General features: G+C 42.4%; 63 protein-coding genes (2 of these 63 only partly in view). 52 read left to right on the top strand and 11 right to left on the bottom strand.

Annotated elements, in window-relative coordinates; all coding sequences use genetic code 11:
- On the bottom strand, positions 1 to 728 hold the 5' portion of the coding sequence (locus A3M5_RS0111835; protein ID WP_018393992.1) for a pyrroline-5-carboxylate reductase dimerization domain-containing protein. It extends 115 nt beyond the left edge of the window; the window shows 728 of its 843 coding nt (coding positions 1–728); its start codon is at positions 726 to 728; its stop codon lies off the left edge, out of view.
- An 87-nt stretch (positions 729 to 815) separates the two neighbouring features.
- On the opposite strand from A3M5_RS0111835, the gene A3M5_RS0111830 reads away from it, so the two are divergent.
- The 3 genes from A3M5_RS0111830 to A3M5_RS22925 all read left to right on the top strand — a co-directional run bounded on the left by A3M5_RS0111830 (position 816) and on the right by A3M5_RS22925 (position 4,266).
- On the top strand, positions 816 to 1,454 hold the full coding sequence (locus A3M5_RS0111830) for a helix-hairpin-helix domain-containing protein (protein ID WP_018393991.1): 639 nt from the start codon (positions 816 to 818) through the stop codon (positions 1,452 to 1,454).
- Positions 1,455 to 1,544: 90 nt separating this feature from the next.
- Positions 1,545 to 1,964: a deoxycytidylate deaminase gene (locus A3M5_RS0111825; RefSeq protein WP_018393990.1), complete on the top strand. Its 420-nt coding sequence runs from the start codon at positions 1,545 to 1,547 to the stop codon at positions 1,962 to 1,964.
- A gap of 13 nt (positions 1,965 to 1,977) precedes the next feature.
- Positions 1,978 to 4,266 carry a DNA internalization-related competence protein ComEC/Rec2 gene (locus A3M5_RS22925; RefSeq protein WP_018393989.1) on the top strand — a complete coding sequence of 763 codons (2,289 nt, stop codon included), beginning with the start codon at positions 1,978 to 1,980 and terminating at the stop codon, positions 4,264 to 4,266.
- A gap of 42 nt (positions 4,267 to 4,308) precedes the next feature.
- Here A3M5_RS22925 and A3M5_RS24780 read toward each other — a convergent pair whose 3' ends face one another.
- The gene (locus tag A3M5_RS24780) at positions 4,309 to 4,440 is read right to left on the bottom strand and encodes a YqzM family protein (RefSeq protein ID WP_018393988.1); all 132 of its coding nucleotides are present in this window, start codon (positions 4,438 to 4,440) and stop codon (positions 4,309 to 4,311) included.
- Between the two features lie 215 nt (positions 4,441 to 4,655).
- On the opposite strand from A3M5_RS24780, the gene holA reads away from it, so the two are divergent.
- Positions 4,656 to 5,675 (top strand): DNA polymerase III subunit delta, encoded by a 1,020-nt coding sequence (gene holA / locus A3M5_RS0111810; protein ID WP_018393987.1) that lies wholly within the window; start codon positions 4,656 to 4,658, stop codon positions 5,673 to 5,675.
- Between the two features lie 30 nt (positions 5,676 to 5,705).
- Here holA and rpsT read toward each other — a convergent pair whose 3' ends face one another.
- On the bottom strand, positions 5,706 to 5,960 hold the full coding sequence (rpsT, locus tag A3M5_RS0111805) for a 30S ribosomal protein S20 (protein ID WP_018393986.1): 255 nt from the start codon (positions 5,958 to 5,960) through the stop codon (positions 5,706 to 5,708).
- Between the two features lie 181 nt (positions 5,961 to 6,141).
- On the opposite strand from rpsT, the gene gpr reads away from it, so the two are divergent.
- The 35 genes from gpr (at position 6,142) to A3M5_RS0111630 (ending at position 39,560) form a co-directional block, all read left to right on the top strand.
- Positions 6,142 to 7,143 carry a GPR endopeptidase gene (gene gpr, locus A3M5_RS0111800; RefSeq protein WP_018393985.1) on the top strand — a complete coding sequence of 334 codons (1,002 nt, stop codon included), beginning with the start codon at positions 6,142 to 6,144 and terminating at the stop codon, positions 7,141 to 7,143.
- Complete coding sequence (spoIIP, locus tag A3M5_RS22920; protein ID WP_082193908.1) at positions 7,100 to 8,287, top strand: stage II sporulation protein P; 1,188 nt, start codon at positions 7,100 to 7,102, stop codon at positions 8,285 to 8,287. The genes gpr and spoIIP overlap by 44 nt, the downstream gene beginning before the upstream one ends.
- Before the next feature lie 91 nt (positions 8,288 to 8,378).
- Positions 8,379 to 10,208, top strand: a complete 1,830-nt coding sequence (lepA, locus tag A3M5_RS0111790; RefSeq protein WP_018393983.1) for a translation elongation factor 4 — start codon at positions 8,379 to 8,381, stop codon at positions 10,206 to 10,208.
- Between the two features lie 59 nt (positions 10,209 to 10,267).
- Positions 10,268 to 11,404 carry a radical SAM family heme chaperone HemW gene (hemW, locus tag A3M5_RS0111785; RefSeq protein ID WP_018393982.1) on the top strand — a complete coding sequence of 379 codons (1,137 nt, stop codon included), beginning with the start codon at positions 10,268 to 10,270 and terminating at the stop codon, positions 11,402 to 11,404.
- A gap of 90 nt (positions 11,405 to 11,494) precedes the next feature.
- Complete coding sequence (gene hrcA / locus A3M5_RS0111780; protein ID WP_018393981.1) at positions 11,495 to 12,529, top strand: heat-inducible transcriptional repressor HrcA; 1,035 nt, start codon at positions 11,495 to 11,497, stop codon at positions 12,527 to 12,529.
- A 31-nt stretch (positions 12,530 to 12,560) separates the two neighbouring features.
- Complete coding sequence (grpE, locus tag A3M5_RS0111775) at positions 12,561 to 13,145, top strand: nucleotide exchange factor GrpE (RefSeq protein ID WP_018393980.1); 585 nt, start codon at positions 12,561 to 12,563, stop codon at positions 13,143 to 13,145.
- 36 nt (positions 13,146 to 13,181) lie between these two features.
- Positions 13,182 to 15,014, top strand: a complete 1,833-nt coding sequence (dnaK, locus tag A3M5_RS0111770) for a molecular chaperone DnaK (RefSeq protein ID WP_018393979.1) — start codon at positions 13,182 to 13,184, stop codon at positions 15,012 to 15,014.
- Between the two features lie 130 nt (positions 15,015 to 15,144).
- The gene (gene dnaJ / locus A3M5_RS0111765; protein ID WP_018393978.1) at positions 15,145 to 16,269 is read left to right on the top strand and encodes a molecular chaperone DnaJ; all 1,125 of its coding nucleotides are present in this window, start codon (positions 15,145 to 15,147) and stop codon (positions 16,267 to 16,269) included.
- Positions 16,270 to 16,292: 23 nt separating this feature from the next.
- Positions 16,293 to 17,237 carry a 50S ribosomal protein L11 methyltransferase gene (prmA, locus tag A3M5_RS0111760; protein WP_018393977.1) on the top strand — a complete coding sequence of 315 codons (945 nt, stop codon included), beginning with the start codon at positions 16,293 to 16,295 and terminating at the stop codon, positions 17,235 to 17,237.
- An 18-nt stretch (positions 17,238 to 17,255) separates the two neighbouring features.
- On the top strand, positions 17,256 to 18,005 hold the full coding sequence (locus A3M5_RS0111755) for a 16S rRNA (uracil(1498)-N(3))-methyltransferase (protein WP_018393976.1): 750 nt from the start codon (positions 17,256 to 17,258) through the stop codon (positions 18,003 to 18,005).
- A gap of 5 nt (positions 18,006 to 18,010) precedes the next feature.
- Positions 18,011 to 19,342: a tRNA (N(6)-L-threonylcarbamoyladenosine(37)-C(2))-methylthiotransferase MtaB gene (gene mtaB, locus A3M5_RS0111750; protein WP_018393975.1), complete on the top strand. Its 1,332-nt coding sequence runs from the start codon at positions 18,011 to 18,013 to the stop codon at positions 19,340 to 19,342.
- Between the two features lie 104 nt (positions 19,343 to 19,446).
- The gene (deoC, locus tag A3M5_RS0111745; RefSeq protein WP_018393974.1) at positions 19,447 to 20,130 is read left to right on the top strand and encodes a deoxyribose-phosphate aldolase; all 684 of its coding nucleotides are present in this window, start codon (positions 19,447 to 19,449) and stop codon (positions 20,128 to 20,130) included.
- 109 nt (positions 20,131 to 20,239) lie between these two features.
- Positions 20,240 to 20,413 carry a 30S ribosomal protein S21 gene (gene rpsU, locus A3M5_RS0111740; protein WP_018393973.1) on the top strand — a complete coding sequence of 58 codons (174 nt, stop codon included), beginning with the start codon at positions 20,240 to 20,242 and terminating at the stop codon, positions 20,411 to 20,413.
- A 14-nt stretch (positions 20,414 to 20,427) separates the two neighbouring features.
- On the top strand, positions 20,428 to 20,877 hold the full coding sequence (locus A3M5_RS0111735; protein ID WP_018393972.1) for a GatB/YqeY domain-containing protein: 450 nt from the start codon (positions 20,428 to 20,430) through the stop codon (positions 20,875 to 20,877).
- Between the two features lie 113 nt (positions 20,878 to 20,990).
- Entirely contained in the window at positions 20,991 to 21,707 is a 717-nt protein-coding gene (locus tag A3M5_RS0111730; protein ID WP_231373237.1) for an NfeD family protein, read from the top strand.
- Positions 21,708 to 21,723: 16 nt separating this feature from the next.
- Positions 21,724 to 22,719, top strand: a complete 996-nt coding sequence (gene floA, locus A3M5_RS0111725; RefSeq protein WP_018393970.1) for a flotillin-like protein FloA — start codon at positions 21,724 to 21,726, stop codon at positions 22,717 to 22,719.
- A gap of 14 nt (positions 22,720 to 22,733) precedes the next feature.
- A complete protein-coding gene (locus A3M5_RS0111720) occupies positions 22,734 to 23,081 on the top strand; it encodes a YqfB family membrane protein (protein ID WP_018393969.1) in 348 nt (115 codons plus the stop codon).
- A gap of 54 nt (positions 23,082 to 23,135) precedes the next feature.
- Complete coding sequence (locus A3M5_RS0111715; RefSeq protein ID WP_063964643.1) at positions 23,136 to 23,429, top strand: YabP/YqfC family sporulation protein; 294 nt, start codon at positions 23,136 to 23,138, stop codon at positions 23,427 to 23,429.
- Complete coding sequence (locus A3M5_RS0111710) at positions 23,422 to 24,549, top strand: sporulation protein YqfD (protein WP_018393967.1); 1,128 nt, start codon at positions 23,422 to 23,424, stop codon at positions 24,547 to 24,549. The genes A3M5_RS0111715 and A3M5_RS0111710 overlap by 8 nt, the downstream gene beginning before the upstream one ends.
- Positions 24,550 to 24,573: 24 nt before the next feature.
- The gene (locus A3M5_RS0111705; RefSeq protein ID WP_018393966.1) at positions 24,574 to 25,563 is read left to right on the top strand and encodes a PhoH family protein; all 990 of its coding nucleotides are present in this window, start codon (positions 24,574 to 24,576) and stop codon (positions 25,561 to 25,563) included.
- Entirely contained in the window at positions 25,547 to 26,017 is a 471-nt protein-coding gene (gene ybeY / locus A3M5_RS0111700; protein ID WP_018393965.1) for an rRNA maturation RNase YbeY, read from the top strand. The genes A3M5_RS0111705 and ybeY overlap by 17 nt, the downstream gene beginning before the upstream one ends.
- Complete coding sequence (locus tag A3M5_RS0111695) at positions 25,995 to 26,372, top strand: diacylglycerol kinase family protein (protein ID WP_018393964.1); 378 nt, start codon at positions 25,995 to 25,997, stop codon at positions 26,370 to 26,372. Before ybeY ends, A3M5_RS0111695 begins: the two co-directional genes overlap by 23 nt.
- Positions 26,373 to 26,386: 14 nt before the next feature.
- A complete protein-coding gene (locus tag A3M5_RS0111690; RefSeq protein ID WP_018393963.1) occupies positions 26,387 to 26,785 on the top strand; it encodes a cytidine deaminase in 399 nt (132 codons plus the stop codon).
- Positions 26,778 to 27,686: a GTPase Era gene (gene era, locus A3M5_RS0111685; protein ID WP_018393962.1), complete on the top strand. Its 909-nt coding sequence runs from the start codon at positions 26,778 to 26,780 to the stop codon at positions 27,684 to 27,686. Before A3M5_RS0111690 ends, era begins: the two co-directional genes overlap by 8 nt.
- A 27-nt stretch (positions 27,687 to 27,713) precedes the next feature.
- Positions 27,714 to 28,493, top strand: coding sequence for a DNA repair protein RecO (recO, locus tag A3M5_RS0111680; protein ID WP_018393961.1), 780 nt, complete (start codon positions 27,714 to 27,716; stop codon positions 28,491 to 28,493).
- Positions 28,494 to 28,777: 284 nt separating this feature from the next.
- Positions 28,778 to 29,668: a glycine--tRNA ligase subunit alpha gene (gene glyQ, locus A3M5_RS0111675; RefSeq protein ID WP_018393960.1), complete on the top strand. Its 891-nt coding sequence runs from the start codon at positions 28,778 to 28,780 to the stop codon at positions 29,666 to 29,668.
- On the top strand, positions 29,661 to 31,733 hold the full coding sequence (gene glyS, locus A3M5_RS0111670) for a glycine--tRNA ligase subunit beta (protein WP_018393959.1): 2,073 nt from the start codon (positions 29,661 to 29,663) through the stop codon (positions 31,731 to 31,733). Before glyQ ends, glyS begins: the two co-directional genes overlap by 8 nt.
- Before the next feature lie 95 nt (positions 31,734 to 31,828).
- On the top strand, positions 31,829 to 32,464 hold the full coding sequence (ccpN, locus tag A3M5_RS0111665) for a transcriptional regulator CcpN (RefSeq protein ID WP_193568153.1): 636 nt from the start codon (positions 31,829 to 31,831) through the stop codon (positions 32,462 to 32,464).
- A gap of 21 nt (positions 32,465 to 32,485) precedes the next feature.
- Positions 32,486 to 33,295 (top strand): pyruvate, water dikinase regulatory protein, encoded by an 810-nt coding sequence (locus A3M5_RS0111660; RefSeq protein ID WP_018393957.1) that lies wholly within the window; start codon positions 32,486 to 32,488, stop codon positions 33,293 to 33,295.
- Between the two features lie 244 nt (positions 33,296 to 33,539).
- Positions 33,540 to 35,357 (top strand): DNA primase, encoded by a 1,818-nt coding sequence (gene dnaG, locus A3M5_RS0111655; protein WP_018393956.1) that lies wholly within the window; start codon positions 33,540 to 33,542, stop codon positions 35,355 to 35,357.
- Positions 35,358 to 35,392: 35 nt separating this feature from the next.
- Positions 35,393 to 36,514 (top strand): RNA polymerase sigma factor RpoD, encoded by a 1,122-nt coding sequence (gene rpoD, locus A3M5_RS0111650; protein ID WP_018393955.1) that lies wholly within the window; start codon positions 35,393 to 35,395, stop codon positions 36,512 to 36,514.
- Between the two features lie 108 nt (positions 36,515 to 36,622).
- On the top strand, positions 36,623 to 37,147 hold the full coding sequence (locus A3M5_RS0111645) for a hypothetical protein (RefSeq protein ID WP_018393954.1): 525 nt from the start codon (positions 36,623 to 36,625) through the stop codon (positions 37,145 to 37,147).
- A 129-nt stretch (positions 37,148 to 37,276) separates the two neighbouring features.
- On the top strand, positions 37,277 to 37,648 hold the full coding sequence (gene cccA / locus A3M5_RS0111640) for a cytochrome c550 (protein ID WP_018393953.1): 372 nt from the start codon (positions 37,277 to 37,279) through the stop codon (positions 37,646 to 37,648).
- A 99-nt stretch (positions 37,649 to 37,747) separates the two neighbouring features.
- The gene (locus A3M5_RS0111635; protein WP_018393952.1) at positions 37,748 to 38,464 is read left to right on the top strand and encodes a tRNA (adenine(22)-N(1))-methyltransferase; all 717 of its coding nucleotides are present in this window, start codon (positions 37,748 to 37,750) and stop codon (positions 38,462 to 38,464) included.
- A complete protein-coding gene (locus A3M5_RS0111630) occupies positions 38,442 to 39,560 on the top strand; it encodes a Nif3-like dinuclear metal center hexameric protein (RefSeq protein ID WP_018393951.1) in 1,119 nt (372 codons plus the stop codon). Before A3M5_RS0111635 ends, A3M5_RS0111630 begins: the two co-directional genes overlap by 23 nt.
- A 35-nt stretch (positions 39,561 to 39,595) precedes the next feature.
- Here A3M5_RS0111630 and A3M5_RS0111625 read toward each other — a convergent pair whose 3' ends face one another.
- Together A3M5_RS0111625 and vrrA are read right to left on the bottom strand one after the other, a co-directional pair.
- A complete protein-coding gene (locus A3M5_RS0111625) occupies positions 39,596 to 40,552 on the bottom strand; it encodes a 4-hydroxy-3-methylbut-2-enyl diphosphate reductase (protein ID WP_018393950.1) in 957 nt (318 codons plus the stop codon).
- Positions 40,553 to 40,616: 64 nt separating this feature from the next.
- Complete coding sequence (vrrA, locus tag A3M5_RS23785; RefSeq protein WP_026221695.1) at positions 40,617 to 40,979, bottom strand: VrrA/YqfQ family protein; 363 nt, start codon at positions 40,977 to 40,979, stop codon at positions 40,617 to 40,619.
- 140 nt (positions 40,980 to 41,119) lie between these two features.
- Here vrrA and A3M5_RS0111615 point away from each other — a divergent pair, with 140 nt between their 5' ends.
- Positions 41,120 to 42,430: a DEAD/DEAH box helicase gene (locus tag A3M5_RS0111615; RefSeq protein ID WP_018393948.1), complete on the top strand. Its 1,311-nt coding sequence runs from the start codon at positions 41,120 to 41,122 to the stop codon at positions 42,428 to 42,430.
- A gap of 15 nt (positions 42,431 to 42,445) precedes the next feature.
- Positions 42,446 to 43,345: a deoxyribonuclease IV gene (locus A3M5_RS0111610; RefSeq protein WP_018393947.1), complete on the top strand. Its 900-nt coding sequence runs from the start codon at positions 42,446 to 42,448 to the stop codon at positions 43,343 to 43,345.
- Here the strand turns inward: A3M5_RS0111610 and A3M5_RS0111605 are convergent.
- Positions 43,335 to 43,607, bottom strand: a complete 273-nt coding sequence (locus A3M5_RS0111605) for a DUF2624 family protein (RefSeq protein ID WP_081897978.1) — start codon at positions 43,605 to 43,607, stop codon at positions 43,335 to 43,337. The two genes, A3M5_RS0111610 and A3M5_RS0111605, sit on opposite strands and share 11 nt — an antisense overlap.
- Before the next feature lie 104 nt (positions 43,608 to 43,711).
- Here A3M5_RS0111605 and A3M5_RS0111600 point away from each other — a divergent pair, with 104 nt between their 5' ends.
- The 3 genes from A3M5_RS0111600 to A3M5_RS0111590 are packed head-to-tail and all read left to right on the top strand — an operon-like array spanning position 43,712 to position 45,757.
- Positions 43,712 to 44,476 (top strand): metal ABC transporter ATP-binding protein, encoded by a 765-nt coding sequence (locus A3M5_RS0111600; RefSeq protein ID WP_018393945.1) that lies wholly within the window; start codon positions 43,712 to 43,714, stop codon positions 44,474 to 44,476.
- 13 nt (positions 44,477 to 44,489) lie between these two features.
- The gene (locus A3M5_RS0111595; RefSeq protein WP_018393944.1) at positions 44,490 to 45,320 is read left to right on the top strand and encodes a metal ABC transporter permease; all 831 of its coding nucleotides are present in this window, start codon (positions 44,490 to 44,492) and stop codon (positions 45,318 to 45,320) included.
- 20 nt (positions 45,321 to 45,340) lie between these two features.
- Entirely contained in the window at positions 45,341 to 45,757 is a 417-nt protein-coding gene (locus A3M5_RS0111590; RefSeq protein WP_018393943.1) for a Fur family transcriptional regulator, read from the top strand.
- Positions 45,758 to 45,784: 27 nt separating this feature from the next.
- Here the strand turns inward: A3M5_RS0111590 and A3M5_RS0111585 are convergent, their stop codons facing one another.
- From A3M5_RS0111585 to A3M5_RS0111575, 3 genes are all read right to left on the bottom strand, one after another.
- Positions 45,785 to 46,390, bottom strand: a complete 606-nt coding sequence (locus tag A3M5_RS0111585) for a hypothetical protein (protein WP_018393942.1) — start codon at positions 46,388 to 46,390, stop codon at positions 45,785 to 45,787.
- Entirely contained in the window at positions 46,387 to 47,490 is a 1,104-nt protein-coding gene (gene ispG / locus A3M5_RS0111580) for a flavodoxin-dependent (E)-4-hydroxy-3-methylbut-2-enyl-diphosphate synthase (RefSeq protein WP_018393941.1), read from the bottom strand. The genes A3M5_RS0111585 and ispG overlap by 4 nt, the downstream gene beginning before the upstream one ends.
- Before the next feature lie 87 nt (positions 47,491 to 47,577).
- Complete coding sequence (locus A3M5_RS0111575) at positions 47,578 to 48,114, bottom strand: DUF1189 family protein (protein WP_018393940.1); 537 nt, start codon at positions 48,112 to 48,114, stop codon at positions 47,578 to 47,580.
- A 256-nt stretch (positions 48,115 to 48,370) separates the two neighbouring features.
- Here A3M5_RS0111575 and A3M5_RS0111570 point away from each other — a divergent pair, with 256 nt between their 5' ends.
- The 6 genes from A3M5_RS0111570 (at position 48,371) to pstB (ending at position 55,394) form a co-directional block, all read left to right on the top strand.
- The gene (locus A3M5_RS0111570; protein ID WP_018393939.1) at positions 48,371 to 48,979 is read left to right on the top strand and encodes a superoxide dismutase; all 609 of its coding nucleotides are present in this window, start codon (positions 48,371 to 48,373) and stop codon (positions 48,977 to 48,979) included.
- A 171-nt stretch (positions 48,980 to 49,150) separates the two neighbouring features.
- Positions 49,151 to 51,247 (top strand): peptidoglycan D,D-transpeptidase FtsI family protein, encoded by a 2,097-nt coding sequence (locus A3M5_RS0111565; protein ID WP_082193969.1) that lies wholly within the window; start codon positions 49,151 to 49,153, stop codon positions 51,245 to 51,247.
- 382 nt (positions 51,248 to 51,629) lie between these two features.
- Positions 51,630 to 52,610 (top strand): PstS family phosphate ABC transporter substrate-binding protein, encoded by a 981-nt coding sequence (locus tag A3M5_RS0111560; protein ID WP_018393937.1) that lies wholly within the window; start codon positions 51,630 to 51,632, stop codon positions 52,608 to 52,610.
- A 101-nt stretch (positions 52,611 to 52,711) separates the two neighbouring features.
- Complete coding sequence (pstC, locus tag A3M5_RS0111555; RefSeq protein WP_018393936.1) at positions 52,712 to 53,656, top strand: phosphate ABC transporter permease subunit PstC; 945 nt, start codon at positions 52,712 to 52,714, stop codon at positions 53,654 to 53,656.
- Positions 53,656 to 54,540, top strand: coding sequence for a phosphate ABC transporter permease PstA (gene pstA, locus A3M5_RS0111550; protein WP_018393935.1), 885 nt, complete (start codon positions 53,656 to 53,658; stop codon positions 54,538 to 54,540). The genes pstC and pstA overlap by 1 nt, the downstream gene beginning before the upstream one ends.
- Before the next feature lie 44 nt (positions 54,541 to 54,584).
- Positions 54,585 to 55,394, top strand: coding sequence for a phosphate ABC transporter ATP-binding protein PstB (gene pstB / locus A3M5_RS0111545; RefSeq protein WP_018393934.1), 810 nt, complete (start codon positions 54,585 to 54,587; stop codon positions 55,392 to 55,394).
- An 82-nt stretch (positions 55,395 to 55,476) separates the two neighbouring features.
- On the opposite strand, the gene A3M5_RS23780 is transcribed toward pstB, so the two are convergent.
- Together A3M5_RS23780 and A3M5_RS0111535 are read right to left on the bottom strand one after the other, a co-directional pair.
- Entirely contained in the window at positions 55,477 to 55,941 is a 465-nt protein-coding gene (locus A3M5_RS23780) for an endolytic transglycosylase MltG (protein ID WP_018393933.1), read from the bottom strand.
- Positions 55,938 to 56,306 (bottom strand): helix-turn-helix domain-containing protein, encoded by a 369-nt coding sequence (locus A3M5_RS0111535; RefSeq protein WP_018393932.1) that lies wholly within the window; start codon positions 56,304 to 56,306, stop codon positions 55,938 to 55,940. The genes A3M5_RS23780 and A3M5_RS0111535 overlap by 4 nt, the downstream gene beginning before the upstream one ends.
- 152 nt (positions 56,307 to 56,458) lie before the next feature.
- On the opposite strand from A3M5_RS0111535, the gene A3M5_RS23775 reads away from it, so the two are divergent.
- Together A3M5_RS23775 and A3M5_RS24775 are read left to right on the top strand one after the other, a co-directional pair.
- Positions 56,459 to 57,025, top strand: coding sequence for a DUF4912 domain-containing protein (locus A3M5_RS23775; protein WP_018393931.1), 567 nt, complete (start codon positions 56,459 to 56,461; stop codon positions 57,023 to 57,025).
- A 34-nt stretch (positions 57,026 to 57,059) separates the two neighbouring features.
- Positions 57,060 to 57,671 carry the 5' end (the start) of a glycosyltransferase family 4 protein gene (locus tag A3M5_RS24775; RefSeq protein ID WP_018393930.1) on the top strand. 1,662 nt of this gene lie beyond the right edge of the window, so the window shows 612 of its 2,274 coding nt (coding positions 1–612); it begins with the start codon at positions 57,060 to 57,062; its stop codon lies beyond the right edge, outside the window.

Below are 57,671 nucleotides of genomic sequence, written 5' to 3'. Positions count from 1 at the left end.
TCTTCGATGACCACAATTCCGCGCCCTGTCACACCGCCTTTAGCGGCAGTCCGCTCTGTCAGCATCTCCAATGACCAATTTTTCTTTTTTAACAACTCTCCAAGACCAATCATCATATGCACCGACATTTTTTCTGCCTCTTCATCTGTGAGCCCATATTTCATTGCCTCTTTTGCGTACATGTTTGCCATTTTAGAAAAAAAAGCAGGCCCGCAACCCGTTAAATCAGATGCCGCTCGGATCATCTCATCGTTCGTTTCAAATGAAGCACCAGCTAAATTATTTAATAAACGGATGATTTTTTTCTGCCAGTCTATTCCACACGAGTCGCCAAATGAATAAAGGATGCCACCGGCTGAAACGGTGTTCGTGACAGCAGGAATGACACGTGCACACGCGCAAGGAAGAACGGATTCCATCTGTGCTGTTGAGACCGCACTTGCAGTAGAAATGAGGCAGTGATCTGCTGTGACATATGGAGCAATGGATTCAAGAAGAGGCTTTAAATCCGGCTGGCGAACTGAAATGAATAACAGCTGTGTCTGTTCAGCTACTTGTTTTACGTTTTGGCAAACGTGAATACCTGGAAAAGATTTTTGTAGTCGGTATGCTTTTTCAATTGAACGATTGTACACGTAAAGAGATTCAGGTGGAATGGTATGGGACGTAATGAATGATTCAGTCAGTACTGTACCGATACTCCCTGTTCCGATAATGCCGATGTTCATGACGTAATCTCCTTCCTAGTTCATCTTTTAACTATACGTACGAAAAAAATGATTTATTCCAGTTGAAAAGGAGGATCAAACAAGGAAATGAAGCAGCTTATTCACAAGTACAAAATTCCAGCAGCAGGGGGTCTAGCTGTTTTTATGTTTTGGCTGTACGGTTTAATGGAAGAAGAAACGGTACCTCCTGAGCCTGCGCTAGTTGAAGAAGCACCTGTAGAAGTGGTGCCAGAAGAAATATCAACTGAAGAAGCGGTACCGGTTGAAGTAGCGATTGATGTAAAAGGAGCAGTCACAATGCCTGGCATTTATATGATGACGAGTGATCAAAGGGTGAATGACGCGATTAATAAAGCAGGTGGGTTGACGGAAACAGCGGATGCTGCAGCGGTAAATTTAGCACAAAAAGTGCAGGACGAGATGGTCATTTATGTACCGACAAAAGGGGAAGGTGTGCCGCCAGTCATCGCTTCATCTACCCCGGGAGGAAACGGCGCAGCATCCGCAAAAAGTAGTGAGTCAGCAGAAGGTACTCTCATTAATATTAATGAGGCAGATTCATCCGGTTTACAAAAACTTCCGGGTGTAGGGGAAGCGAAAGCACAAGCCATAATCGATTACAGGGAAACGGAAGGTCCGTTTGCGGCCGCGGAAGAATTGAAAAACGTGTCGGGAATTGGAGACAAAACATTTGAAAAGCTAGAGCCGCTTATTACGGTGCAATAAGCAAACATGAATTTGACGGAACTCCGGATTTGTCGCTAAACTAAAAGCAGAAACCGGTCAAGATCGGAAAAGACAGAAAAGAGGGTTTTTATGGAAAGAAAAAGCTGGGATGAATATTTTTTAACGATTGCAGAGGCCGTTGCCACACGTTCTACGTGCAACCGGTTAAATGTCGGATGCGTCATTGTCAAAGATAAACATATCATATCGACCGGATATAACGGCTCGATTCACGGGCATGAACACTGCGATGAAGCAGGATGCTTATTGTCTGAGCAAGGACGGTGTATCCGCTGCCTGCACGCCGAATTAAATGCGGTGCTGCATGCGGAGCGTGACAAGTTAAAAGGGGCTTCAGCTTATGTTACTCATGAACCTTGTGAGAATTGCGCGAAAACACTTGCGCAGGCTGGTATTGAGCGAATTGTGTACCGGAATGCGTATCCAAACAAATGGAACAGTCATTTTTTAAAAGATATTGACGTTTTACACGTACCTTCGATGAATTGAAAGGATGATGTGAATGACGTTTCTTCGGATCGGTGTGGCAGCGCTTTGTTCGGTTTTATACGCGCTTCATGCACCGGGCTTCATTATCTTTTTTTTCTTTATACTATCCGTTACACTTTGGATCGGAGCGGATCGCCGCGATCGTCTTTTTATGACGGCCGGGCTGCTTCTTTTGTATGGAACCTCTCTGCTTCATGAAGCGCGTCACATATCACAATTTACCGGTGAAGAAGCGGAATGGACTGTTGTTTTTACGGATGATGTACGGATTGACGGCGACCGGTTAAATGCTGGCGTGAAAGATGTACAGACCGGTGAGCCATTCCGTCTTTCCTATCGAATTGAATCGGAAGAAGATAAACAGCATATTGCGGCTGTCCTATCTCCCGGTTTGACATGCCGTATGAAGGCAGAAGCTAAAAAGCCAAATGAAGCACGGAATGCCGGTGAGTTTAATTACCGGGCCTATTTATCCACTAACCATACCTATTTTATTTTAACTCCGGATTCGATCTCCACGGATCAATGTATCATGAATGATTCCATACGTTATGCGCCGGCTAGATGGCGCACTGCCGCACTTGAACGAATTCATAATCAGTTTCCAGAACCACTTAACGCGACCGCTGCTGCGCTTTTATTCGGCGACCGCTTGTCGAGTAGCGAAGATGCCAATGAAGATTACGAACGGCTTGGCATCGTTCATATTTTATCGATTTCGGGCTTGCATGTTACGTTACTGTCAGGAATGCTATTTTACGGGCTTATTCGCATGGGTATTACACGTGAGCGGGCGAGGATGATCATTTTGATGGCATTGCCGCTTTATGCGCTTTTAACCGGAGCCTCGCCGCCTGTCGTTCGCGCCTGCTTTATGACGGGAGCGATTTTAGCTGCGACATCTTCACATGTACGTCTGAAGCCGGCATCAGCGCTTGGAGGGGTGTTTATCGCTATGATAGCGCTGGATCCTTATCAAGTGTTTCAAGTGGGGTTTCAACTATCCTATACGGTTACATGGGCGCTCGTTTTATGCACAGGTGCCATTTTAAAACGGTGCCGGAATGCAGTTGAACTGTCAGTGGCCGTCTCGATTTTGTCACAAATGGCTGCCCTTCCTTTTTTAATTTACCACTTTTCTGAGCTTTCGATTATTGCACCAGCGGCCAACTTATTATTTGTACCGTTTTATTCGTTTGTGATGTTGCCGGCACTTTTTGTTGCATTTGCTCTTTCTTTTCTAATGACTATGCGGATGATAACGGATCCTTTAAATGTGTTGCTGAAAATGATGGATAGCTTGGCCGCGGAAATGGCGGATCTTCCGTTTGCGGTTCTCGTCACCGGACAGCCGGATGTACAATGGACCATGTATACTGCTATTGTAGTTATTGCATCATTTTTATTGTGGGAAAAGATGAATATGGTCCGGTACAGCTTGTTGATTTGTGGCCTGCTCCTTAGTATGGTGATCGGAATGAGCCGATTTTCTTCTGAAGGAGAAGTGACCTTTATTGATGTCGGACAGGGGGACAGTATCTTTATTAAGCTGCCGTATGGAAAAGGCACCTATTTAATTGATACGGGCGGGCGTTTGCCTTTTGAAAAAGAACAGTGGACAGAGCGAACACATGGGTTTTCTGTTGGAAAAGATACCGTTGTGCCTTTTTTAAAACGAAAAGGGGTAACCCGACTGGACAAACTTATTTTAACGCATGCAGATTTCGATCATGCGGGTGCAGCAGCTGAAGTGTTATCAGCGATACCTGCAGATGAGATCATTATTTCACCTGGTTCAGGCAGCGTGGATGTCATGGAATCGATATTGGTGACGATTTCGAATGGAAAGATGAATGTGCGTGAAGGGCTGGAAGGAGAAAGGTGGACGAAAGGAGATGCGGTCTTTCAGTTTTTATCACCTGATGACCGAGAATATGAAGGGAATAACGATTCACTTGTATTGTATGCGGAAATCGGCGGAAAAAAGTGGCTGTTCACGGGTGATTATGAAGAAGCAGGTGAAAAAGAATTTCTGAAAAAATATGATGTCGATGTCGATTGGTTGAAAGTCGGCCATCACGGGAGCCGCTCATCGACATCTGCTCGTTTTGTGGAAGCAATCCGGCCCGAATATGCTGTTATTTCTGCTGGAGTAGATAATCGATATGGACATCCGCATAAAGAAGTGCTTGAAAATTTGTCGAATGCTGGTGTGAAGGTGTTTAGAACGGATCTGCATGGCGGCATTTCGTATATATTTAAAGGGGGCAGGGGAACGATTTCAAGTGCACTTGCGCCATAATAAAAAATCCGCCTGAATGTAGGCGGATTTTCCGTGCGATAATCAGCTAATAAGCTGAATAACAGCGGCAAGGACAAACATTGCAGAGAAGAAGACGAATGAGACAGCAAAGCCTACTCCGGAGTCAACTGCGTCGTTGCGTGTAGATTGTACATTTTTTTCGAATTCGTTCACAATTACCCCTCCTATTTCAATATAAGTATAGACAAATAACTAAGAAAAATCCAGACTCTGTTATGTATTTCAGCAAGTGTAGACAAAAAATGTACACATTTGTCCTGCACCTTGCGAAATAGGTTTTGTTTTTCTAAAATAAAGAAAGATAAAGTGAAAGAAGACTTAGTGGGGATTTGCCCGTTAATGCGGGATAAATGAATGGAGACGAGTGAATGGATGTATTAAAGGAATTGAAAAGCAGCCGGTTTCGTTCATTGTATTTATGGTATGGACCGGAGCAATATTTTATTGAAGAAGCACGAAAGCTATTAATTAAAAATGCGTTGGACAGCGATGATGCAGATTTGAATGCCATCTCATTTGATATGACAGAAGTTCCTATTGATCTGGCCATTGAAGAAGCGGAAACGCTGCCATTTTTAGGAGAACGAAAAGTTGTATTTGTTCAAAATCCGATTTTTTTCACTGCTGAAAAATCCAAAATTGAACATGATTTAAAAAAACTGGAGCACTATTTAAATGATCCGTCTCCGTTTACGATTCTCGTCTTTCAGGCTCGTTTTGAAAAACTGGATGAGCGAAAAAAAATAACGAAATTAATAAAAAAACAGGCAGGTGTGTTAGAAGCAAAGCGGCCGGCAGAACGGGAATTGTCAGGCTGGATTAAAAGCAAAGCTGCTGAAGAAGGAGCCATTATAAATGAGGCTGCCATCAATCAGCTATTAAACATTGCAGGATTTCATTTGTCCGTATTGGCAACGGAGATTTCGAAACTAGCGCTGTATGCAGGTGATGAAGGAGAAATTACAGAAGAAGCCGTCACGAAGTTAACAGCACGAACACTTGAAAGTGATATTTTTCGCCTTGTGGATCAGATTGTATCGGGCAAACTGCAGGAGGCATTTCGTATTTATTATGATTTGATTCGTTTAAATGAAGAGCCGTTGAAAATTTTAGCGGTAATTGCTGGTCAGTTCCGGCTCATTTACCAGGTAAAAGAATTATCAAAAAGAGGGTATGGACAGCAGCAAATTGCTGGTCATTTGAAAGTACATCCATTTCGAGTGAAAATTGCATCTGGACAAAGCCATTCTTTTTCTGAAACGCAGCTTGCATCCATTATACAGTTACTCGCTGAAAGTGATTATGATATGAAAAGCAGTGGAATGGAGAAGAAAATGATTATTGAAATGTTTTTCTTCCGACTGCAGACAATGATGAAAGCAAAATAAAAAAAGTGTCCATGACGGACACCTTTTTTATTAGTTAGCCAATTTCTTCATAAGACGGCTTTTTTGGCGGTTCGCAGCATTTTTGTGGATAAGACCTTTTGCAGCTGCTTTATCAACTTTGCTGACTGCTTCTACAAGCAGTTCTTTTACGTTATCATCGTTATTAGCAACGGCTGTTTCGAACTTTTTCACTGCACTGCGCATTGTAGATTTAGCATGTGCGTTGCGAGCTGTACGAGTTTGAGCCGTTTTTGTGCGTTTGATGGCAGATTTAATATTTGGCATTCCTGTCACCTCCTAAAGTGGATCGAAGTTTTATTCGTACCCGATTATCATTCATTTATTGAAGTAAACAACAAGAGATATTTTAACAAAGGAATGAGAGAATTGCAATAGGAATCATGTGTAAAGGAATAAACTATTACACTCATGGCCATACTGATTTAAAAAAAGAGAGGTGCGCAGTATGGAAGAATGGTCAATAAGAACGGATCTGGCGTTGGAATCAGCACTTATAGCTGAGGAAAAGCATGGCAGCAAATTAGATGGAATTATGTCAAAAGAAGAACAGCGGGAAAATACGCTTGTGACAACCGTAACGATCAATGAAGAAGGAGAGAGAATCACAGGGAAACGGCCGGGGCTTTATATAACCGTCGAATCGGAGGACTTACGCGGTTCTGATTCATCACGTCATGCCGCTATTAGCCGTGTATTGGCTGAGGAAATCAAAGTGTTTATTGAATCTGCGGGGCTGAGCCGGGATGCATCGTGTTTAATTGCGGGTCTTGGAAATGATCACGTCACACCGGATTCACTAGGGCCACGCGTCACTGATCGGCTTATTGTGACAAATCACTTATTTAAACTGCACCCGGAACATGTGCAGGAAGGATACCGCCCGGTCAGTACGATTTCCCCTGGTGTAATGGGCATGACCGGCATCGAAACAGGTGATATTTTGCTTGGACTAATAGAACGTGAAAAACCTGACTTTTTAATTGTCGTCGATGCGCTGGCGTCCCGTTCGATTGAACGCTTAAATGCGACAATACAAATGACAGATTCGGGTATTCAGCCAGGTGCTGGCATTGGCAATAGACGAAAAGAAATTAGCCGCCAAACAGCAGGTATTCCTGTTATTGCGATTGGGATTCCAACTGTTATTGACGCTGCGACAGTCACACGTGACGCAGTTGAACTTGTTATGAAGCATCTTGAAGAGAAAAGTGGACATGATGATGAAAACTGGAAGCAGGCTTTTTTAGGGAATATTGGATTGCTTGATGAAGATGAAAAGCGACAGCTAATCAGTGATGTTCTCACACCAGCAGGGTTAAACATGATTGTCACACCAAAAGAAGCCGATCTATTTATTCATGGAGCGGCGGCTGTTATTGCAAGCGCATTGAACGAAGCGCTCCATGACAGGCCACCAGAAGAAACGCGTTCTTTTTTTGCAGGCTGAAATTCGGTCTGCTTTTTTCTTTTCTGCATATGTATATAGGACAAGACGTGAAAAGGGGTTGGCACGTATCCTTCTGCAAAAAAAATCAAACGCAGCGATCTGGATCGCCCCAGCATGTGCGGCGCTTATTGTGATGCCTTTTTGGACAGCGGGTTTGTTTACTGTAATGCCTTTTTCGTATCATATTTCTTCCGAATCGATGAGCAGGGCGGCGGCGGAACTTCCGGTCTCGTCTTTTTACCGGCTGCTTACATTTGAAAACAAATCATTTAAAACATCAAAGATGGAGCAGGTGGATACGATTCAATGGGTGGATGCGGCTTTTCATGCGGCATCGAGCATTAGCTTGCGTGATCCACGGACGTTTCTTGGAAAAGAACTGCCAGGATTTTCGATTTATGATGGGCATATTTTAATTGCCGGTGAAGGGACAAACTACACGAATATGCCGATAGAATCGGCGGAGCCAGATCCGAAATCAATTTCGCAGCCACCGGTGAAAGAAGGTCCGGGACAGGCGCCAGCTGCATATGAGAAAAAAATACTTCTATATTTTACGCATACGTCTGAAGACTTTAGGCCTGCAAATGGACAAGCTCCCATGCATATTGTTGAAGTGGGGGAAATGATTGCGAAAAAAATAGAAGAGAGAAAAATCGGTGTTTCGGTCAATAAAACGGATATCGGCGCGCTTTTAAATAAAAAAGGAAAGAAATACAGCGCCTCATATGAAGAATCGAGAACGGTTGTCGCTTCTGCACAAAAACAGCTGCCGTCACTTGACTATTTGATTGATATTCACCGTGACTCGCAGCTGAAAGACGTGACAACGGCTACAATTAACGGACAGGCAATGGCGAAAACGGTGTTTATCGTCGGCGGTGAACACCCAGGATATGAAGAGAATGCCCGTTTCGCATCAGCGCTTCATGAATTATTTGAAAAATATTATCCTGGACTGTCGCGCGGTGTCATTGTGAAATCGGGAAGCCAAACGAATGGGAAATTTAATCAAGATTTATCCAAAAGAGCGATGTTGATTGAAATGGGTGGCGTGGAAAATACGCGGGAAGAATTGGAACGAAGTGCGGCGGCATTTGCGGATATTTTATCCCGATTTGTAAAATCGGAACAAAATGAATAAATGTCACGTTCAATGTTCGTTGTCAATTGTATAGTGCGCTGATATAATCACATTAGTATACATGTGCCGATAACAGGAGTGAACTATAACAATGAATGATAACGGAAGATTAGAACGGCAGGAGCGAATCCGCAATTTCTCGATTATTGCCCATATTGATCATGGAAAGTCGACGCTCGCAGACCGTATTTTAGAAAAAACAAATGCGCTCACTGCGCGTGAAATGAAAAGCCAGCTCCTTGATTCAATGGATCTTGAACGGGAACGAGGCATTACAATTAAATTAAATGCTGTCGAGCTTACTTATACAGCAAAAGACGGAATTGAATACATTTTCCATCTTATTGATACGCCAGGACACGTCGACTTCACATACGAAGTATCACGCAGTCTGGCAGCATGTGAAGGAGCGATTCTCGTCGTTGATGCTGCACAGGGCATTGAAGCGCAAACACTTGCGAATGTGTATCTTGCTCTTGACAATAACTTGGAAATTATGACGGTCATTAATAAAATTGATTTGCCAGCAGCAGAGCCCGAGCGCGTGCGCCAGGAAGTGGAAGATGTGATTGGACTAGATGCATCGGATGCAGTGCTCGCATCTGCGAAAGCGGGTATAGGTATTGAAGAAATTTTAGAGCAGGTTGTTGAAAAAGTACCGGCACCAACAGGCGATCCGAGAGCGCCGCTTACAGCGCTTATTTTCGACTCGCTGTACGATCCATACCGCGGTGTTATTGCTTATATTCGCGTGGTCAATGGAACAATTAAAGTCGGTGATAAAATTAAAATGATGGCGACAGGCAAGGAGTTTGACGTCACAGAAATCGGTGTATTCACACCGAAAACGACGCCTCGTGATGAACTGACAGTCGGAGATGTTGGATATTTAGCTGCCGCGATTAAAAATGTCGGTGATACGCAGGTTGGTGATACGATCACATCGGCAAAAAATGGGGCAACTGAAGCACTGGCAGGCTACCGGAAATTAAATCCAATGGTATACTGTGGTCTTTATCCGATTGATGCTTCTAAATACAATGATTTACGTGACGCACTTGAAAAGCTTGAATTAAACGATTCAGCCCTTCAGTATGAACCGGAAACATCACAGGCGCTTGGCTTTGGCTTCCGCTGTGGATTTCTCGGTTTACTTCATATGGAAATTATTCAAGAGCGGATTGAACGTGAATTTAAAATTGATTTGATCACAACAGCACCGAGCGTTATTTATCAGGTGACGATGACAGATGGAGAAGAACTTCGCATTGATAACCCATCTGACATGCCGGATCCGCAAAAAATCGCTCACGTGGAAGAACCATATGTTAAATCATCTATCATAGTCCCTAATGATTTTGTTGGTACCGTGATGGAACTGGCGCAAGGTAAACGTGGTATTTTTATCGATATGCAGTACCTTGATACGAACCGCGTTAGCGTTGTTTATGAAATGCCGCTGTCTGAAATTGTTTATGATTTCTTTGATCAGCTGAAATCAGGCACGAAAGGCTATGCATCATTTGATTATGAGTTAATTGGCTATAAAGAGTCGAAACTTGTAAAAATGGATATTTTACTGAATACGGAAACAGTCGATGCACTCAGTTTTATCGTGCACCGTGATTTTGCATATGAACGAGGAAAAATCATCGTTGAAAAATTAAAGGAACTCATTCCGCGTCAGCAATTTGAAGTGCCTATTCAAGCAGCCATTGGAAATAAAATTGTCGCTCGTTCGACGATTAAAGCTATGCGTAAAAACGTCCTCGCCAAATGTTATGGCGGTGACATTTCCCGGAAACGGAAGCTTCTCGAAAAGCAAAAAGAAGGGAAAAAGCGTATGAAGCAAGTGGGATCGGTTGAAGTGCCTCAAGAAGCATTTATGGCCGTTCTCAAAATGGACGATCAATCGAAATAAAAAGACAAGGTGTCCGTATTTCGGGCACCTTCCTTTATGTACAGAAAGGCGTGAACAGCATGATAAACGCAGCCTATATCCACATTCCATTTTGCCATCACATCTGTCATTACTGTGATTTTAATAAAGTGTTTATGAAAAACCAGCCAGTAGAACAATATTTGCAAAACCTCGATAAAGAAATGAGTATGGGAGAAAATAAGTCTGGGTATAAGTCGATTTTCGTCGGAGGTGGGACGCCAACATCGCTCGATGAAACACAGCTTCAATATTTTGTGGAATCGATCGCACAACAGCTGCCGCTCGCGTCTGGCGGAGAATACACATTTGAAGCGAATCCGGGTGATTTAACACCAGCAAAAATGGGCATTTTAAAGAGGGGCGGTGTAAACCGGCTCAGCATTGGTGTACAGTCATTCAATGACGCTCATTTAAAACGAATTGGGCGGACGCATACAAAAAAAGATGTGTTGCAGACGGTGCGTAATGCGGAAAAAGCAGGCTTCGATAATTTGAGCATTGATTTAATATATGGCTTACCGGAGCAGACGGTGGAAGATGCGATTGACACGACACGTCAAGCACTCGCGCTCGGACTTCCGCATTATTCCGCTTATTCATTGATCATTGAACCAAAGACGGTCTTTTACAATTTAATGAGTAAAGGAAATTTACCTCTGCCAAAAGAAGAAGCAGAAGCAGACATGTATGAAGCTGTTATGCAGCTAATGTCAGCATCCGGGCTTCATCAATATGAAATTAGCAACTTTGCCCGTCCGGGATTTGAAAGCATTCACAATTTAACGTATTGGAACAATGAAGAATATTACGGGTTCGGTGCCGGAGCACACGGGTATGTAAAAGGCGTACGATATGCAAACTATGGTCCATTGAAGAAATATATAGAGCCGCTTGAACGAGGAGAATTGCCGCGTATGAGCAGCCAGCAAACGACAAAACGGGAACAGATGGAAGAAGAAATGTTTCTTGGTCTCCGTAAATTGGCGGGCGTCTCGATTGCTGCTTTTCAGAGGAAATATAATCAAAATCCATTGTCGTTGTTTAAAGGAGCAATCAGCAACATGACAGAACGAAATTTGCTGGAAGTAACAGATGAATCAATTCGTCTGACACATGCGGGGAAATTTCTTGGCAATGAAGTATTTCAATCTTTTTTAATTGAACAGGAAATGTGAGCGTACTCATTGACAGACTATCCGAATTTTGATAATTTAAATGTAGATTTAGCACTCGCATAGAAAGAGTGCTAACAGAGGTGATGAAGCATGTTGACAGATCGCCAACTTTTCATCTTACAAATTATTATTGATGATTTTATTCGTTCCGCCCAGCCGGTCGGATCAAACAACCTTGCAAAAAAAGAGGACGTATCATACAGTCCGGCTACGATTCGGAATGAGATGGCAAATCTTGAAGAAATGGGGTTTTTAGAAAAAACTCATACGTCATCAGGGCGTATCCCATCAGAAAAAGGGTATCGTTATTACGTCGATCATTTGCTCGCACCGGGATCTCTTGCGCGCAGTGAACAAACTGTTATTCATTCTATTTTCACGGATCGGCAAAATGGACTTGAAAAAGCGGTGCAAAATGTCGCAACGATTTTATCGGAGTTGACAAGCTACACATCGATTGTACTCGGTCCAAAATTTAATGATCATAAAGTGAAAAAGTTGCAAATCATTCCAATTGATCGAGAAACAGCTGTCGCTATCATCGTGACCGACACAGGCCATGTTGAAAACCGGCTTTTTTCGCTGCCTGAAAGAATTGAAGCAGCCGATATTGAAAAAATGGTTAATATTTTAAATGACCGCCTAGCAGGTGTGCCACTATTAGAACTTCACGGCAAGCTATACAAAGAAACGGCTGAATTGATGAAGCGCCACCTTCAAAATTATGAAACGGTGCTAAAAATGTTTGCCGAGGCAGCGATCGGCCCAACCACCGGAAAACTGTTTATTGGCGGCAAGACAAATATCTTAAACCAGCCGGAATTCCGGGATGTTGAAAAGGTGAGGCTCGTCATGAATATGATGGAAAAAGAAAGCGACATATACGAACTTGTCCGACCGACAAAAGCAGGCGTCCGTGTGAAAATTGGCACGGAAAACGCGGAACAAGCGATGGAAGACTGTAGTTTAATTACTGCATCATATTCCGTCGGTGATGAGCCAGTTGGAACGATTGCGATTCTCGGTCCGAAACGGATGGAGTATTCACGTGTGATCACACTCGTTGATTTTTTAAGCCATGACATGACGAACGTGTTAACACGTCTGTATAATACGAGCTCGTAGCACGATGAATTTTAGCCTGGAGGTGGAACCAATGGCAGAAGAACAAAAGCCATTGACAGTGGAAGATCCGGTTCAACAAACGGAATCTTCTGTTGAAGAAGAACAAGTAGAAGTAGAAGAAACAGTAGGGGAAGAAATAATAGAAGAAGTAACAGAAGAAGTAACAGAAAGCAAAGAAGAAGTGCTTCAAAAGCAACTTGATGAAGCAGAAGAACGCTATTTGCGCCTTCGTGCTGATTTTGAAAATTTCAGACGGCGTGCTAATCTTGACCGCGAAGCGCAGGAAAAATATCGCGCACAGCGTCTTGTGACGGATCTTTTACCGGTGCTCGATAACTTCGAGCGCGCGTTGCAAGTGACACCGGAGCAAGAAGAAACGAAATCTGTTTTGCAAGGTGTTGAAATGGTGTATAAAACACTTGTAGCTGCCCTTGAAAGTGAAGGCGTGGAGCCGATTGAAGCAGCTGGTCATCCGTTTGATCCGACTATTCATCAAGCGGTTATGACGGAAAGTGATGAAAATGCGGAGCCAAATTCGATTTTGGCCGAGCTTCAAAAAGGATATAAATTGAAAGACCGGGTTATTCGGCCTTCAATGGTAAAAGTAAATCAATAATTATATAAGCAAATGATTTCAGGAGGGAACTTGAAAATGAGTAAAATTATCGGAATTGACCTTGGTACAACAAACTCTTGTGTATCTGTACTCGAAGGCGGAGAAGCAAAAGTTATTCCAAATCCAGAAGGAAATCGCACAACACCATCGGTTGTTTCATTTAAAAATAATGAGCGTCAAGTTGGAGAAGTAGCGAAGCGCCAAGCTATTACAAACCCGAATACAATTATGTCGATTAAACGTCATATGGGTACAAGCCATAAAGAAACAATTGAAGGAAAAGACTACTCACCACAAGAAATTTCAGCGATGATTTTACAAAATTTGAAAGCATATGCAGAAGATTATCTCGGTGAAACAGTCAGTAAAGCAGTCATTACAGTTCCTGCTTACTTCAATGATGCAGAGCGTCAAGCGACAAAAGACGCTGGTAAAATCGCGGGTCTTGAAGTTGAACGTATTATCAATGAACCGACGGCAGCAGCCCTTGCATACGGCATGGATAAAACAGAAGAAGATCAAACAATTCTTGTCTATGACCTTGGCGGCGGTACATTTGATGTTTCGATTCTAGAGCTTGGCGATGGAGTATTTGAAGTACTTTCAACTGCGGGTGATAATCGTCTAGGCGGCGATGATTTTGATGAAGTTGTCATCAATTACCTCGTGCAGGAATTCAAAAAGGAAAATGGCATTGATTTGTCAAAAGATAAAATGGCGATGCAACGTTTGAAAGATGCAGCGGAAAAAGCGAAAAAAGATTTGTCTGGTGTCACATCAACACAAATCTCACTTCCATTTATTACAGCGGGTGAAGCTGGACCGCTTCATTTAGAAACAACATTGTCACGTGCGAAATTTGATGAACTTTCATCAAATCTAGTTGAGCGTACAATGGGCCCTGTCCGGCAAGCTCTTCAAGACGCGGGTAAATCAGCATCCGAACTTGATAAAGTCATTCTCGTTGGTGGTTCAACTCGTATTCCATCTGTACAAGAAGCAATTCGTAAACAAACAGGCAAAGAGCCGCATAAAGGGGTTAACCCGGATGAAGTTGTTGCAATGGGTGCAGCCATTCAAGGCGGTGTATTATCAGGTGATGTAAAAGACGTTGTTCTTCTTGATGTAACACCACTATCACTTGGTATTGAAACGATGGGCGGTGTGTTCACGAAATTGATCGACCGCAATACAACAATTCCTACATCGAAATCGCAAGTGTTCTCAACTGCTGCAGACAACCAGCCAGCTGTTGATATTCATGTACTTCAAGGTGAACGCCCGATGTCTGTAGATAATAAAACACTCGGCCGTTTCCAGTTAACGGACATACCACCGGCACCACGTGGCATTCCGCAAATTGAAGTCACCTTCGATATTGATAAAAATGGTATTGTAAATGTAAAAGCGAAAGATCTAGGTACGCAAAAAGAACAAAACATTACGATCCAGTCTTCTTCAGGTCTTTCTGATGATGAAATCGAACGTATGGTAAAAGAAGCAGAAGAAAATGCTGATGCAGATAAAAAGCTAAAAGAAGAAGCCGAATTGAAAAACGAAGCTGATCAGCTTATTTTCACAACAGAAAATATGGTGAAAGAGCTTGGAGATAAAATAGGTGAGGAAGAACTTCAAAAAGCAACTGAAGCGAAGGAAGCATTGAAAGAAGCTCTTGAGAAAAATGATGTTGAAGATGTTCGTACAAAACGCGATGCTTTGAATGAAATCGTACAGCAATTTTCTATGAAGCTTTATGAAGAAGCAGCGAAGCAAGCCGAAGCACAGCAAGGCGCTGAAGAGACATCGAAAGATGATGGTGTTGTAGACGCTGAATTTGAAGAAGTTGACGATTCAAAAGATAAAAACTAAGTATGTGTTACAAGAAAAAGTCAAAGTCAGCGGTTTTCCGACTTTGGCTTTTTTTGTGAAACAATCTGCCATATTTTCATCGATCTATGTTAAAATAGCGGTTATGTGAATGAAACGGGAGTGAGAAACGATGAGCAAGAGGGATTATTATGATGTGCTCGGAATTGAAAAGAGTGCATCAAAAGACGAAATTAAAAAAGCGTACCGAAAACTATCAAAAAAATTCCATCCAGATATTAATAAAGAACCGGGTGCAGATGAAAAGTTTAAAGAAATTACCGAAGCGTATGAAGTGCTAAGTGATGAATCGAAAAAAGCGCAGTATGATCAATTCGGACATGCTGGACCAAACCAAGGCGGTTTTAACGGTGGTGGTGGATTCAGCGGATTCGGCGGCGGATTTGATGATATTTTTAGCACATTCTTTGGCGGTGGCGGCGGACGTCGGCGTGACCCGAATGCACCAAGGCAAGGTGATGATCTTCAATACACGATGACGGTAACGTTTGAAGAAGCGGTTTTTGGGGTGGAAAAAGATATTACCATTCCAAGAGAAGAAGAATGTACAACGTGTAATGGAAGCGGTGCAAAACCGGGCACATCAAGGGAAACGTGTTCACACTGTGCTGGCGCTGGACAGGTGAATGTGGAACAAAGTACTCCATTTGGCCGTGTTGTGAACCGCCGTACATGTCCTCATTGCAGTGGTACAGGTAAAATTATTAAAGAAAAATGTACAAAATGTGCAGGGAATGGCCGCGTAACGAAAAATAAAAAGATAAACGTAAAAGTGCCGGCAGGTATTGATGAAGGGCAGCAAATTCGTCTGACTGGACAAGGAGAAGCCGGCGTTAACGGTGGACCTGCAGGTGATTTATATATCGTTTTCCGTGTCATGCAGCATGAACTGTTTGAACGGGAAGGCGATGACATTTATTGCGAAATGCCCGTGACATTCGTTCAAGCCTCGCTGGGTGATGAAATTGAAGTACCGACCATTCAAGGCAAGGTGAAATTGAAAATACCGGCTGGTACACAAAGCGGCACGACATTCCGTTTGCGTGGCAAAGGCGTAGCAAATGTGCGTGGATATGGTACAGGTGATCAGCACGTTCACGTGAAAGTCATTACACCGATTAAATTAAGTGAAAAACAAAAACACCTTCTTCGCGAGTTTGCAGAAGTAAGCGGCGAACAGCTGAGCGAAGAAGATGGTTTTTTCGATAAAGTGAAGCGCGCATTAAAGCGTGACTAATTGCATGATAGGAGCTGGCACGAATGAAGTGGTCAGAAATTTGCATTGAAACAGTCAATGATGCAGTGGAGCCGATTTCGAATATTTTACACGAAGCAGGAGCGAGCGGTGTTGTGATTGAAGACCGCGCAGAGCTGGACAAAAAACGGGAAGGCGGTTTATTTGGTGAATTGTACGAGTTGAATCCGGATGACTACCCTGATGAAGGCGTCGCCGTTAAAGCTTATTTACCGGTAAATAGCTTTTTGCAGGAAACGGTGGAGGATATTACAGAAGCGGTGAAAAATCTTACTGTATATCAAATTGACACAGGCAATTTACGTGTGTCGGTCAGTGAAGTGCATGAAGAAGACTGGGCTACAGCGTGGAAGCAGTATTACAATCCTGTCAAAATATCAGAAAAATTTACGATTGTGCCGACATGGGAAGATTACGAGCCATTTTCAACAGATGAATTAATTATTGAACTCGATCCCGGCATGGCGTTCGGAACAGGGACACATCCGACGACTGTTATGTGTTTGCAGGCGCTGGAACGGTATGTGAAGCCTGAAGATCATGTTGTCGATGTCGGCACTGGCTCAGGTGTCCTTGCCATTGGTGCAGCAATGCTCGGTGCAAAACGTGTTACAGCACTCGATCTAGACGAAGTGGCCGTATCGGCTGCACGTCAAAACGTGGCGCTGAATAAAGCAGAAAACGTTATTTCTGTGTCGAAAAATAATTTAATTGATGGTTTGGATGACCAAGCAGATGTTGTCGTAGCGAATATTTTAGCAGAAGTGATTATTTCATTTGTGAAAGATGTGGAATCAATTATGCGTCCGGGTGGTATTTTTATCGCATCCGGTATTATCGGACAGAAAAAAGAAGACGTGAAACAGGCGATGAACGATGCAGGATTGATTATTGAAGAAACAGTCGTTATGGAAGACTGGGTGTGCATCGCAGCGAAAAAAGCAGAATAAAAAAATGAGGTGCAGTCGATGCAGCGATATTTTTTAGACGAAATGCCTAAGGATAATAAAATCACCATTACGGGTGAGGATTTTCACCATATTAGCCGGGTCATGCGGATGGAAGCAGGCAGCTGTATTTATACAGTACATCCCGACGGACGTACGTCTATTTCTACGATTACAGAGATCAAGGAATCAGAAGCAGTCGCAGAAGTGACAGAATGGGTGAAAAGATCAGTCGAATTGCCTGCGGACGTCGTTGTTTCTACCGGTCTTGTGAAAGGCGATAAATTCGATTATATTATACAGAAAGGAACAGAACTCGGCGCTGCCGGGTTTGTTCCGTTTGAAGCAAGTCGTTCTGTCGTCAAGTGGGACCGGAAAAAAGGGGCAAAAAAAACAGAGCGGTGGCAAAAAATTGCTAAAGAAGCAGCGGAACAGTCGCACAGGAGCCGCATTCCATTCGTGTCTGAACCAGTTTCACTTACACAGGTTATTGAAAGTGGAAAAGACTTTGATATGTTGCTATTTGCATTTGAAGAAACGGCTAAAGCAGGTGATATGTCTGTTTTTTATGAGGCAGTCAGCGGGTTATCAGAAGGCAAACGATTGCTGATCGTGACCGGACCTGAAGGCGGATTTTCCGAGAAAGAGGCAGAACAATTAACAAAAGGCGGGTTTACTGCGTGCGCACTCGGACCGAGAATTTTGCGTGCTGAAACAGCGCCATTATATGTATTGTCTGCTGTTTCATTTTATTTAGAATTGAAGAGGTGATTACAATGCCAACAGTGGCATTTCATACGTTAGGCTGTAAAGTAAACCATTATGAGACAGAAGCGATCTGGCAGCTGTTTGAACAAAATGGTTATGAGCGGACTGATTTTGAAAAAACATCAGATGTATATGTGATTAACACGTGTACGGTGACAAATACAGGGGATAAAAAAAGCCGGCAGGTGATTCGCCGTGCGGTGCGTAAAAATCCAGATGCGGTTATTTGTGTAACCGGCTGTTACGCACAGACATCACCGGCTGAAATTATGGCCATTCCAGGTGTTGACGTCGTCGTAGGCACACAGGATCGGATAAAGATGCTCGATTATATCGAGCAATTTAAACAAGAACGACAGCCGATTAATGCAGTTGGCAATATCATGAAAAACCGTGTATATGAAGAGCTTGATGTACCGGCATTTACAGACCGAACACGCGCTTCGCTCAAAATCCAGGAAGGATGCAATAACTTCTGTACGTTTTGCATCATTCCGTGGGCACGCGGCTTAATGCGGTCACGTGATCCAGAAGAAGTCATCCGTCAGGCAAATCAGCTCGTTCAGTCTGGCTATCAAGAGATTGTATTAACGGGTATTCACACGGGCGGTTACGGATCTGATTTTAAAGATTATAATCTAGCTATGCTTTTACGTGATCTTGAAGCGAAAGTGACGGGATTAAAACGAATCCGAATTTCATCTATTGAGGCTAGTCAATTAACAGATGAAGTGATCGATGTCATTGATCAATCAAACATCGTTGTTCGTCATTTACACATTCCAATTCAATCTGGTTCAGACACGGTATTAAAGAGAATGCGCCGCAAATATACGATGGACTTTTTCGCAGATCGTTTAAATCGGTTGAAAAAAGCACTTCCGGGTCTTGCTGTTACATCAGACGTTATCGTTGGTTTTCCAGGTGAGACGGAAGAAGAATTTATGGAAACATACAATTTCATTAAAGAACATCGTTTCTCAGAGTTGCATGTATTTCCATATTCAAAACGGACAGGTACACCGGCAGCGCGTATGGATGATCAAGTCGATGAAGAGATCAAAAGCGAGCGTGTGCATAAATTAATCGCATTATCTGATCAACTGGCGAAAGAATATGCAGCGGAATTTGAAAATGAAGTGCTTGAAGTGATTCCAGAAGAACCATTTACAGAAGGTGGAGAAGGACTTTACAGCGGCTATACTGATAACTATATGAAAGTTGTTTTTCCGGCGACAGAAGAAATGGTCGGCAAAATTGTCAAAGTGAAAATAACGAAAGCAGGCTATCCGTATAACGAAGGACAGTTCGTTCGGGTACTTGATAAGATACACGCGTAAAAGCTGGCAGATTGCCGGCTTTTTTTCGTCAAAATTCTCGCAAGCCTAAGCGCATCGGTGTTATGATATGGAAGTACGGACAACCAATGAAAGGAGGGTTTACTATGATGACAGATACATTCGGAAACATAGCAAAAACCATTGATCATACGTTATTGAAAGCAGATGCCAAAAAAGAAGATATTGAGAAACTTTGCGAAGAAGCAAACCGTCATGGATTTGCTTCTGTATGCATTAATCCAGCGCTTGTCAAGCAGGCATCGGAACTTTTACGCGGTTCGGAAGTAAAAGTATGCACAGTCATTGGATTTCCACTCGGTGCGACGGTGACAGAAGTAAAAGCATTCGAAACAAAAATAGCGATTGATCACGGTGCGACAGAAGTCGATATGGTCATTAATATCGGCGCTTTAAAAGACGGTGATTTTGACGCAGTGGAAAAAGATATTCGTGCGGTTGTTGCATCTGCACAAGGAAAAGCGCTTGTTAAAGTTATTATTGAAACGAGCCTTCTTACTGATAAAGAAAAGAAAAAAGCATGTGAACTTGCTGTATCAGCAGGTGCTGATTATGTGAAAACATCGACAGGTTTTTCTGCCGGCGGTGCGACAGAAGCTGATGTTACATTAATGCGCCAAACAGTCGGACCTAAAATAGGTGTAAAAGCATCAGGAGGCGTTCGTTCGCAGCAAGATGCGATGACGATGATTAAAGCGGGTGCAACACGGATTGGTGCAAGCTCAAGTATCAGTATTGTAACCGGTGTAGAAGGCGACAGCACCTATTAATTGTGCAACTTTTGTAAAGAAAGTTTCTTGACCGTGTCAAAACGTTGTATTATAATAGTTCAGTACATGGAATTTCCATCGTAATGTGTTCGGAGGGAGGGAAAAAGAAATGTCAAAAACTGTTGTTCGCAAAAACGAATCGCTTGAGGATGCTCTGCGCCGTTTCAAAAAAACTGTTTCCAAGACAGGCACCCTGCAGGAATACAGAAAACGCGAATTTTATGAAAAACCAAGTGTGAAACGCAAAAAGAAATCAGAAGCAGCTCGTAAACGTAAGTTCTAAGAGGAGGTTTTAGTATGAGTCTTCTCGGACGTCTTAATGACGAGATGAAGCAAGCGATGAAGAGCAAAGAGAAAGAAAAACTGACAGTCATCCGTATGCTTAAAGCAGCATTGCAAAATGAAGGCATTAAGGCGGGCGGCCGCGACCTGACGGAAGAGGAAGAACTGACAGTCCTTTCTCGCGAAGTGAAACAGCGCAAAGACTCCCTCCACGAGTTTGAAAAAGCCGGCCGCGAGGATCTTGTGGCCAAAATTCAGACTGAACTGACTTACGTGAACGAATATATGCCTGAACAGCTTTCGGAAGAAGAAGTTTCAGCCATTGTCGACGCGGCAATCGCTGAAACGGGTGCTTCCGCAAAAGTAGATATGGGGAAAGTAATGGCCACTCTTATGCCGAAAGTAAAAGGCAAAGCAGATGGGTCATTAGTGAACCGTCTCGTACAGCAAAAGCTGTCGAAATGAAAAGAACTGCCGTCCATTAGGACTGTAGTTCTTTTTTTATTCATTATTTCCTTTTTTCTGAAACTTTTTACATACTGAATCCGTATAAATGAAAAAGACCCGGCAGAAAGGCGGTGAGATACATTCGATATGTACAATGGAGTGCCGTACTTGTAGCAGTTTCATTGCTTACGGCGTATGATGGCGGCGGATCATTCGTTCGATTTGCAACTAATCCTGTTGTTGTCGTAGTCCTGTTATCGATTATGCTGACTGGGTTTATACTGGAATTATTTACACCCGGATTCGGGATTCCCGGCGCAGCGGGCACACTGGCATTGCTGATATTTACAGCAGGTCACGTTATGTCAGGAGAGGCCGGTATTTTGACAGTGCTGCTTATTGTTTTTGGTGTTCTGTTTATTCTGGCAGAAGTTATTTTGCCAGGCGGAGTCGTGGGCTTGATTGGTTTTAGCCTATTTTCTGCAGGCGTTCTATTTGCCGGAGCAAGCTTGCTTTGGATGGCGATTTCGTTAATAATCGCGTTTTCTATTGCGACAGCAGCATTGATATTAATGATAAAGGTGTTGGGAAAAGAAATGAAATTTTTCAAAAAGTTCATTTTAAGCGACTCAACCGATACAGAGCACGGCTATGTATCGAATGAAAATCGCACAGATTTAATTGGGAAAATTGGCACGACAAAAACACCGTTGCGTCCGTCTGGTACAGTCGTCATTGACGGCGAGCGGATTGACGCCGTAGCAGAAGGCGTCTTCATTATGGCCGGTAAAGAAGTAGCCATTGTGAAAACAGAAGGCGCACGAATTGTTGTAAGAGAAATCGAATAAAAGGAGGAATTTTATTATGGTAATCAGCAGTACAATTATACTTCTCATTGCGATTGCGGCAGCAATTATATTACTTAGTGTTTTGCTTACATTTGTCCCGGTCATGCTCTGGGTATCGGCACTTGCTGCCGGCGTAAAAATTAGTATTTTTACGCTTGTCGGAATGCGCTTGCGCCGGGTTATCCCGAGCCGTGTCGTGAATCCGCTCATTAAAGCATCAAAAGCAGGACTAAATGTATCAATCAATCAGCTTGAAAGTCATTATTTAGCAGGTGGTAATGTTGATCGTGTCGTCAATGCCCTCATTGCTGCGCATCGTGCGAATATTGATTTAACGTTTGAACGGGCAGCCGCGATTGACCTTGCGGGCCGTGACGTACTTGAAGCTGTTCAAATGAGTGTTAACCCTAAAGTAATTGAAACACCCTTTATTGCTGGTGTTGCGATGAACGGAATCGAAGTAAAAGCGAAAGCACGTATTACGGTACGTGCGAACATCGACCGTCTCGTCGGTGGTGCTGGTGAAGAAACGATTGTTGCCCGTGTTGGCGAAGGAATTATCTCTACAATTGGTTCAAGTGATCACCATAAAAAAGTACTAGAAAATCCGGATATGATTTCTCAGACTGTCTTGAACAAAGGATTGGACTCAGGTACAGCATTTGAAATTCTTTCGATCGATATTGCGGATGTTGATATCGGTAAAAATATTGGCGCTGAACTTCAGACCGAACAGGCAGAAGCGGATAAAAATATTGCACAGGCGAAAGCGGAAGAACGCCGAGCGATGGCTGTTGCGAACGAACAGGAAATGATTGCACGCGTGCAGGAAATGCGTGCGAAAGTCGTTGAGGCGGAAGCAGATGTTCCACGTGCAATGGGAGAAGCGCTTCGTTCGGGCAATATCGGCGTTATGGATTACTTGAATATCCAAAATCTCACTGCTGATACCGACATGCGAGGTGCGATTGGTGATATGACAGGAAAGAAAAAAGAAAATGACGGCAAATAAAGGAGGTCATCCGAGTGGAAGGACTCATCTTTGTCATCATTGCCGGCTTGATCTCGATGTTTTTCAATAAGGATAAAAACAAAGACGAACAAAAAACAGCCCGTAAAAAAGTAGAACAACAAGCAAAAAGAGTAGCGAAACAGGCGGATCAAAAAGCGATGGAAGCTCCTGTGCAAAATCCTATATCAACACCTGCCCCTGTTCAAAAGCCCGTTCAAAAACGAGAAACAAGACAGTCAAGGCCAATCAAACCGGTGTCACAGCCTGTGAAGGGTGTCGAAAAATGGTCAGAACAAGACTTTTTAAAAGGCATTATTTTGTCCGAAGTGCTCGGTCCGCCAAAATCAAAACGTAAAAAGTGATGAATGCCTCTTTCTTTTCATAAACATATGAAAAAGAAAGGGGCGTTTGTTTTTATGAAAAAAAGAGAAGGGGCGGCATTTATCAGTAAATTGGCAGGACTGCCTGCTGATGCAGCCGGAGGAGTACCGCGTATCACGATCATTGGAAGCACTCAAATTGCGATTCAATATCCAGAACGGCTTGAACAATTTACAGAACAGGATGTCCGCATACAGTTGCCTGGATCAACTCTTCACATAAAAGGGAAATCACTTGAAGTAAAAGAATTAATGCCGGAAGAAATCCTCGTCGAAGGAACGATGACAAATATACAACTAGAAATGAAACAGGGTCATCGCTTTGGCTAATCTTTTTTTATCCGGTGGAGTGACTGTTATCGTCTCCGGCCCGGATGCTTCATTATTACCCGGCAGGCTGCATGAGCGTGGCGCTATACTTGTGCACATTAAATATGAAAAAAAGAATGTCATTCGTTTTCAAATGCGGGTTCGAGAACTTGGACTGCTACGAAAAGAAGCGCGTCAATTCAATGGAACCATTCGTTTGGAAAAAGGAACGGGCTTGCCTTTTTTAATGCAGCGTGCAATTCAAAATTATCCTTTCGTTTTAACGAGCATCTGTTTCTTTTTCATTATCATTTTGCTTTCAGCGATGATCATCCGTATTGATGTCACAGGAGCGGATACGCAGACGGAAAAGTTGATTCGGACATTTTTAAAACAGGAGGGCATTCGTGAAGGAGCTATCCGATTTGATCAGATCAACGAACAAGAACTTAAACAACGCGCCCTGTTACAAGTGCCAGGTGTCACGAGATTTTCGCTGAAAAAGAGCGGTGTTGTGTACAAAGTAGATGTGTCAGCCAGCAGCCCGGAAAAAGAAACGGTTTCTAGCCGCCACCATTTAAGAGCGTCAAAAGCTGGTGTCATTCATGATTTGTTTGTGGAGCACGGCTTGTCGAAAGTACGTCGAAGTGAATTTGTTGAAAAAGGAGACCGGCTTGTGACCGGCACGAAAAAAAATCCAGCACGTGGCACTGTTATAGCAGAAACATGGTATAAAGCAACCGTGACGATGGTGAATGATTCAATGCAGACGAGAAGCAGCAAAAAAAGACTAACTGTATATGCATCGTTACGAGATAAAGAATATGCCCTCTGGACACCAGCATCGTTGCGCGAACCATTTCAGTCGGAAGAATACGTGTATCAATTTCATTTTTTCTCGTATATGCTGCCATTTTCTTTCCGCACAGTGACCGACTATGAATTGAAAAAAGTAAACACGATTGAGACAGCGGACGAAATGGAAAAGAGAGCAATTCAAACAGCAAGGACACAGTTAATGGCCAGGCTTCCGGAAAAGGCGCACATTCAAGGCGAAAACGTTTTACAGAAGCGGGTTGGGAATGGTAAAGTAAAGATGATTATACACTTCCAAGTACTTGAAAATATTGCAACTAACTAACCTGTCAACGAAGGAGACTGAGGAATGCAGGAAGAATTGAAGTCAGCATCCGTCGCTCTAGGCGACCAAAACGAAGCAGTATTATTATTTGGGGTATCCGACCGTAATTTAACGATTATGGAAGAAGAGTTTCATGTCTCCATCGTCACACGTGGTGAAGCGGTTCATTTAACAGGACCGGCAAATAACGTGGAAAAAGCCCGTATTGTGGTTGAACAGCTGCTTGCTGTCATTCGCAAGCAAATTAACATTAGTGAACGCGATGTCATCAACGCTGTGCAAATGGCCAAAAATGGCACGATTGAATATCTGAATGAATTGTATGAAGAAGAAATTACTAAAAATGCAAAAGGCAAATCGATTCGTATTAAAACGCTTGGACAGCGCGATTATATTGAAGCGATCCGTAGTACAGATCTCGTATTCGGCATCGGGCCTGCAGGTACTGGAAAAACGTACTTGGCGGTCGTTATGGCTGTCCGTGCGCTCAAAAACAGTCGTGTCAAGCGAATCATTTTAACACGTCCAGCTGTTGAAGCAGGTGAAAGCCTTGGTTTTTTACCAGGTGATTTGAAAGAAAAAGTTGATCCATATTTACGACCTCTCTATGATGCACTGCATGACGTTCTTGGTGCGGAACATACGGATCGGATGATTGAACGCGGTACGATTGAAATTGCGCCTCTTGCCTATATGCGCGGCCGGACGCTTGATGATGCATTCGTCATTTTGGACGAAGCACAAAACACGACGAATGCTCAGATGAAAATGTTTTTGACGCGTCTTGGATTCGGTTCGAAAATGGTCATTAATGGCGATCAAACGCAAATTGATTTGCCAAAAGGCGCGGTATCCGGACTCGTTGCAGCAGAACGTATTTTAGAAAATACGAGCGGCATCTCATTTATTTATCTTAATCAAAGCGATGTTGTCCGTCATCCACTCGTCGCAAAAGTCATTAATGCGTATGAAAAAGCGGAAAAAGGGGATGGAAAAAATGCTGCTCGACGTTGATTTTTTGGATGAAACGAATAGTCTCGATGAAGAAACGAGCAAGCTGTCAGAAAAATTACTCCAGTTTTCCGCCAAACAAGAAAACATTCCGAACGGCAGTGAAGTGTCGGTGACATTTGTGACGAATAACCGCATTCAAGAGATCAACCGAGAGTATCGCGATAAAGACGTGCCGACTGATGTTCTGTCCTTCGCACTCGAAGAAGTGGGTGAAGATGAAGTAGCGATCACCGGTGGGGACATGCCGCGTATCCTCGGTGACATTATCATTTCGGTTGAACGGGCAAAAGAGCAAGCAGAAGACTACGGTCATTCATTTGAGCGGGAGCTTGGCTTTTTAACGGTTCACGGATTTCTTCATCTGCTCGGGTACGATCATATGACAGAAGAAGATGAAAAAGAAATGTTTGGCCGGCAAAAAGAGATTCTTGATGCGTTTGGACTTGAAAGATAGACGAACCTTCAGCGCTGGCCGGCTCATGTCTTCATTCCGGTTTGCCGGCAACGGACTGAAACTGGCTTTTCTGGAGCCGAATATGCGTATTCATTTTGCTGCCGGTACTATTGTATCGGCAGCCGGTTTTATTTTTTCGCTCACACGTTTGGAATGGTGTATCATTATTGGCGTGATTGCAGGAATGATGGCGCTTGAAATCGTCAATACAGCGATTGAAAAAGCAGTCGACCTCGTTACGAAAGAGTATAAGCCGCTAGCCGGCATGGCAAAGGATCTTGCTGCCGGCGCTGTGCTGTTGTATGCTTGTGCAGCGGTTATCATCGGACTGATCATTTTTATCCCAAAATTATAAAAGAGGTGAATAATATGGATCAGTATGTATTGATTGAAGAAGCGAAAAAAGCGCGCGAACTCGCATATGCTCCATATTCGAAATTTAAAGTAGGCGCAGCACTGCTTTCCAAAGACGGCCGCATTTTTGGCGGCTGTAACATTGAAAATGCAGCATATAGTGTTGTCAACTGTGCGGAGCGTACGGCGATTTTTAAAGCATGGTCAGAAGGTGTTACAAACTACACAGCGATTGCGGTTATAGCCGATACGAAACGGCCGGTACCGCCATGTGGTGCATGTCGTCAAGTAATCGCGGAGCTTTGTCCACCTGATATGAAAGTCATTTTAACTAATTTAGAAGGCGACGTGCAGACGATTACCGTAACGGAACTTCTGCCGGGTGCCTTTTCACCGGAGGATTTAAATGGGTAATACAACGTATAAATCAGGGTTTATTTCTATTATTGGCCGGCCTAATGTCGGTAAGTCAACATTTTTAAACCGCGTCATCGGTCAAAAAATTGCTATTATGAGTGATAAACCACAAACAACACGCAACAAAATACAGGGTGTTTACACAACAGATGATTCACAAATGATCTTTATCGACACACCGGGCATTCATAAACCGAAGCATAAGCTCGGCGATTTTATGATGAAAACAGCAACAAACACGTTAAAAGAAGTCGATCTCATCTTATTTATGATTAATGCAGAAGAAGGATTTGGACGCGGTGATGAATTTATTATTGAGAAATTGAAAGAGATAAAAACACCAATCTTTCTAGTCATCAATAAAATTGACCGTATTCATCCAGATCAGCTCATGCTCTTAATTGATCAATATAAGGATTTATTGGAATTTACAGAAGTGGTACCAATTTCAGCGCTGGAAGGGAATAATGTTGACCGGCTGCTTGAGCAAATTGAAAAGCTTCTTCCAGAAGGACCACAATATTATCCGGCCGATCAGGTCACAGATCACCCAGAACGGTTTATTGTGTCAGAACTGATCCGTGAAAAAGTGCTTCATTTAACGCGTGAAGAAGTGCCACACTCGATTGCGGTTGCCATTGATAAAATTGCGAAGCGTGACGGCAAAGATATGATTGATGTGATGGCGACAATTATTGTTGAGCGGGATTCGCAAAAAGGCATTGTCATCGGACGCGGAGGCGCTTTGTTGAAAGAAGTGGGCAAACGATCACGACATGATATTGAAAATTTGCTAGGATCAAAAGTGTTTCTTGAACTGTGGGTAAAAGTGCAGAAAGACTGGCGAAATAAAGCGTCTAATTTGCGTGAGTTAGGCTTTAAAGAAGACGAGTATTAAGTTACTCTGCATAAGGGGTTTGGGGCTGTGCTTGAGAAATTAGAGGGCATTGTGCTAAGAACGAATGATTACGGTGAAACGAATAAAATTGTCACAATGTTTACGCGTGAAAAAGGAAAGAAAGCAGCAGTGGCAAGAGGCGCCAAAAAGACAAATAGCCGATTATCTGGTGTGACGCAGCCATTTACACATGGTATTTTTCTCATACAAGGAAGCCGCGGACTCGGAACGATGCAGCAAGGAGAAGCTCTGTCGTCCATGCGTTACATACGTGAAGATTTAATGAAAACGGCGTACGCTGCATATATCGTTGAAATGACAGATCGAACGACAGAAGACGGTGAAATAAATCTGCCTTTGTTCAATTTGTTGCAAAAAAGCCTTGAATATATAAATGAAGGTGCTGATGCGGCGATTGTGACAAACATTTTTGAAATGAAAATGCTCTCGCAAGTTGGACTGCGACCCGAACTATCTTCGTGCGTTGTCTGTGGAGAAACGGAAGGCAAGTTCGGCTTTTCAATCCGTGAAAACGGTCTGATTTGCCACCGGTGCAAAGAACAGGACCTGCACTTTTTACCGTTGTCTCCAGCGTCCATCCGCCTGCTGCGTTTATTTTACTTTTTCGATCTTGAACGTCTTGGCAATATTGATGTAAAAGAGTCGACGAAAAAAGAACTACGAGCCGTGATTTCGATGTATTACGATGAATACGCTGGTCTGTATTTGAAATCACGCCGTTTTCTGGAGCAGATGGAGCGGTTTGATTACAATTTTCAAGCAAAAGAAGAAACGAATGATGATTGACAAAACATCCATTATGCATTACGTTTTAAATAGACAAAAGAAATAATAACTGCGACGATGGAAAAAGTATGCGATGTACTCTTTTAAAAGCGAGCCCAGGGTAGTGTGAGCCGGGTAAAAGAACAGCGTGGAAAGGCACTCCGGAGCGGATTAACTTTAAAAAAAGCGGCCAAATTAAAGGCAAGTAGGGTGGAACCGCGGGTATATATAGCCCGTCCCTATGTACAAGAGACTGTTGTACATAGGGACGGGCTTTTTGATGCAGAAAAAAGGAGGAAGTAGACATGAATATTCAAGATATGATTTTAACGCTGCAAAAGCATTGGTCTGACCAAGGCTGTATTTTAATGCAAGCGTATGATGTAGAAAAAGGAGCAGGAACGATGAGTCCGTATACATTTTTACGGGCAATTGGACCGGAGCCTTGGAATGTAGCCTATGTTGAACCAAGCCGTCGTCCGGCAGATGGGCGTTATGGTGAAAATCCAAACCGCCTTTATCAGCATCACCAGTTCCAGGTGATCATGAAGCCGTCGCCAGATAATATTCAAGAATTGTATCTTGATTCGTTAAAAGCGCTCGGAATCGATCCGCTTGAGCATGATATCCGATTCGTTGAAGATAACTGGGAAAATCCATCATTAGGATGTGCGGGACTAGGCTGGGAAGTATGGCTGGATGGAATGGAAATTACACAGTTTACGTATTTTCAGCAAGTAGGCGGTCTCGAGTGCAAACCGGTATCCGTTGAAATTACATATGGTATCGAACGTCTCGCTTCGTACATTCAAGAAAAAGAAAATGTATTTGAATTGGAATGGACAAATGGATTTACCATTCATGATATTTTTTATCAGCCGGAATTTGAGCATTCTAAATATACATTTGAAACGTCTAATGTAGATATGTTATTTAACTTATTTGGCGTATACGAAAAAGAAGCAAAGCGCCAGATGGATGAAGGACTCGTTCATCCAGCATACGACTACGTGCTGAAATGTTCGCACGTCTTTAACTTACTCGATGCGCGCGGCGCTATTTCCGTCACAGAGCGCACTGCTTACATCGGGCGGATGCGTAATCTTGCTCGTCAAGTTGCCAAAACATTTTATGATGAGCGAGAAAAATTAGGCTTCCCGATTTTGAAACAGAAAGGAATGACTGATCATGAATAAACAGGATATCTTGCTCGAAATTGGATTGGAAGAAATGCCGGCTCGTTTCGTGACACAGTCAATGAATCAGCTTGGCGAAAAAGTAAGTAAATTTTTAAATGAACAAAATATTGAACATGGTGACGTACTGCTTTACTCCACGCCGCGCCGCCTTGCTGTCATCGTAAAAGATACGGTCGATGCGCAAGCAGATACGAATGAAGAGGCGAAAGGTCCTGCGAAAAAAATTGCCCAATCAGAAAACGGTGAATGGTCAAAAGCCGCTGCTGGTTTTGCGAAAGGCCAGGGGATGTCGGTAGACGATATTTACTTTAAAGAAGTAAATGGCGTTGAATATGCATATGTGAATAAATTTGTGAAAGGACGTTTGACAGCTGAGCTGCTTCCGTCGTTAAAAGACATTGCATTGAGCTTAACATTCGGTAAAAATATGCGTTGGGGCAACAGTGATATTCGCTACGTGCGTCCAATTAAATGGATTGTGGCACTGTTTGGCACGAAAGTTATTCCATTTGAGATGGCCGGTGTGCAAAGTGGAAACGAAACGATAGGTCACCGTTTTCTCGGAACGACTGCAGCCATTGTGGACGCTTCTTCGTATGAAGAGACATTGAAGCAGCAGTTCGTTATTGTCGATCCAATCAAGCGTCGGAACATGATAGTCGAAGGTTTAAAAGAGCTTGAAAAACAAAACAACTGGGTTATTCCAATCGATGACGCTCTTTTGGAAGAAGTGAATAATCTCGTTGAATATCCGACGGCTTTATCTGGTTCATTTAGCGAAGAATTTCTTGATTTGCCTGAAGAAGTGCTCATTACATCGATGAAAGAACACCAGCGTTACTTCCCAGTGAAAAAGGCGAACGGCACATTGCTTCCTCATTTTGTTACAGTGCGTAACGGAAATGATCATGCTATTGATAAAGTGGCCCGTGGAAATGAAAAAGTATTACGCGCTCGTTTAGCTGATGCAGATTTCTTTTATAAAGAAGATCAAAAAGCCAATATTGATGGTCTTGTGAAAAAGCTTGAAAAAATCGTGTATCACGAAAAAATCGGTACTCTGTCTGAAAAAGTCGCCCGCATTCGCCGCATTTCATCGGCACTTGCCAATTTAACACACGCATCAGAAGAAGTGAAAACATCAACAGACCGTGCTGCGCAAATCTGTAAATTTGACCTTGTGACGCAAATGGTCTATGAGTTCCCGGAACTGCAAGGGATAATGGGAGAAAAATATGCCCGTCAAAAAGGGGAAAAAGAGGATGTAGCCGTTGCTGTGAACGAACATTACAAGCCTCGCTTTGCAGAAGACACGGTTCCATCTACCAAAACAGGTGCGCTTGTCAGTCTAGCAGACAAACTAGACACGATTACGGCATGTTTTGCTGTTGGTATTATTCCAACTGGCTCACAGGATCCATATGCGCTTCGCCGCCAGGCAACTGGAATCGTGCAGACGATGATGGACCATGAATGGCATGTGCCGCTTGCAGACGTGATCGCGGCTGGAGTAAAAGAAGTACTACATGATAGTATCGGCGAGAAAGATGCTTCTACATTGAAAGAAGAAATCATTGCGTTCTTCATGCTTCGTGTGAAACACATTTTACAGGAAAAAGGAATTCGATATGACATCATTGATGCGGTTCTAGCAAAGCGCAGCGGTACGCTAAAGGAAATGGAAGAAGCTGCGTCTGTGTTGATGAGCCATAAAGAAGATGAGGAATTTAAAGAAACGATGGAAGCGCTCAGCCGTGTTGTGAACATTGCGAAAAAAGCGGAAGATGACCAGGGTGTCGATCCGTCTTTCTTTGAAAATGAAGAAGAGAAACAACTGTACAGTGCGTATTCAGATCTGGAAACAGCATGGACAAGAGCTGAATCTATGAGTGCACGATATGAATTACTTGCTGGACTAAAACGATTGATTGAACAATATTTTGACAATACGATGGTGATGGCAGAAGATGCGCAAGTAAAGCAAAACCGCCTTGCATTGATGCGTCGTCTTGCTATGTTCATTCTTGAATTTGCTGATGTTCCGGCTATCATGACGAAATAACACGGCTATCCAGTACTGCCCGATGTATATTTTGCTCAAATAGTATATAATGATAAATAAATCGTATAGCACATTAAGGTTTATTTTGATGGGTGGTGAGGAAAATCGAGTTAAATAAGCGGCAGCAAAAAATATTGGAAATTGTCAAAGGTAACGGTCCAATTACCGGTGAACATATTGCAGAACAACTGAGTTTAACACGTGCAACCCTTCGTCCAGACCTGGCTATTTTAACAATGTCAGGGTTTCTGGATGCTCGTCCGCGCGTTGGCTATTTTTATACAGGAAAGTCCAGTACGCAGCTGTTAACAGAAAAATTAAAGAAACTGACCGTACGTGATTTTCAGGCAGTGCCGGTCGTTGTAAAAGAGCAATCTACGGTGTACGACGCGATCGTGACGATTTTTCTTGAAGATGTTGGCACGCTGTTTGTTGTTGACGATTCAGGCTGTTTGTCTGGTGTTTTGTCGCGCAAAGATTTGCTACGTGCAAGCATTGGCCAGCAGGATCTAAACTCACTTCCAGTAAATATTATTATGACGCGTATGCCGAATATTACGGTATGTAAAAAAGACGATCTAATCCTGGATGTGGCAAAAAACTTGCTTGAAAAGCAGATCGATAGCGTACCAGTTGTCAAAAAAATAGAAAAAGGTTATGAAGTGACCGGACGTATCACGAAAACAATGATCACACGGGCATTTGTCTCATTAACAAATGATGATCATTAACAGGAAGGCGGCAAAAATGACGTGAACGATCCTATTATTTATATTGTGTCTGATTCGGTGGGAGAAACAGCCGAACTTGTAACTAAAGCAGCACTGAGTCAGTTTAGCGGTCCTGCGGTCATTAAACGATTTCCATACGTAGAAGATCTGTCTCACATTGATGAAGTTGTCAGCTTAGCAACAGAAGATCAAGGCATTATTGTGTACACGCTGGTCAAACCGGAAATTCGTCAGTATATGGTGGAGACAGCGGAAGCAGAAAACATTAAAATATTTGATTTGATTGGTCCACTTATGGATCAGCTGGAATCGATGTGTTCAATGGAACCGTTGTATGAACCAGGCCTTGTACGTCGCCTGGATGAAGAATATTTCAAAAAAGTGGATGCAATTGAATTTGCTGTTAAATATGATGATGGACGTGACCCGCGTGGCTTATTGAAAGCTGACATTATTTTAATCGGTGTCTCACGTACGTCAAAAACACCATTGTCACAATTTCTTGCACATAAGCGGGTGAAAGTGGCTAATGTGCCAATTGTGCCGGAAGTCGATCCACCGGAAGAATTGTTCTCTATTCCAAAAGAGAAATGCATCGGTTTAAAGATCAGCCCGGAAAAATTAAATCAAATTCGCAAGGAGCGTCTCATTTCACTAGGTCTTGATGACAATGCGAGCTATGCTGATGTTGAGCGCATTAAAAAAGAACTGTCTTATTTTGAAAATATAGCAGCTCGAATAGGCTGTAACGTTATTGATGTAACGAACAAAGCGGTGGAAGAAACGGCCAATATTATTATGAGCATGTACCGCAGTCGAAAAAGTACATAATCACTCGATTATGTACTTTTCATTTTGACAAAAATGATCTATAATAAAAAATTGTGATAAAAATGTGATTGAAACAGGTTTAGACACCCCTTCAAAAGAATAAACTAACGATGTAAACTCCATTTCGATATGCATGATTTATGCACGGAATGTGTTTTTTAAAACGAACTTTCGTTTGAAAGAAGGATTCTAAACAAGCGTGTAGAATAAATACAAAATACGATTTTACAACTGGTGATAACACATGGCAGGAAGAATTTCTGAAGAAGCGATTCAAGAGATTAAACAGGGAGTTGACATTGCCGATATAATTGGCGATTATGTACAGCTAAAAAAACAGGGCCGCAATTTTTTTGGACTTTGTCCGTTTCATGGAGAAAATTCGCCTTCTTTTTCTGTCTCACCTGAAAAACAGATTTATCATTGCTTTGGGTGTGGTGCAGGGGGGAACGTATTTACTTTTTTAATGGAAATGGATCAAATTCCTTTTCAGGAAGCAGCGGCTAGGCTTGCGGACCGTGTGGGTGTAGTGCTTGACATTTCTGCTTCAGAAAAAAACGATGAATCGTTTAAGTCAAATGAGTATGAAGACTTTCTTGAAGCGCATGCCCTTATGGCAAAATTTTATCGACATCTTTTGTTGAATACAAACGAAGGTGGCGAGGCGCTTCATTATTTGCATGAACGCGGGTTTACAGATGAAGATATTGACCGCTTTCAAATTGGATGGTCGCTGCCTCAGCATGAGTTTAGCCTGAACGTGTTGCAAAAACGTGGCTTTGATCCAGCTCGTATGGAACAGGCCGGGCTTTTGCTGAAAAATGAAGAAACCGGTCGTTATTATGATCGATTTCGCGGACGGATCATGTTTCCGCTCCAGGATGAAAAAGGAAATGTAGTCGGCTTTTCCGGCCGCAGTTTAGGTAACGCGCAGCCAAAGTATTTAAATTCGCCGGAAACAGCGATTTTTCATAAAAGCCGTCTTCTGTATCACTTTCATGCGGCAAAAACAGCGATTAAACGGCAAAAACAGTTTATCCTATTCGAAGGATTTGCGGATGTAATTGCCGCAGTGCGTGCCGGATTTAATCAATCTGTTGCTGTCATGGGTACATCACTTACAGAAGAGCATATCCAAATGTTAAAACGAACATCAGATGAAGCCATTATTTGCTATGACGGCGATAATGCCGGAGTGAATGCGGCTTTTAAAGCAGCACAAATGCTGGATAAGAATGGTGTAACTGTTAATGTAACGCTACTTCCGGACGGTCTTGATCCGGATGAGTTTATTAAGCGAAACGGACCAGAATCATTTACAGCTTATGTAAAAGATGCATCGCTTACATTAATGGCGTTTAAAATGGAATACTTGAAACGTGGGAAAAATTTGCGGGATGAATCACAGAAGTTTCGTTACATTGAAGATGTGCTTGCTGAAATCGCCAGTTTGAAAAAAGCAGTAGAGCGCGATCATTATTTACGCCGGCTTGCCGGTGAGTTTTCACTTTCACTTCAAGCACTGCAGGAGCAGGAGAAAGCATTTTTTCTGAAAAAAAGAGCGGAACGGCCAATACGTCAAGAAGACGGGAAAACAAATATGCTCGTTCAGAAAGCAAGGCCAATGAAGCAATACCCGCGTTATGAAACAGCGGAACGCCGGCTACTGGCCCATATGCTGAAAAGTCCAGACATTGCTGATCACGTTCGGACGATGCTTCAAGGAGAACCGTTTACAATGGATGAGCACCAGGCACTTTTTACGTACCTTTTAGGGTATTATGAACAAGCAAACGCGCCGGACACAGCTTCTTTTTTGACGGTGCTGCCAGATGATCAATTACGCCGGCTAGCCGTTGACATCAGCTTGATGACAGTGAGTGGTGAGCCTAGTGAAGAAGAACTAATGGATTACGTTAAAGAAATCAATAAACAGCGTCGCCGCTTTAAGATTGAAGAGAAGAAAAGAGAGCGGGATGAAGCTGAAAAACGGCATGATTATGTAGGTGCTGCGCATATTTTGAGTGAAATTATCGCACTCGAAAAATTGCTTTCCCGTTAAATGTGACGGCCAGGATGTTGGAAGGAGGGGGACTCATGACTGAAAAGTCAACACGTTCCAAAGAAGCTGAATTAACACTTGATAAAGCAAAAGAACTTATTATTGAAACTGGTAAAAAACGCGGTGAATTAACATATAATTATGTGGCGGATAAACTTGCTTCGTTTGAAGTAGACTCCGGCCAGATTGATGAATTTTACGAGTCGCTTACAGAACAAGGAATCGAACTGGTTGAGGAAGACAGTAACGAAAGCGATCCGAATGTTCAAGAGCTTGAAAAAGAAAGTGAAGAGTTCGATTTAAATGATTTAAGTGTCCCGCCAGGTGTGAAAATTAATGATCCGGTCCGCATGTACTTGAAAGAAATTGGCCGCGTCGATTTGTTATCTGCTCAGGAAGAAATTGAGCTTGCTCACCGCATTGAAGAAGGCGATGAGGAAGCGAAGCGCCGTCTTGCAGAAGCAAATCTACGTCTCGTTGTCAGTATTGCTAAACGCTATGTTGGCCGCGGCATGCTGTTCCTTGACTTGATCCAAGAAGGCAACATGGGGTTAATTAAAGCAGTTGAAAAATTCGACTATCGTAAAGGATTTAAATTCAGTACGTATGCAACATGGTGGATTCGTCAAGCCATCACACGTGCGATTGCTGATCAGGCACGGACGATTCGTATTCCCGTTCATATGGTGGAAACGATTAATAAATTGATCCGTGTTCAGCGCCAGCTATTACAAGATCTCGGCCGTGAACCAGTACCGGAAGAAATTGCGGAAGAAATGGATCTAACCCCAGAAAAAGTCCGGGAAATTTTAAAAATTGCTCAGGAACCGGTATCACTTGAAACGCCAATCGGTGAAGAAGACGATTCGCATCTTGGCGACTTTATTGAAGATCAGGAAGCAACGTCTCCTTCTGAGCATGCAGCATACGAATTGTTAAAAGAACAGCTTGAAGATGTCCTAGACACATTAACAGATCGTGAAGAAAATGTCCTTCGTCTTCGTTTTGGTCTTGATGATGGACGTACACGTACACTTGAAGAAGTAGGCAAAGTATTTGGTGTTACGCGCGAGCGAATTCGTCAGATTGAAGCAAAAGCACTTCGTAAACTACGCCACCCAAGCCGCAGTAAACGGCTAAAAGATTTTCTTGAATAAGTGAGCAGCCGGGGTCCCACACCCGGCTTATTTTATATATATTTAGAAAAAAAGAAGGACATTCCTCTTCTGTCACGAATGTTACTTAGGGTTGAGGTGTGTCACAAAATGAAAAAAGAAATTATTATTAACGAGATATTAATTTGGAAAGAAAACAATATGCTACCACCGCATTATTGCGATTATTTGTTGGCTTTGTACACACAAGGTGAAGATTTTACAGAATCAGGCCGGCGGGCAAAAAGACAGCGTATTCATTTGACGTCTGCAGTGCTGGCGATTATGCTTCTGCCAATTTCTATATTTGTCCTTTATTTTACGGAATTTTCATTCATTTTGCAAACAGTAGTTTTGACAAGTTTTGTCGGATTTCTGTTATTACTGGCAATTTACTTTTCACGTAAAAAAATATTGGTTCCAGTATTTTTTTTAGGAGCGGCTGTTATGCTTTTGCTTCTGTCCCTGGAACTGAACACATATTTCTTTAATGGAAATCCGTTTACACTATATGGCATCTTATTTTTGAATTGTCTTCTCTGGCTGTATACAGGAATGAAGCTGAGGCTTATTTATTTTACGGTTTCTGCTCTGCTTGGTTTTGTTGTTATTCTTTATTTCGTATTTAAGGGATGAAATGTGTCTAATTTGCAACGGTCAGAAAAAATCTTTAGCATAAGCCTTTTCGCCAATCAATTTTTCAAGTAAAATAGAATGTGTTTGTACTTTTTAAATTTGATGTATACATAAAGGGAGGGGAAACAAATGAAACGTAATCCGATTATTCCATTTTGGCTGATTATGGTATTCGGCATTGGCTTGATGTTCTTCTTGTCACTCGAAGGGATTGACAATGCGAAAGAAATGGCCGAAGAAGAGAACCCGTCAGCAGAGCCAGGTAATGTAGCTGAAGGTGGAGAATTTGATCCGGAAGGTCATTATAAGTCTTCATGTATCGGTTGTCATGGCAGCAGTTATGAAGGCGGCGCAGGTCCTTCTCTTGTAGGAGTTGGCGAAAGACATTCTCAGGAAGAAATTCAGGACATCGTTGTAAACGGTAAAGGTGCAATGCCACCGGGACTTGTTCCAGCTGAAAATGCGGAAGCAATGGCTGCATGGTTAGCTGAAATTAAATAATAATGAAAAAGAGGTCTTTGCATCCTGCGAAGACCTTTTTTTTATCATGAATATGGTAAAATGAACGAGATTGAATAAAAAAAAGCGGTGAACATACTGATGAACAGCAATCAATTATCCAAAAGGTTAGAAACAGTGGCATCATTTATCCGTCCGGCTAAAACATTTGCCGATATCGGATCGGATCATGCGTATTTGCCGTGTTATGCCGTAAAGAAAGGCATCGTCACGCGTGCGGTAGCTGGTGAAGTAGTAGAAGGTCCTTTTCAATCTGCGAAGCGTCAGGTAGCCTCTGTTGGTCTTTCAGCGCATATTGACGTACGAAAAGGCAGTGGACTTGCTGTATTAAAAGCTGGTGAGGTGGAATGTATTACAATCGCCGGAATGGGCGGTCCGCTCATTGCCTCTATTTTAAAAGAGGGTGCTGACAAACTCTCCGGTGTCAAAAAGCTCGTGCTTCAGCCGAATATTGCCGCTCACTCGGTTCGAACTTGGCTTAATTCGAACGGCTGGATTATTGAAGACGAAGCCATTTTAGAAGAAGATGGCCAGCTGTATGAGGTGATTAGCAGCGTTTTAGGAGCGGGGAAAAAGCTGACAGAAAAAGAACTGTACTTTGGTCCGTATTTAATGAATAGCCAGAACGAAGCGTTTCGGCTGAAGTGGCAGCGTGAGCTTACTCAAATTGACCAAGTACTGACGCAGTTATCTAGTGCAAAAGATAGCGAAGGCGCTGCCCGCAAGAGACAGGAAATAATCAAAAAAAGACAATGGATAAAGGATGTGATGAACGATGAAAATACCGAACGGTCATGAGATTATTCAGCTGTTTGAACAATTTTCACCGAAATCCTATGCCATGGAAGGCGACAAAATCGGCTTGCAGGTCGGCCGTCTTAATAAACCATGCAAACGAGTGATGATTGCGCTTGACGTTCTCGAAAGTGTCGTTGATGAAGCGATTAAAGAGCAGGTTGATTTAATTATTGCGCATCACCCGATCATTTACCGGCCGCTTGGAGCAATAGTGACGGATCAGCCGGCAGGGCGGTTAATTGAAAAGCTCATTAAAAATGATATTGCTGTCTATGCTGCACACACGAATCTTGATGTCGCAGCGGGTGGGGTGAACGATATGCTGGCGAATGCGCTCGGTTTAGAAAAAACAGATATCCTAGTGCCGACGTATAAGGAAGAACTACGCAAGCTCGTTGTTTTTGTGCCAGCTGATCATGCCGAATCAATACGTGAGGCGCTCGGTGCATCCGGCGCTGGATTTATCGGTAACTATAGTCATTGCTCTTTTTCACAAAGCGGCACCGGTCGTTTTCAGGCTGAAGAAGAGGCGACACCGTTTATTGGTGAATCAGGTGGATTAGAACTGGTCTCAGAGGAACGGATTGAAACGATTTATCCAGTCCGTATCGAGAAAAAAGTGTTGACAGCCATGTTTAAGGCACATCCGTATGAAGAGGTGGCCTATGATCTATACCCGCTTTATAATAAAGGTGAATCGCTCGGCCTTGGCCGCATTGGCTATTTGCCGGAAGCGATGACGCTGGAACAATTTGCCCGTCACACGAAAGAAAAATTGGAATCTGGCGGTGTACGTGTTGTCGGTGATTTGACTCGTTCTGTTAAAAAAGTGGCAGTCCTTGGCGGCGATGGGAATAAATACTGGCAGGATGCAAAAAGGCGTGGGGCGGATGTGTATGTAACCGGGGACTTCTATTATCATACAGCGCATGATGCCGATGCAGAAGGATTGGCCATTGTAGACCCCGGGCACAATGTAGAAAAAATTATGAAAAATGGAACGGCTGCTGTATTAAAAGAAAAAGCGACACAGCAAAAGTATGATGTAACGTTTATTTCGTCAACGACACAGACAGACCCGTTTCAATTTGTATAAAGAAAAAGCAGATCCGGTCGTGCGGATCTGCTTTTTTAACGTGAGGTTAAAGTAGACTTTTTTACTTTAGGTAAAATTTTATTTAGCGGTACTTTTTGTTCACGTACCCATGTTGATTCGTCTTCTGGATCAAATGCTTCTAAAAATTGAATCACTTCTTTAACGATTGGTGTCGGTGTAGAAGCACCGGCTGTCACTGCAACGGTTTTAGCTTCTTTCAGCCAGTCAATTTCGATTTCAGATACATCGGATACGCGATAGGCGGTTGTGCCGGCAATTTCAATCGACACTTGTGCGAGACGGTTTGAGTTGTTGCTTTTCGGGTCGCCGACGACGATAAGTACATCTGCTTCACCAGCCTGCTCGGCTACCGCTTCCTGTCTTACTTGTGTTGCCAAGCAAATTTCTTTATGCATGTCAGCGTGCGGATATTTCGTTTGGATTGCTTCCATAATATCCATCACATCCCATTGACTCATCGTCGTCTGATTCGTGACGATGATTTTATCACAGTCAATCGCAAGCGCATCGACATCTGCTTTATTTTCTACAAGATGAACAATTTCTGGTGCAACACCGACAGCGCCTTCGGGTTCAGGATGCCCTTTTTTGCCGATGTAAATAACGTGATAGCCTTCCCTTTTTTTTGTGCGGATTAAATCATGTGTAACTGTGACATCCGGGCATGTCGCATCAATCGTCGTTAAGTTTTTTTGACGGGCGATTTCGCGCACTTCCGGTGATACGCCATGTGCGGTATAAATAATGGTTCCTTCTGTGACCTGTTCAATAATTTCTTTTCGGTTTTTCCCATCCAATGTAATAATGTCTTCTGCTTCAAATGCATCAGTGACATGCTTGTTATGAACGATCATACCAAGAATATAAATGGGTCGTGGAAGTGTTTTATCGAGAGCGGCGTTGCGGGCAATGACCATCGCATCAACGACACCGTAACAATAACCGCGTGGTGAAATTTTAATAATTTTCATATAATAGGCCCTCCTCATTCTTCTCTTCTCTATTATAAAGGAGGAAGACCTGAAAACAAAGTAATCAACTAATTCGTCCCGGAAACCATGGTGTTGACTCGGATGTTTTGAGAGGTTCTTTTTTGACCGGTATTGAAAATTCTGAAGGCTCTGGGCTGCGTTCATCACGATCCGGTGTCGAATTCACGGCACGGTAAAGTTTCCACATGGATGGCAAATTTTTCATGAGCGGGCCGTATTGTTCAATAAGCGGCCTCATTTGTTCAGCCGCTGCCATCACCTGGCGAGCTTGTTCCATCCAGTTGCCAGACTTTAGAGCTGATGCAGCTGATGCAATGGATGCCGCACGTGCAGGTGGGGCAGGTGGGGCAGGCGGATATGGGTAATAAAAACGACGGCCTATGTTTGGAGCATGTCGGTACAGCAAAACTGTCACCCTTTCCTTTTTCTCTATCGTATTCAATAAATGGACGGGTGGTGAGTAAAGCTTCCTTTGCTTTATAGACTCATTTAGTATATCATCATAACGTGCATAAATTATCGATCATGAAAGGGTGGAGAAGCCCATTGGCAAACCAAACATTTGAGCACTACGGATTAAAACCGTTTATTTATAAAGGAATTGAGGCACTTCGTTTTACAGAACCGACCCCGATTCAACGCAATATAATTCCGCTTATTTTAAAAGGGGAAAGTGCAATCGGACAATCGCAGACTGGAACGGGGAAAACTCATTCATACGTAATCCCTATTTTAAACCGGATTGATGTGAATAAAAAAGAAGTACAAGCTGTGATCACAGCACCGACACGTGAACTTGCAACACAAATTTATCAAGCATTTCAAAAAATCGCGAAAGAGTCAGATGAAGACATCATGGTACGCCATTTTGTCGGCGGTACGGATAAAAAACGCGACGTTGAGCGCTTAAAAATGCCTCCGCACATAATGGTCGGAACACCGAGCCGTATTGCAGATTTAATTGGGGAAAATGCAATTTCTGTTCATAAAGCGGGCATGTTTGTTGTGGATGAAGCAGATTTGATGCTTGATATGGGCTTCATTAATGACGTCGATCGGATTGCATCAAGTATGCCAGAAAAACTTGGCATGTTTGTTTTCTCAGCGACAATTCCAGAAAAATTAAAACCATTTTTAAAAAAATATATGGAAAACCCGGAATATGTACACATTGAACCAAAGCGTCTTTCTGCTGCTAATCTCGATCATTTATTAATTCCGGTTAAAAGCCGTGACAAAGTGGACGTTGTTCATGATTTGTTAGTAGCATTTAATCCGTATCTAGCGGTTGTGTTTACAAACACGAAACAAAAAGCGGACGAAGTAGCAAATAAGCTTTTAGAAAAAGGGTTGAAGACCGGCCGTATACACGGCGATCTGCCACCGCGTGAACGCAAAAAAATGATGAAGCAAATACACGATTTAGAATATCAATACATTGTCGCGACAGATCTTGCTGCACGCGGTATTGATATTGAAGGCGTCAGCCACGTCATCAACTACGAGCTGCCGTCGGATCTTGACTTTTATATTCATCGTGCTGGCCGGACAGCGCGTGCTGGAGCATCCGGTATTTGCGCGACGGTGTATACACCATCTGATGAAGATTCAATAGCTAGACTTGAACAAAGAGATATCACTTTCCGCCATGGTGATGTGCGAAATAAGGAGATTATTGAAACGGCTGACCGCAACCGTCGCAAAAAGCGTGAGAAAAAAGATGACACGATTGATCCGAAAGTGCGGGCGATTACGAGCCGTCCTCAAAAAGTAAAACCGGGTTATAAGAAAAAACGGAAATTTGAAGTGGCGAAACAACAAAAACGCCAGCGTCGTATTGATGCGAGAAAAAAGTAACAGGGAGTTTTGAAAGTGAAAATCGGATCACATGTTTCAATGAGCGGTAAGAAAATGCTGCTCGGTGCAAGTGAAGAAGCCGTTTTATACGGTGCAAATACATTTATGATATACACAGGCGCACCACAAAACACGCGTCGGAAAAGTATTGAAGACTTAAATATTGAAGCAGGCCGTCTCCACATGGAGCAAAATGGAATCGATGAAATTGTTGTTCATGCACCATACATTATTAACCTCGGCAATACCATTAAGCCGGAAACGTTCCAGCTAGGTGTCGACTTTCTACGGATGGAAATTGAACGTTCGACCGCGATTGGTGCTAGTCAAATTGTCCTTCATCCCGGTGCACACGTCGGAGCAGGGACAGAAGCAGGCTTAAAAAAAATCGCTGAAGGTTTGAACGAAGTGCTGACAAGTGATCAAACCATTCAGATTGCACTTGAAACGATGGCTGGCAAAGGAACAGAATGCGGCCGCAGTTTTGAAGAAATTGCCATGATTATGGATATGGTACCGCAAAACGATAAATTGTCTGTTTGTTTTGACACGTGCCATACACATGATGCAGGGTATGATATAAAAGAAGACTTTGATGGTGTACTCGAACAATTTGATCGAATTGTCGGCATTGATCGGTTAAAAGTGCTTCACATTAATGACAGTAAAAATGAGCGAGGTGCAGGGAAAGACCGTCACGAAAATATCGGCTTCGGTCATATCGGTTTTGATGCGCTGAATTATATTGTACATCATTCACAACTTGGAGACGTGCCGAAAATATTGGAAACGCCGTATGTTGGTGAAGATAAAAACACGAAAAAACCGCCATACCTCCATGAAATCGCCATGTTGAAAGCGAAAACATTTGATGAAGGCGTGCGGGAAAAAGTACAGGCAGGCATTACAGTTTAAGAAAGTGTTTATAAGGACGGAGCATCTCTTCTAATGCGCCCGCTTCTCGCTTGCCGAGAATGCGTTCAGCTGTCTGAAAAAGCTCTGTCCGTTTTTGTTCCGAAAACAAATCGACTTTATGAGTTGACAGCCAGTGAATAAAGTCACGAGCTTGCTCATCTGTCACAGACACATTGAATTTTGCCGCTTGTTCGAGTAATTCGTTTTTGGTAATATGTTGCACGCGTTTGTTCACTAGATCGTGAAGAGGCTGCATCATCATTCCCCTTTCTTGAAACGGCTTCGTTTACTTAACAGCATTCATGCTGTATACTAAATCACATCTAAATCGTAATCATTCTTACTGATAAAGGAGTCAACATCGATATGGAACAGAAGACCGTCATTGATATTCGCGATGTGAATTTCAGGTATGACCGCGAAAGTGTTCTCGAGCACATTAATTTATCTGTGCCACAGGGAGCATTTGTCGGTCTCGTTGGTCCAAATGGGTCAGGCAAGTCTACGTTACTCAAAATTATTCTTGGACTGTTAAAACCGAAAGAAGGGGACGTCGTCTTATTTGGCACTCCGCAGCAAAAATTTAAAGATTGGGACCGAATCGGTTTCGTTTCACAAAAAGCAAACTCATTTAATACGGGGTTTCCGGCGACGGTTCATGAAGTGGTCATGGGCGGACTCGCAAAAAAAATGGGTTTGTTTCATCGTCCAGGACAAAAGGAAAAAGAAGCGGTTGAAAAAGCGGTCAAAGCGGTCGGCATGGAGTCATTTTTAAAACGCAATATTGGTGATTTATCAGGAGGACAACAGCAGCGTGTCTTTATTGCTCGGGCCATCGTCTCCAATCCGTCTATTTTAATTTTAGATGAGCCGACTGTCGGTGTAGACAGACAAAATGTCGAGTCGTTTTATCATATGCTCACGCATTTAAATAAAGAACTTGGCATGACGTTATTGCTTGTAACACACGATATTGGCACGATTAAGGATAAAGTGACGCATGTCGCCTGCTTGAATAAATATTTGCATTTTCATGGGAGTATGAAACAATTTATTCAATTAGATGAGCAGGAACTGTCTCATTTATACGGACATGGAATCAGGCTGCTAGATCATCATCACGACCATTGAAGGGAATATCATTATGATTGAAGCGATACTAAAATATGAATTTTTACAAAACGCATTTTTATCAGGCGCAGTTATCGGTATTATTGCACCGCTTCTCGGCGCGTTTATCGTCGTCCGACGACTGTCGCTCATTGCGGATGCATTAAGCCATGTGACACTTTCTGGCATTGCAGCAGGATTGTATCTTGGACAGACCGTTCCAACATTGGCAACCGTTAATCCGCTTTACTTTGGTATGCTATTTTCAGTCGGCGGTTCACTTTTAATTGAGCGGCTGCGCAGCGTATATAAACACTATCAAGAACTAGCAATTCCGATTATGATGTCGGGAGGTATTGGCATCGGTGTTATTTTTATTTCACTTGCAGACGGATTTAATACCGATTTGTTCAGTTATTTGTTCGGCAGCGTTAGTGCAGTTAGCCGCGGAGACTTTTATGCAGTTATCGCGATTGGTATTATTGTTCTTGTTACGGTGTTTCTATTGTATAAAGAGCTGTTTGTCTTATCATTTGACGAAGAATATGCAAAGGCATCGGGGATTCCAGCAAAAGCCGTCCATCTTGCGTTTATTATTTTAACGGCGCTCGTCATTTCAGTCTCGATGCGTATTGTCGGTGTACTGCTTGTTTCTGCGCTTATGACGCTTCCAGTCGCAGCAGCGATGCGTGTCGCGAAAGGATTTAAGCAGACGATCTGGTTATCTATTTTATTTGGTGAAACGGCTGTATTAACTGGTCTTGTCAGTGCGTTTTATCTTAATCTCGCACCGGGCGGGACGATCGTTGTGACATCGATTGTGCTCTTATTTGCCGCCATTCTATGGAAAAAAGACCGGAATTAAAATGGAAGGGGCTTCGCATCATGAATTTAACAAAAGCGATGGGGCTGTTAAAAGAACAAGGCTATAAACAAACGGGGAAACGGGAAGAAATGCTTGCTCTTTTTGCACGTCATGATAAATATTTAACGGCAAAAGATGTGCTTGAAGAAATGAAAGAAGATTATCCAGGGCTAAGTTTTGATACGATTTACCGAAATCTAGCGCTGTTTGCCGAAATGGATATTTTAGAAGAAACGGAATTATCGGGCGAACGTCATTTTCGTTTTGCTTGCTCACATAATCACCATCATCATCACTTTATTTGCCTCGCGTGCGGGAAAACGAAAGAAATTCATATGTGTCCGATGAATAACATTGAAGAGTTGTCTGGCTGTGAAATTACCGGTCATAAATTTGAAGTGTACGGGCAATGTAAAGAATGCATAACAAAAGCGTGATCAAGACTTTCCTGATCACGCTTTTTTTTATGTGCGGGCAAGCGGGCCAATTTCGTTTGTTTTGATCCACTGATGAACCCATGCGTCCGCTTCATACCAGTTATCGACCCGAATGACGTTATCAGGAATAGAATCTTGGTTGTACGGTGTGTTAAACAGCACGACAGGAATGTGCAGCTCTTCTGCAATCATCACAGCGTTGTCATGTTTATCTTCAAAAAAGATATCGACTTCATTTCGTTTTGCAGCTTCGACTTTATCATGAGAACCAATAAGTTCAAGGTGATCATAAAGGATCTTTTGTTCTTTGAACCACGTTTCAGTAATTTCGATTAAATGCTTGCGGCGGGCACTGATAAACAATAAATGAAATTGTTGCTGCCATTTCGATAAAATGTGTTCGGCACCATCTGCGGGCGGGGAAGATGCATAAATTACCGGTTCAGTCTCATCAAACCAGGCACGCATTTGATCTAGTGGAATGTTGAGTGCTTCTGACAGATCATACTTTTTAATGTCCTGTAATGTTATGTTTAACGAAAAAGCATCATTGATAAAAGGAACGAGGCTGGTCGGGCACGTTACTGTGCCGTCAATATCAATGCCAAAGCGCTTTTCTTTTACTTGCTTCATTGTTCGACAGCAAGTGCCTGCTTGCGATAATGTTCTTCCGCAATCAAGTCAATTTCTTTTTTTAACTCTTCGACCATTGTTTCTTCAGGTACTTTTCGGACCGTTTTTCCATGGCGGAACAAAAGACCTTCGCCGCGAGCGCCGGCAATGCCAATATCCGCTTCACGAGCTTCACCAGGACCGTTTACGGCACATCCGAGCACAGCGACTTTAATCGGTGCTTTAATCGTTGAAATGTACTCTTCCACTTCATTCGCAATTGCAATTAAATCGATTTCAATGCGGCCGCATGTTGGACAAGAAATAAGTGTTGCAGCATTTGCGGCAAGACCAAATGATTTCAATAATTCACGAGCCACTTTTACTTCTTCCACCGGATCGGCACTTAGTGAAATACGGAGTGTGTTGCCAATACCTTTGCTTAAAATAGCGCCAAGTCCAGCGGCACTTTTTACCGTTCCAGCAAACAATGTACCAGATTCGGTAATGCCGAGATGAAGCGGGTAGTCGAATGCTTTTGCCGCTTTATCATATGCTTCAATTGCTAAGTTGACGTCAGATGCTTTCATCGAGACGATAATATCATAGAAATCAAGATCTTCTAAGATTTTAATATGATGAAGTGCACTTTCAACCATGCCATCCGCTGTTGGATAACCGTATTTTTCAATAATTTTACGCTCTAAACTCCCAGCATTAACGCCAATACGAATCGGTACACCTTTCGCTTTTGCCGCATTAACAACGGCCTCGACTTTTTCGCGGCGGCCAATGTTCCCAGGATTAATGCGGATTTTATCAACACCTGCTTCAATTGCTTTTAACGCGAGTTTATAGTCAAAATGAATATCGGCAACGAGAGGGATGTTAATCCGGCTTTTAATTTCAGCCAGAGCATCTGCTGCACGCTCATCAGGGCATGCAACGCGGACAATCTGACAGCCGGCTTCTTCAAGTCGGTTAATTTCCGCGACAGTTGCTTCTACATCGTGTGTTTTTGTAGTGGTCATACTTTGAATGATGACTTCATCGCTGCCACCAATTGTTAAATTGCCAACTTTGACAGCACGGGTTTTCGTACGGTGGGTGATTTCACTCAATGGTGATTCGCTCCTTTAAAAGTTAATCTAAATATCGTTTCTTTTCTCATTCTATCAGAGGGGAGCATGTTCAGACAACAATTGCGTTCACTTCGGTGCACCGGGTAAACAACGGATAGCCATAATAAGCATCGTACTTGTTATGATCCAGTCAAATAGATAACCAGAAGGCATTGTAAGACCTATCAGTTCTGTAATCGTAATGAGTAATGTGGGCAGTGTAACGGCATATGCAGACATTCGAAATGTGTGACGGTACTCAGCACGTTTCTTCAATATATGAGCTAGCCATAACCCGACGCCGCCAAAAATAGACACTTTAACAAATAATATAAAGGAAACAAACAAATAGTACATAATGAGCACGGCCGGAAGCAAAATAAATGAATTCGCTTCTAATAAATCGTTCTCCATTGTTAAGATCGGCAATTTTGCTTCGATCACTGCTCTTGCCGATTCATTGCCTCCTATTGCATACAGGACCATGTAGACAATCATCGGGATACACATGATAAGCGCAAGAAAAAAAAGGTAATTAATCGTTTTACCGATCCCTTGCATACGAAATGCGGCAATATATTTTGATGAGTGAAGACTTTTTATAAATTGCTTAAAAATAGACATATATTCTTGTTCCTTTCTTTAAAATAAACCTCTTTACAATTGTAGACACACGATCTGTTCAATTCAAGAAGAATACATGATTTTGAGTTCGGTACGCTTTTTTCCGGAATTGAAATCATGAATGGTCGGGATGATGAAGCCTTTCGGGAAATGGATTCATTTTTTTGGAGACATATTTATTGCGTCATGTTCACAATTTTGCTAATCTTATATACGAGTCAGATAAATCAACTTTATTTTTGGGAGGAATTTCATAATGGCATTTGAACTACCGCAACTACCTTACGCGTATGACGCACTGGAGCCCCATATCGACAAAGAAACAATGAACATCCATCACACAAAACATCACAACACGTATGTAACAAACTTGAATAATGCACTTGAAGGCAACGAAGAACTTCTTTCTAAATCAGTAGAAGAAGTTATTGCAAACCTTGATGCAGTTCCTGAATCTGCACGTACAGCTGTTCGTAACAATGGCGGCGGACATGCAAACCATTCTCTTTTCTGGCAGCTTCTTTCTCCAAATGGCGGCGGTGCACCATCTGGAAAATTAGGTGATGCAATTGATTCAAAATTTGGCAGCTTTGATGCATTTAAAGAAGAGTTTGCAAAAGCGGGCGCTACTCGTTTCGGTTCTGGCTGGGCATGGCTTTCTGTTGCAAATGGCGAGCTTGAACTTTCTAGCACGCCAAATCAGGATTCACCGATTATGGAAGGCAAAACGCCAATCCTTGGTCTTGATGTTTGGGAGCATGCATACTATTTGAACTACCAAAATCGTCGTCCTGATTACATTTCTGCGTTCTGGAATGTTGTAAACTGGGATGAAGTATCAAAACGTTACGAATCAGCTCTATAATCTTATAGAAGCTTCTTTTAAACCGGTCCCGTATGTGGACCGGTTTTTTTGTGGAAAAAAACATGTCGGTTCGTTACAATGGGAAATAGGTAAAAAAGAAGTTTAGAAAGGAATAGACGGTTGAAAAAAGCAAATAAAAAGAAGAAAACACACGTTCCATTTCGGGTGAATATGCTGTTTTTTATCGTCTTTCTCCTATTCTCTGCACTTATTTTTCGGCTTGGTATCGTGCAGATTGTACAGGGAGAGGATTATCAGCGTAAAATTGAACGGACAGAAGATGTCACTGTCAATACGAGCGTACCACGTGGGAAAATTTTTGACCGTGATGGACAGATTGTGGTCGATAATGTGCCGCAAAATGCGATTACATACACACGGCCGAAAAATCCAGATGCAGACGAAATGATGCAGACAGCGGAAAAGCTGGCGCAGCTGATTGAAAAAGAAATCGATCAAGTGACGGAGCGTGACAAAAAAGACTTCTGGATCGGTAAAAATGAAGAAAAAGTAAAAGCAAAAGTGACAGATCAAGAGTGGGCGTCCTATGAAAACGACGAAATAACGGAAGATGAAATTTATGACTTGCAGTTGGAGCGTATTACAGAAGAGGATTTAAAGGAGTTAACGGCTGACGAGCTTGAAGTGCTAGCTATCTATCGGGAATTTACATCTGGTTATGCATTAACACCGCAAATTGTGAAGAACGTCAATGTGACAGATGTTGAATATGCTGTCGTCAGTGAAAATTTATCGTCACTTCCAGGTGTGAATACAACAACTGACTGGGAACGTGCCTATTCATATGACCGTACATTAAAAACGGTACTTGGTAATATTTCTTCATCTAAAGAAGGTCTTCCGAAAGAAATGGTTGATTATTATTTATCACGTAGCTACAGCCGGAATGACCGAGTTGGAAAAAGTTATCTTGAATATCAATACGAAGGAGTGCTGCGCGGAAAGAAAACGAAAATGAAAAATATTACCGATAAGTCCGGTAATGTGCTGGATTCAGAAATTATTACAGAAGGACAGCGCGGCAACGACCTTATTTTAACAATCGATATGGATTTGCAGCTTGCTGTCGACAAAATTGTGGAAGACGAGCTTGGTGCGGCGAAACGATCTGGCGGGCATCCTCTTCTAGATCGTGCATTTGTTACGATGATGGATCCGAATACCGGTGAAATTTTAGCGATGTCCGGTAAAAAATATGAAGTGAACAATGGAAAAGCAGAAATACTTGATTTTGCATCAGGCAACATGACGACTTCTTATGCAATGGGATCAGCGGTTAAAGGGGCAACCGTTTTGACGGGATATATGACAGGCGTTAACGAACCAGGTGAATACATTGTCGATGAACCGCTTAAATTTGCGGGAACGAACCCGAAAAGTTCTTGGTTTAACCGGGGCGGTGCAATAGGAATCAGTGATACGTACGCGTTAATGCGTTCTTCAAACGTCTATATGTTTAAAACCGCAATGAAAATTGGCGGTGCGAGTTATATTCCGAATGGCGGGTTGCGTTTAAATTTAGATGCATTCAGTACGATGCGCAACTATTTCAATCAATTTGGTCTTGGCGTCAAAACAGGCATTGATTTACCGGGTGAACAGAAGGGCTATCAAGGATATGTTGATCCGAATGAGCCAGGTAAATTGCTCGATTTTTCCATTGGACAATTCGATACGTATACGCCGCTTCAGATGGCTCAGTACGTATCAACGATCGCGAATGGAGGCTACCGGATGGAGCCGCACATTGTAAAAGAAATTCGTCAGCCAATTTCGGATTCGAATAAACTTGGACCGGTGGCAGAAGAAATTCAGCCGAAAGTATTAAATACACTTGACTTAGAACCGGGCTGGATTGAACGTGTTCAGGAAGGCTTCCGTCTTGTTGCGCAGGCATCTGAAGGAACAGCATCTAGATATTTCGCTAGTGCACCATACAGCATGGCAGCTAAAACAGGAACGGCTGAAGGTGTATACGACGGGCCATGGGACAAGAGCAAAGGCATACGCCCGATGACTTGGAACGTCACACTCGTCGGCTATGCGCCATCGGACAATCCGGAAGTCGCGATCTCTGTTGTCGTGCCATGGGCGTATGAAAGCAGTGCAAACTCTATTTCAATAAACAATATAATCGGCCGCCAGGCAATGGACGCATATTTTGAACTGAAAAAACAAAAAACCAAAGCAAAACCGGCAGAAGCCGTGATTGATCAAGATATCCTTACAAAACAAACGAGTAACTAAAAAGAGCGGCTGTATTATCTAATTAGATGATACAGCCGCTCTTTTTTTGAATATTTTTAGAAGAAGTAGAATTATACGTTAAATTTTCTGTAAGAAATCAGAAAAATAAATTTATCGACATTCAAGTATTATTGGATCTTCCAGTGTCATTTATAGCGTCATAGCAAAAAGTGCCTATTCCAGTTGATAAAAGTTGCAGGTACAAAAAATAATTTATGTATAGAGACTTTCTTTATGTATCAAAGTAAAGGCAGTCATTTATTTTTGTTTGTTTCCTTTACAAAACATTAACATTTCGTTAAAACCTTATTAACACTATTCCGTTATTGTATTGAGTGTAGCAAATAATAAAAAAAACAAAATTGCAGGGGGAAATGAAGAAATGAAACCAGTAAAAGTTCTTACTTTATCAGCATTGCTCGGATCAGCACTTGTACTTGGCGCCTGTGGCAACGACGCAGCAGACACAGGAACAGAAGATGGAGAAAAGACAGAACAAACTGACGTAGGTGATGCGCAACTTCAAGGTGAAATTTCTATCGATGGTTCATCAACTGTCTATCCGATTATGGAAGCTGTTGCCGAAGAATTTATGCTTGAACAACCTGATGTAAAAGTAACAGTTGGATTATCAGGAACAGGCGGCGGCTTTGAAAAATTCATCGCTGGTGAAACAGCAATGAGTAACGCATCTCGTCCAATTAAAGAAGAAGAAGCTGCTGCACTTAAAGAAGCAGGCATTGAATATACAGAATTTGAACTTGCTAAAGATGGTTTATCAGTTGTAGTAAACAAAGACAATGACTGGGTTGATCAGTTAACTGTAGATGAATTGAAAAAATTATGGCTTGATAATGGTACGGCAAAAAAATGGTCTGATGTGCGTGAGGGATGGCCTGAAGAAGAAATTAAATTCTATTCACCTGGGACTGACTCAGGTACATTTGATTACTTTGATGAAGTTATTTTAGATGGCGGACAAATTGACAAAGCAGCTACCCTTTCTGAAGATGATAACGTACTTGTTCAAGGTGTAACAGGTGACAAGAATGCAATTGGTTACTTTGGTTATGCATACTACCTTGAAAACAAAGACAGCCTAAAAGTAGTTCCAATTGTGAACGAAGAAGGAACTGCAGTTGAACCTAACGCAGAAACAATTGAAAGCGGAGAATATGCACCACTTTCACGCCCGCTATTCACATACGTAAGCAATGCAGCGATTAAAGATGACGCGGCAACAGCAGCATATGTACAGTTTACACTTGAAAATGCATCAGCTCTTGCTGAAGATGTAGGTTATGTATCATTGCCACAAGAAAAGTACGATGAACAACTGTCTACACTTGAAGGATTGAAATAAACAAGTAACTGGATAAACTAAAAAGCGGATAAAGAACATAACGTACACCAATGAAAGTAATGCCCTTCATTGGTGTACTAGGGTTGAAAGGAGTAATCGGGTTGAAAACAAAAGAAAAAGAACTCAGTCCGGTTCAAGAGCTGCTTGAAAAAAAATATAATGGCGGCTTTTTGAACAGAAGAGAAAAAATAATACCGATCATACTTTTTTTTATGGCGGCAGTATCGGTTTTAACAACATTAGGTATTGTCTTAACATTAATTTTTGAAACATTTACATTTTTTGGAGATGTGTCTGTTGTAGAGTTTTTTACAGCGACAGAATGGTATCCATTTTCTGAAACAGAAGCCGTTTATGGTATATGGCCACTCGTTCTCGGTACATTAAAAATTACATTAATTGCTTCGCTGTTTGCCGTGCCAATTGGACTTGCGGTCGCACTTTATTTAAGTGAATACGCAGGCGTTCGTACGCGCAAAATTATGAAGCCGATTCTTGAAGTGCTTGCGGGTGTACCGACGATCGTATACGGATTTTTTGCCCTTACATTTGTTACACCCGTATTGCGTGAGCTGTTTCCATCGATTGAATTATTTAATGCGATCAGTCCAGGGATTGTTGTTGGGATCATGATTATTCCAACGATTGTTTCTTTATCAGAAGATGCGTTGTCTTCAGTGCCAGAGCCGGTGCGCCATGGTGCTCTTGCGATCGGCTCTACAAAATGGGAAACAGCATCCAAAGTTATTTTTCCGGCCGCCTTATCAGGAATTCTTGCATCAATCGTTCTCGGTATATCCCGTGCTATCGGTGAAACGATGATCGTGTCTATTGCAGCCGGTTCTACACCGTCTGCAGCGCTTGACTTGACATCATCACTTCAAACGATGACATCTTACATCGTACAGGTAACGACAGGTGATGCTGGTTTCGGTACAACGATTTATTACAGCATTTATGCAGTTGGCTTCACGTTATTTGTCTTTACACTGGCGATGAATGCGCTGGCCCAGTTCATCTCGAAGCGCTTTAGGGAGGAATACTGATGGAGAACGTAGATCGAATCAAATCCGAGGAAATGATCAATCGTATTGATGGCAGGCTTACTAAAAACAAGATTGTTAAAGGGCTTTTCTTTATAGCAACACTTTTTACGTTGATTATGCTTGTTGTATTGCTTTATCGCATCATCGCACAAGGAGCTCCATATTTATCATGGGATTTTCTTCAAAACTTTGCATCACGCCGTCCAGAACAAGCTGGAATTAAAGCAGCAGTCATTGGTACGATTTGGATGATGGCTGTCGTTGTACCAACAGCTGCTATTTTTGGTGTAGGATCAGCAATTTATCTGGAAGAATACGCAAAGAAAAATGCTCTTACACGCTGGATTCAAATGAACATATCGAATCTTGCCGGTGTTCCTTCTGTCGTATTTGGTTTACTCGGTTTAACGATTTTTGTCCGGTTATTTGGCTTTGGAAACAGTATTCTCGCTGCCGGTTTTACAATGTCACTTCTTGTATTGCCTGTAATTATTGTTGCATCACAAGAAGCGGTTCGTGCAGTTCCAAACGAGTTAAAAGAAGCTTCTTACGGACTTGGTGCAACGAAATGGCAGACAATCTCCCGCGTTGTTATTCCTTATGCAATTCCTGGGATCGCGACAGGCAGCATTCTTGCTTTCTCACGTGCAATTGGTGAAACAGCACCTCTGATCGTTGTGGGAATTCCGACATTCGTTGCGTTTTTACCGTCAGGTGTATTCGACTCATTTACTGCTTTACCAATGCAAATATACAACTGGACAAGTCGACCGCAGGAAGAATTTCATAATTTGGCAGCGGCAGGAATCATTGTGCTTCTCGTCGTGCTCATTATGATGAACTCGGTTGCGGTGTGGATTCGTAATCGTTACCAGAGCAGATAATTCGTTTTGAGGAAAAATGATTTTATATTTGGAGGGAACTTTACATGGTGTTAACAGCAGTCAACTCAAAAGAAAATAATCAAACGGTACAAACAGAAAATGTGCTCGTTTATAATACAAAAGGCTTAAACTTATGGTATGGCGATCATCATGCGTTGAAAAATATTAACCTTAAAATTAATGAAAAAGAAGTAACGGCCATTATTGGTCCATCCGGCTGTGGGAAATCGACTTATATTAAAACGTTGAACCGCATGATTGATCTTGTACCAGGTGTTAAAACAAATGGCAGCATTGAATATCGTAAACGTGACATTTTCAATAAAGATTTTCTTGTTGAAGAATTGCGTACGCGTGTCGGAATGGTCTTCCAGAAGCCGAATCCATTTCCAAAATCAATTTATGAAAACATTGCATTTGGTTTGAAAATTCATGGAATCAAAAACAAGCAAATCATTAATGAAACAGTTGAAAAAAGTTTACGCGGTGCTGCTCTCTGGGAGGAAGTGAAAGATCGAATTCACGAACCAGCATATGGACTTTCAGGAGGACAGCAGCAGCGTCTTTGTATCGCTCGCTGCTTGGCACTTGAGCCGGACGTCATTTTGATGGATGAGCCTACATCTGCTCTTGATCCTGTATCGACACTTAAAATTGAAGAGTTGATTCAGGAATTAAAACAACAGTACTCGATCATAATTGTGACACATAACATGCAACAGGCAGCACGTATTTCGGATAGAACAGCGTTCTTCTTAAATGGAGAAGTTGTGGAGTACGATGTGACGGATACGATCTTTAATAGCCCTGCAGATAGTCGCACAGACGATTATATTTCAGGTCGATTCGGGTAATGAGAAAGCCGGCGCTGCCATTGCGCCGGCTTTTTATTTTAATACAGATTAACAGGCAGTAAATCCCCCACTGAATGACATTTCATTTTATTAACGTAGAAGCGATTTCTTCGTTTGACATATCCGTAGAAAATGTGAACGTGCCAATCTGAAGCTTTGAAGAATACTCATTTTCTTTTAAATATGTATTAAATGATTCTTCGTCATCAATAACCCTCGCCTTTTTTAAGGCGTCGATGATATCGTCTGAAGACATGCCTGCTTTAATGGTGACTGTGATCTCTTTGCTTTCAGAAACGGCAGACTCATTCCCCATGATTTGTTCCTTTTCAGCTTCAGCAGGTGAGATTGTTTCTACAGATGCGGTTTTTGCCGGTTGTTCATTCAATTCGTTGGTAGTCAGTACGGTGTAATTGTTTTCTTCCAACAACTGAATCATTTCTTCATTGGATAACAATTGGTCCTTTAACGTATAATCGAAAAGAAAAAAGGCAGCTGCTGCAGCAAGTAGACCAAATCCGAATGAACGTACAGATTGCTTCGTCATATGCTAGTGTCCTTTCGATGAAGTTGAGAATTGGCCAGTATTTTTTTGACCTGTTCAACGGATAAAGAGGATTGTCCGGCAATTTGAGGAATGTCAATGCCCTGGTTATAAAGCGCTATTACTTGATTTTGAATAATTTGATTGATTGGCACTGGTTTTTTTACAGAAGGAGAAGGATCATCACTGATTAATAATTCTTCTTCAATAAGTCTTATTTTTTTGTTTATTTGATAATGTTCTTGCAACATTTGCAACGATAATTCTTCCAGATCTTTTTCGAGCTGCCGTTGTCTGTCTTTCAGAAAAAAAGACAATACAATAAAGGCAGTGCCTGCAGCAGCGAGCCCAATGAGCAGTCCGTTCATAAATTGTGCCCTCCTTGATGCTAGTCAGTCTATTATACCACATATTAGCAGGGAAAAGATGAGAATGATGCAGATTGCCGCACCGTTTGGAACGTGGTACGATAGCGTTATAAACAATTTAAGGAAAAACTGCCAGACCGGGGTGATACATATTGAATGAAGATATTGTCCGTTTAAAAAACCAACATTTTACTTGGAAGCAAATCGCAGATAAGCTTGATTTATCCGCTGAAAAAGTAAAATACAAATGGCGACAATGTGTGATGAAGCGGGACGGGATGTACTGGCAAAGTGATTTAAATGCGGTTTTTTTATCAGCAGACCGTTTGTATTGTAGATGGCGCGTTCACCCATCTATTTTAGAAGCCGCTACACGCTGTAGCAAACCACTTAATCCGGCGATAATGGATTTACGAATTTTCGATATTACCGATATTTATTTTAATGGTATGAATGCGCACTCTGTTACATGTATAAAAGTAAGTATAAGCGATCAGTTTTGGACGATAAAAGGATTGAGAAGAAATCGCTCATATATTTGTGAACTCGGTTTTTTAACGGAGTCGTATTTATTCTTTCCAATCTTACGATCTCATCCTGTTCATACACCGTATCAAAGCAGCGGAGATTACGTTTACAAGATGTATGATGCAGAGCAGTTTCATCAGAACCCATTCCGTGTTCCTGCCTGGATTGAGCATCCTGACTGCTCGACATGATTCATGAACAAAAATGAATGGAGGTATACGTAAAATGGAATATCCATTTTCTATTATGGCACTGGCAGACAGTCCGTTTCGGCCTCTCGTTCTCGCCGGTTCAAGTATGAGTAGCAAAGAAATAATGAAAATTATGGATGTGTATGGCTATATTCTTGCAGCTGCTGAAAAATCAACAGGTGATCGACCGATCGCTGCTACTATCAATTTATTTACGCTAGGCTGGCTGAACGGGGTAAGAGGGAAGATGGCCGTTCAAGCATTTATACAGCAACAGCCGAACCACGAAGCCGCAGCTGTATTACGCGAGCATGACAGTTCATTTATCGAAGCTTGCCGGGCGCTAGTTAAGGAAAATAAATTACTGCTCATACCAATGGCGCTTAGCCAATTTCCACTCACGTCCTATCCAGTGAAGGAAGCGGCCGGTGAAGACATTAAACGGACAGCGAAAATTTGGCAGGAGCTTTTTGACGAAGGACCCCCATCCATTTGGCTTCCACGTGGTGCCTATATGCCAGGAATCGATGAACTCATCCACCGTGAAGGCTGTCAATTTGTAATGATTCATGGGGAGGCATTTCCAGCGCATGAACGCGATGCATTTCATTGGATTTCGCCGCATGGTTTATCGATTTTGCCGTAT

Origin of the sequence: Bacillus sp. 37MA (assembly GCF_000372765.1) — a bacterium.
GTDB classification, from domain to species: Bacteria; Bacillota; Bacilli; order Bacillales; family Domibacillaceae; genus Domibacillus; species Domibacillus aminovorans.
This window is presented reverse-complemented; position numbering and strand designations above follow the sequence as displayed.

Coding starts and splice junctions, on each gene's coding strand:
- A3M5_RS0111830 (WP_018393991.1), top strand. CDS start 816: ATGAAGCAGCTTATTCACAAGTACAAAATTCCAGCAGCAGGGGGTCTA.
- A3M5_RS0111825 (WP_018393990.1), top strand. CDS start 1,545: ATGGAAAGAAAAAGCTGGGATGAATATTTTTTAACGATTGCAGAGGCC.
- A3M5_RS22925 (WP_018393989.1), top strand. CDS start 1,978: ATGACGTTTCTTCGGATCGGTGTGGCAGCGCTTTGTTCGGTTTTATAC.
- holA (WP_018393987.1), top strand. CDS start 4,656: ATGGATGTATTAAAGGAATTGAAAAGCAGCCGGTTTCGTTCATTGTAT.
- rpsT (WP_018393986.1), bottom strand. CDS start 5,960: ATGCCAAATATTAAATCTGCCATCAAACGCACAAAAACGGCTCAAACT.
- gpr (WP_018393985.1), top strand. CDS start 6,142: ATGGAAGAATGGTCAATAAGAACGGATCTGGCGTTGGAATCAGCACTT.
- spoIIP (WP_082193908.1), top strand. CDS start 7,100: ATGACAGGCCACCAGAAGAAACGCGTTCTTTTTTTGCAGGCTGAAATT.
- lepA (WP_018393983.1), top strand. CDS start 8,379: ATGAATGATAACGGAAGATTAGAACGGCAGGAGCGAATCCGCAATTTC.
- hemW (WP_018393982.1), top strand. CDS start 10,268: ATGATAAACGCAGCCTATATCCACATTCCATTTTGCCATCACATCTGT.
- hrcA (WP_018393981.1), top strand. CDS start 11,495: ATGTTGACAGATCGCCAACTTTTCATCTTACAAATTATTATTGATGAT.
- grpE (WP_018393980.1), top strand. CDS start 12,561: ATGGCAGAAGAACAAAAGCCATTGACAGTGGAAGATCCGGTTCAACAA.
- dnaK (WP_018393979.1), top strand. CDS start 13,182: ATGAGTAAAATTATCGGAATTGACCTTGGTACAACAAACTCTTGTGTA.
- dnaJ (WP_018393978.1), top strand. CDS start 15,145: ATGAGCAAGAGGGATTATTATGATGTGCTCGGAATTGAAAAGAGTGCA.
- prmA (WP_018393977.1), top strand. CDS start 16,293: ATGAAGTGGTCAGAAATTTGCATTGAAACAGTCAATGATGCAGTGGAG.
- A3M5_RS0111755 (WP_018393976.1), top strand. CDS start 17,256: ATGCAGCGATATTTTTTAGACGAAATGCCTAAGGATAATAAAATCACC.
- mtaB (WP_018393975.1), top strand. CDS start 18,011: ATGCCAACAGTGGCATTTCATACGTTAGGCTGTAAAGTAAACCATTAT.
- deoC (WP_018393974.1), top strand. CDS start 19,447: ATGATGACAGATACATTCGGAAACATAGCAAAAACCATTGATCATACG.
- rpsU (WP_018393973.1), top strand. CDS start 20,240: ATGTCAAAAACTGTTGTTCGCAAAAACGAATCGCTTGAGGATGCTCTG.
- A3M5_RS0111735 (WP_018393972.1), top strand. CDS start 20,428: ATGAGTCTTCTCGGACGTCTTAATGACGAGATGAAGCAAGCGATGAAG.
- floA (WP_018393970.1), top strand. CDS start 21,724: ATGGTAATCAGCAGTACAATTATACTTCTCATTGCGATTGCGGCAGCA.
- A3M5_RS0111715 (WP_063964643.1), top strand. CDS start 23,136: ATGAAAAAAAGAGAAGGGGCGGCATTTATCAGTAAATTGGCAGGACTG.
- A3M5_RS0111705 (WP_018393966.1), top strand. CDS start 24,574: ATGCAGGAAGAATTGAAGTCAGCATCCGTCGCTCTAGGCGACCAAAAC.
- ybeY (WP_018393965.1), top strand. CDS start 25,547: ATGCTGCTCGACGTTGATTTTTTGGATGAAACGAATAGTCTCGATGAA.
- A3M5_RS0111695 (WP_018393964.1), top strand. CDS start 25,995: ATGCGTTTGGACTTGAAAGATAGACGAACCTTCAGCGCTGGCCGGCTC.
- A3M5_RS0111690 (WP_018393963.1), top strand. CDS start 26,387: ATGGATCAGTATGTATTGATTGAAGAAGCGAAAAAAGCGCGCGAACTC.
- era (WP_018393962.1), top strand. CDS start 26,778: ATGGGTAATACAACGTATAAATCAGGGTTTATTTCTATTATTGGCCGG.
- glyQ (WP_018393960.1), top strand. CDS start 28,778: ATGAATATTCAAGATATGATTTTAACGCTGCAAAAGCATTGGTCTGAC.
- glyS (WP_018393959.1), top strand. CDS start 29,661: ATGAATAAACAGGATATCTTGCTCGAAATTGGATTGGAAGAAATGCCG.
- dnaG (WP_018393956.1), top strand. CDS start 33,540: ATGGCAGGAAGAATTTCTGAAGAAGCGATTCAAGAGATTAAACAGGGA.
- rpoD (WP_018393955.1), top strand. CDS start 35,393: ATGACTGAAAAGTCAACACGTTCCAAAGAAGCTGAATTAACACTTGAT.
- A3M5_RS0111645 (WP_018393954.1), top strand. CDS start 36,623: ATGAAAAAAGAAATTATTATTAACGAGATATTAATTTGGAAAGAAAAC.
- cccA (WP_018393953.1), top strand. CDS start 37,277: ATGAAACGTAATCCGATTATTCCATTTTGGCTGATTATGGTATTCGGC.
- A3M5_RS0111635 (WP_018393952.1), top strand. CDS start 37,748: ATGAACAGCAATCAATTATCCAAAAGGTTAGAAACAGTGGCATCATTT.
- A3M5_RS0111630 (WP_018393951.1), top strand. CDS start 38,442: ATGAAAATACCGAACGGTCATGAGATTATTCAGCTGTTTGAACAATTT.
- A3M5_RS0111625 (WP_018393950.1), bottom strand. CDS start 40,552: ATGAAAATTATTAAAATTTCACCACGCGGTTATTGTTACGGTGTCGTT.
- A3M5_RS0111605 (WP_081897978.1), bottom strand. CDS start 43,607: ATGATGATGCAGCCTCTTCACGATCTAGTGAACAAACGCGTGCAACAT.
- A3M5_RS0111600 (WP_018393945.1), top strand. CDS start 43,712: ATGGAACAGAAGACCGTCATTGATATTCGCGATGTGAATTTCAGGTAT.
- A3M5_RS0111595 (WP_018393944.1), top strand. CDS start 44,490: ATGATTGAAGCGATACTAAAATATGAATTTTTACAAAACGCATTTTTA.
- A3M5_RS0111590 (WP_018393943.1), top strand. CDS start 45,341: ATGAATTTAACAAAAGCGATGGGGCTGTTAAAAGAACAAGGCTATAAA.
- A3M5_RS0111585 (WP_018393942.1), bottom strand. CDS start 46,390: ATGAAGCAAGTAAAAGAAAAGCGCTTTGGCATTGATATTGACGGCACA.
- A3M5_RS0111575 (WP_018393940.1), bottom strand. CDS start 48,114: ATGTCTATTTTTAAGCAATTTATAAAAAGTCTTCACTCATCAAAATAT.
- A3M5_RS0111570 (WP_018393939.1), top strand. CDS start 48,371: ATGGCATTTGAACTACCGCAACTACCTTACGCGTATGACGCACTGGAG.
- A3M5_RS0111565 (WP_082193969.1), top strand. CDS start 49,151: ATGCTGTTTTTTATCGTCTTTCTCCTATTCTCTGCACTTATTTTTCGG.
- A3M5_RS0111560 (WP_018393937.1), top strand. CDS start 51,630: ATGAAACCAGTAAAAGTTCTTACTTTATCAGCATTGCTCGGATCAGCA.
- pstA (WP_018393935.1), top strand. CDS start 53,656: ATGGAGAACGTAGATCGAATCAAATCCGAGGAAATGATCAATCGTATT.
- pstB (WP_018393934.1), top strand. CDS start 54,585: ATGGTGTTAACAGCAGTCAACTCAAAAGAAAATAATCAAACGGTACAA.
- A3M5_RS23780 (WP_018393933.1), bottom strand. CDS start 55,941: ATGACGAAGCAATCTGTACGTTCATTCGGATTTGGTCTACTTGCTGCA.
- A3M5_RS0111535 (WP_018393932.1), bottom strand. CDS start 56,306: ATGAACGGACTGCTCATTGGGCTCGCTGCTGCAGGCACTGCCTTTATT.